The organism is Rhodococcus sp. M8 (genome assembly GCF_015654185.1).
GTDB classification, from domain to species: domain Bacteria; phylum Actinomycetota; class Actinomycetes; order Mycobacteriales; family Mycobacteriaceae; genus Rhodococcus; species Rhodococcus aetherivorans.
This window is the reverse complement of sequence record NZ_CP064065.1, coordinates 3600404-3658074: the sequence shown is the minus strand read 5'-3', so window position 1 is coordinate 3658074 and position 57671 is coordinate 3600404. Positions and strand designations below refer to the sequence as shown.

54 protein-coding genes and 1 riboswitch (2 of these 55 running past the window's edge) are annotated in these 57671 nt (G+C 69.5%); of the genes, 14 read left to right on the top strand and 40 right to left on the bottom strand.

Annotated elements, in window-relative coordinates:
* From ISO16_RS16565 to ISO16_RS16555, 3 genes are all read right to left on the bottom strand, one after another.
* Window positions 1–239 carry the 5' portion of a CD225/dispanin family protein gene (locus tag ISO16_RS16565; protein WP_006932305.1) on the bottom strand. The gene continues 112 nt to the left of window position 1, outside the view, so 239 of the gene's 351 nt are visible here — the first part of the coding sequence; its start codon is at window positions 237–239; its stop codon lies off the left edge, out of view.
* Window positions 240–315: 76 nt separating this feature from the next.
* Window positions 316–915, bottom strand: a complete 600-nt coding sequence (locus ISO16_RS16560) for a GNAT family N-acetyltransferase (RefSeq protein ID WP_050036157.1) — start codon at window positions 913–915, stop codon at window positions 316–318.
* Window positions 912–2255: a glycosyltransferase 87 family protein gene (locus tag ISO16_RS16555; protein ID WP_230304373.1), complete on the bottom strand. Its 1344-nt coding sequence runs from the start codon at window positions 2253–2255 to the stop codon at window positions 912–914. Before ISO16_RS16555 ends, ISO16_RS16560 begins: the two co-directional genes overlap by 4 nt.
* Window positions 2256–2385: 130 nt before the next feature.
* Here ISO16_RS16555 and rpsF point away from each other — a divergent pair, with 130 nt between their 5' ends.
* The 6 genes from rpsF to ISO16_RS16525 all read left to right on the top strand — a co-directional run bounded on the left by rpsF (window position 2386) and on the right by ISO16_RS16525 (window position 9230).
* The gene (gene rpsF / locus ISO16_RS16550) at window positions 2386–2673 is read left to right on the top strand and encodes a 30S ribosomal protein S6 (protein ID WP_003938619.1); all 288 of its coding nucleotides are present in this window, start codon (window positions 2386–2388) and stop codon (window positions 2671–2673) included.
* 64 nt (window positions 2674–2737) lie between these two features.
* Window positions 2738–3247 carry a single-stranded DNA-binding protein gene (locus ISO16_RS16545; RefSeq protein ID WP_006932313.1) on the top strand — a complete coding sequence of 170 codons (510 nt, stop codon included), beginning with the start codon at window positions 2738–2740 and terminating at the stop codon, window positions 3245–3247.
* A 43-nt stretch (window positions 3248–3290) separates the two neighbouring features.
* Complete coding sequence (gene rpsR, locus ISO16_RS16540; protein ID WP_003938621.1) at window positions 3291–3533, top strand: 30S ribosomal protein S18; 243 nt, start codon at window positions 3291–3293, stop codon at window positions 3531–3533.
* A gap of 19 nt (window positions 3534–3552) precedes the next feature.
* On the top strand, window positions 3553–4008 hold the full coding sequence (gene rplI / locus ISO16_RS16535; RefSeq protein ID WP_006932315.1) for a 50S ribosomal protein L9: 456 nt from the start codon (window positions 3553–3555) through the stop codon (window positions 4006–4008).
* Window positions 4009–4480: 472 nt separating this feature from the next.
* Window positions 4481–7696 carry a replicative DNA helicase gene (gene dnaB / locus ISO16_RS16530; protein WP_072636687.1) on the top strand — a complete coding sequence of 1072 codons (3216 nt, stop codon included), beginning with the start codon at window positions 4481–4483 and terminating at the stop codon, window positions 7694–7696.
* A 283-nt stretch (window positions 7697–7979) separates the two neighbouring features.
* Window positions 7980–9230 carry an LAGLIDADG family homing endonuclease gene (locus ISO16_RS16525; protein ID WP_230304372.1) on the top strand — a complete coding sequence of 417 codons (1251 nt, stop codon included), beginning with the start codon at window positions 7980–7982 and terminating at the stop codon, window positions 9228–9230.
* Window positions 9231–9747: 517 nt separating this feature from the next.
* Here the strand turns inward: ISO16_RS16525 and ISO16_RS16520 are convergent.
* Entirely contained in the window at window positions 9748–9888 is a 141-nt protein-coding gene (locus ISO16_RS16520) for an aromatic acid/H+ symport family MFS transporter (protein WP_139310926.1), read from the bottom strand.
* A 74-nt stretch (window positions 9889–9962) separates the two neighbouring features.
* On the opposite strand from ISO16_RS16520, the gene ISO16_RS16515 reads away from it, so the two are divergent.
* A complete protein-coding gene (locus ISO16_RS16515) occupies window positions 9963–11591 on the top strand; it encodes an IS1634 family transposase (RefSeq protein ID WP_072634899.1) in 1629 nt (542 codons plus the stop codon).
* Here ISO16_RS16515 and ISO16_RS16510 read toward each other — a convergent pair.
* The 3 genes from ISO16_RS16510 to ISO16_RS16500 all read right to left on the bottom strand — a co-directional run bounded on the left by ISO16_RS16510 (window position 11568) and on the right by ISO16_RS16500 (window position 14217).
* Window positions 11568–12866, bottom strand: coding sequence for an MFS transporter (locus ISO16_RS16510; protein WP_072636684.1), 1299 nt, complete (start codon window positions 12864–12866; stop codon window positions 11568–11570). The two genes, ISO16_RS16515 and ISO16_RS16510, sit on opposite strands and share 24 nt — an antisense overlap.
* 315 nt (window positions 12867–13181) lie before the next feature.
* Entirely contained in the window at window positions 13182–13598 is a 417-nt protein-coding gene (locus ISO16_RS16505) for a TIGR03618 family F420-dependent PPOX class oxidoreductase (protein WP_029546701.1), read from the bottom strand.
* A gap of 58 nt (window positions 13599–13656) precedes the next feature.
* Complete coding sequence (locus ISO16_RS16500; protein ID WP_072636683.1) at window positions 13657–14217, bottom strand: dihydrofolate reductase family protein; 561 nt, start codon at window positions 14215–14217, stop codon at window positions 13657–13659.
* 197 nt (window positions 14218–14414) lie between these two features.
* On the opposite strand from ISO16_RS16500, the gene ISO16_RS16495 reads away from it, so the two are divergent.
* A complete protein-coding gene (locus tag ISO16_RS16495; RefSeq protein ID WP_072636682.1) occupies window positions 14415–16172 on the top strand; it encodes a cutinase family protein in 1758 nt (585 codons plus the stop codon).
* Here the strand turns inward: ISO16_RS16495 and ISO16_RS16490 are convergent.
* The 8 genes from ISO16_RS16490 to ISO16_RS16455 form a co-directional block, all read right to left on the bottom strand.
* Window positions 16163–16834 (bottom strand): hypothetical protein, encoded by a 672-nt coding sequence (locus tag ISO16_RS16490; RefSeq protein ID WP_072636681.1) that lies wholly within the window; start codon window positions 16832–16834, stop codon window positions 16163–16165. The two genes, ISO16_RS16495 and ISO16_RS16490, sit on opposite strands and share 10 nt — an antisense overlap.
* 81 nt (window positions 16835–16915) lie before the next feature.
* Entirely contained in the window at window positions 16916–17344 is a 429-nt protein-coding gene (locus ISO16_RS16485) for a CBS domain-containing protein (RefSeq protein WP_029546697.1), read from the bottom strand.
* Window positions 17345–17482: 138 nt separating this feature from the next.
* Window positions 17483–19444, bottom strand: a complete 1962-nt coding sequence (locus ISO16_RS16480; RefSeq protein ID WP_072636685.1) for a gamma-glutamyltransferase family protein — start codon at window positions 19442–19444, stop codon at window positions 17483–17485.
* A gap of 169 nt (window positions 19445–19613) precedes the next feature.
* Complete coding sequence (locus ISO16_RS16475) at window positions 19614–20657, bottom strand: YeiH family protein (RefSeq protein WP_072636680.1); 1044 nt, start codon at window positions 20655–20657, stop codon at window positions 19614–19616.
* 119 nt (window positions 20658–20776) lie between these two features.
* Window positions 20777–21445 (bottom strand): methionine ABC transporter permease, encoded by a 669-nt coding sequence (locus ISO16_RS16470; protein ID WP_065923583.1) that lies wholly within the window; start codon window positions 21443–21445, stop codon window positions 20777–20779.
* Window positions 21442–22452, bottom strand: a complete 1011-nt coding sequence (locus tag ISO16_RS16465) for a methionine ABC transporter ATP-binding protein (RefSeq protein WP_072636679.1) — start codon at window positions 22450–22452, stop codon at window positions 21442–21444. The genes ISO16_RS16470 and ISO16_RS16465 overlap by 4 nt, the downstream gene beginning before the upstream one ends.
* On the bottom strand, window positions 22449–23288 hold the full coding sequence (locus tag ISO16_RS16460; RefSeq protein ID WP_006943671.1) for a MetQ/NlpA family ABC transporter substrate-binding protein: 840 nt from the start codon (window positions 23286–23288) through the stop codon (window positions 22449–22451). Before ISO16_RS16460 ends, ISO16_RS16465 begins: the two co-directional genes overlap by 4 nt.
* Window positions 23285–24349: an isopenicillin N synthase family dioxygenase gene (locus tag ISO16_RS16455; protein ID WP_072636678.1), complete on the bottom strand. Its 1065-nt coding sequence runs from the start codon at window positions 24347–24349 to the stop codon at window positions 23285–23287. The genes ISO16_RS16460 and ISO16_RS16455 overlap by 4 nt, the downstream gene beginning before the upstream one ends.
* 498 nt (window positions 24350–24847) lie before the next feature.
* Between ISO16_RS16455 and ISO16_RS16450 the strand changes: the two genes are divergently transcribed.
* The 6 genes from ISO16_RS16450 to ISO16_RS16430 all read left to right on the top strand — a co-directional run bounded on the left by ISO16_RS16450 (window position 24848) and on the right by ISO16_RS16430 (window position 29017).
* The gene (locus tag ISO16_RS16450; protein WP_029546691.1) at window positions 24848–25966 is read left to right on the top strand and encodes an LLM class flavin-dependent oxidoreductase; all 1119 of its coding nucleotides are present in this window, start codon (window positions 24848–24850) and stop codon (window positions 25964–25966) included.
* A gap of 94 nt (window positions 25967–26060) precedes the next feature.
* A complete protein-coding gene (locus ISO16_RS16445) occupies window positions 26061–26888 on the top strand; it encodes an NADPH-dependent oxidoreductase (protein WP_083662351.1) in 828 nt (275 codons plus the stop codon).
* Window positions 26889–26983: 95 nt separating this feature from the next.
* Window positions 26984–27055, top strand: coding sequence for a putative leader peptide (locus tag ISO16_RS29080; RefSeq protein ID WP_353852504.1), 72 nt, complete (start codon window positions 26984–26986; stop codon window positions 27053–27055).
* 64 nt (window positions 27056–27119) lie between these two features.
* The gene (locus ISO16_RS16440; RefSeq protein ID WP_072636677.1) at window positions 27120–27683 is read left to right on the top strand and encodes a flavin reductase family protein; all 564 of its coding nucleotides are present in this window, start codon (window positions 27120–27122) and stop codon (window positions 27681–27683) included.
* Between the two features lie 101 nt (window positions 27684–27784).
* The gene (locus ISO16_RS16435) at window positions 27785–28297 is read left to right on the top strand and encodes a winged helix-turn-helix domain-containing protein (protein ID WP_072636676.1); all 513 of its coding nucleotides are present in this window, start codon (window positions 27785–27787) and stop codon (window positions 28295–28297) included.
* 228 nt (window positions 28298–28525) lie between these two features.
* Complete coding sequence (locus ISO16_RS16430) at window positions 28526–29017, top strand: NADPH-dependent FMN reductase (protein ID WP_075288582.1); 492 nt, start codon at window positions 28526–28528, stop codon at window positions 29015–29017.
* Window positions 29018–29027: 10 nt separating this feature from the next.
* Here ISO16_RS16430 and sfnG read toward each other — a convergent pair whose 3' ends face one another.
* The 25 genes from sfnG to cysW all read right to left on the bottom strand — a co-directional run.
* On the bottom strand, window positions 29028–30149 hold the full coding sequence (gene sfnG / locus ISO16_RS16425; protein ID WP_072636675.1) for a dimethylsulfone monooxygenase SfnG: 1122 nt from the start codon (window positions 30147–30149) through the stop codon (window positions 29028–29030).
* A gap of 100 nt (window positions 30150–30249) precedes the next feature.
* Window positions 30250–31623: a styrene monooxygenase/indole monooxygenase family protein gene (locus ISO16_RS16420; protein WP_072636666.1), complete on the bottom strand. Its 1374-nt coding sequence runs from the start codon at window positions 31621–31623 to the stop codon at window positions 30250–30252.
* A gap of 29 nt (window positions 31624–31652) precedes the next feature.
* Window positions 31653–33065 carry an LLM class flavin-dependent oxidoreductase gene (locus ISO16_RS16415; protein WP_006943659.1) on the bottom strand — a complete coding sequence of 471 codons (1413 nt, stop codon included), beginning with the start codon at window positions 33063–33065 and terminating at the stop codon, window positions 31653–31655.
* Window positions 33062–34279 (bottom strand): acyl-CoA dehydrogenase family protein, encoded by a 1218-nt coding sequence (locus ISO16_RS16410; protein WP_006943658.1) that lies wholly within the window; start codon window positions 34277–34279, stop codon window positions 33062–33064. The genes ISO16_RS16415 and ISO16_RS16410 overlap by 4 nt, the downstream gene beginning before the upstream one ends.
* 122 nt (window positions 34280–34401) lie before the next feature.
* Window positions 34402–35616 carry an SfnB family sulfur acquisition oxidoreductase gene (locus ISO16_RS16405; RefSeq protein WP_072636665.1) on the bottom strand — a complete coding sequence of 405 codons (1215 nt, stop codon included), beginning with the start codon at window positions 35614–35616 and terminating at the stop codon, window positions 34402–34404.
* Between the two features lies 1 nt (window position 35617).
* On the bottom strand, window positions 35618–36790 hold the full coding sequence (locus ISO16_RS16400) for an LLM class flavin-dependent oxidoreductase (protein WP_072636664.1): 1173 nt from the start codon (window positions 36788–36790) through the stop codon (window positions 35618–35620).
* Between the two features lie 171 nt (window positions 36791–36961).
* Window positions 36962–37540, bottom strand: a complete 579-nt coding sequence (locus ISO16_RS16395; protein ID WP_065923299.1) for a hypothetical protein — start codon at window positions 37538–37540, stop codon at window positions 36962–36964.
* 242 nt (window positions 37541–37782) lie between these two features.
* Window positions 37783–38937, bottom strand: coding sequence for an LLM class flavin-dependent oxidoreductase (locus ISO16_RS16390; RefSeq protein ID WP_065923300.1), 1155 nt, complete (start codon window positions 38935–38937; stop codon window positions 37783–37785).
* Window positions 38934–39710, bottom strand: a complete 777-nt coding sequence (locus tag ISO16_RS16385; RefSeq protein ID WP_050036143.1) for a DUF1684 domain-containing protein — start codon at window positions 39708–39710, stop codon at window positions 38934–38936. The genes ISO16_RS16390 and ISO16_RS16385 overlap by 4 nt, the downstream gene beginning before the upstream one ends.
* Window positions 39707–41077: an NtaA/DmoA family FMN-dependent monooxygenase gene (locus ISO16_RS16380; protein ID WP_072636663.1), complete on the bottom strand. Its 1371-nt coding sequence runs from the start codon at window positions 41075–41077 to the stop codon at window positions 39707–39709. The genes ISO16_RS16385 and ISO16_RS16380 overlap by 4 nt, the downstream gene beginning before the upstream one ends.
* 14 nt (window positions 41078–41091) lie before the next feature.
* Window positions 41092–42195 carry an LLM class flavin-dependent oxidoreductase gene (locus tag ISO16_RS16375; RefSeq protein ID WP_072636662.1) on the bottom strand — a complete coding sequence of 368 codons (1104 nt, stop codon included), beginning with the start codon at window positions 42193–42195 and terminating at the stop codon, window positions 41092–41094.
* Entirely contained in the window at window positions 42185–43786 is a 1602-nt protein-coding gene (locus ISO16_RS16370) for a dipeptide ABC transporter ATP-binding protein (RefSeq protein WP_072636661.1), read from the bottom strand. The genes ISO16_RS16375 and ISO16_RS16370 overlap by 11 nt, the downstream gene beginning before the upstream one ends.
* Entirely contained in the window at window positions 43783–44676 is an 894-nt protein-coding gene (locus ISO16_RS16365) for an ABC transporter permease (RefSeq protein WP_072636660.1), read from the bottom strand. Before ISO16_RS16365 ends, ISO16_RS16370 begins: the two co-directional genes overlap by 4 nt.
* Complete coding sequence (locus tag ISO16_RS16360; protein ID WP_029546676.1) at window positions 44669–45700, bottom strand: ABC transporter permease; 1032 nt, start codon at window positions 45698–45700, stop codon at window positions 44669–44671. Before ISO16_RS16360 ends, ISO16_RS16365 begins: the two co-directional genes overlap by 8 nt.
* A gap of 3 nt (window positions 45701–45703) precedes the next feature.
* Window positions 45704–47335: an ABC transporter substrate-binding protein gene (locus ISO16_RS16355; protein WP_072636659.1), complete on the bottom strand. Its 1632-nt coding sequence runs from the start codon at window positions 47333–47335 to the stop codon at window positions 45704–45706.
* A gap of 203 nt (window positions 47336–47538) precedes the next feature.
* A riboswitch (SAM riboswitch) is annotated at window positions 47539–47633 on the bottom strand.
* 45 nt (window positions 47634–47678) lie between these two features.
* Window positions 47679–49100: an MFS transporter gene (locus ISO16_RS16350; RefSeq protein WP_230304370.1), complete on the bottom strand. Its 1422-nt coding sequence runs from the start codon at window positions 49098–49100 to the stop codon at window positions 47679–47681.
* A 12-nt stretch (window positions 49101–49112) separates the two neighbouring features.
* Window positions 49113–50471 carry an NtaA/DmoA family FMN-dependent monooxygenase gene (locus tag ISO16_RS16345; protein ID WP_072636658.1) on the bottom strand — a complete coding sequence of 453 codons (1359 nt, stop codon included), beginning with the start codon at window positions 50469–50471 and terminating at the stop codon, window positions 49113–49115.
* Window positions 50468–51712 carry an LLM class flavin-dependent oxidoreductase gene (locus tag ISO16_RS16340; protein ID WP_072636657.1) on the bottom strand — a complete coding sequence of 415 codons (1245 nt, stop codon included), beginning with the start codon at window positions 51710–51712 and terminating at the stop codon, window positions 50468–50470. Before ISO16_RS16340 ends, ISO16_RS16345 begins: the two co-directional genes overlap by 4 nt.
* Before the next feature lie 157 nt (window positions 51713–51869).
* The gene (locus ISO16_RS16335; RefSeq protein WP_072636656.1) at window positions 51870–52373 is read right to left on the bottom strand and encodes a GNAT family N-acetyltransferase; all 504 of its coding nucleotides are present in this window, start codon (window positions 52371–52373) and stop codon (window positions 51870–51872) included.
* Window positions 52370–53500, bottom strand: a complete 1131-nt coding sequence (locus ISO16_RS16330; protein ID WP_072636655.1) for an FAD-dependent oxidoreductase — start codon at window positions 53498–53500, stop codon at window positions 52370–52372. The genes ISO16_RS16335 and ISO16_RS16330 overlap by 4 nt, the downstream gene beginning before the upstream one ends.
* Before the next feature lie 27 nt (window positions 53501–53527).
* Window positions 53528–54487, bottom strand: coding sequence for an ABC transporter substrate-binding protein (locus ISO16_RS16325; RefSeq protein WP_050036482.1), 960 nt, complete (start codon window positions 54485–54487; stop codon window positions 53528–53530).
* Window positions 54488–54507: 20 nt separating this feature from the next.
* On the bottom strand, window positions 54508–55290 hold the full coding sequence (locus ISO16_RS16320; RefSeq protein WP_072636654.1) for an amino acid ABC transporter ATP-binding protein: 783 nt from the start codon (window positions 55288–55290) through the stop codon (window positions 54508–54510).
* Window positions 55287–56258, bottom strand: a complete 972-nt coding sequence (locus tag ISO16_RS16315; RefSeq protein WP_006943626.1) for an amino acid ABC transporter permease — start codon at window positions 56256–56258, stop codon at window positions 55287–55289. Before ISO16_RS16315 ends, ISO16_RS16320 begins: the two co-directional genes overlap by 4 nt.
* A 281-nt stretch (window positions 56259–56539) precedes the next feature.
* A complete protein-coding gene (locus tag ISO16_RS16310; protein WP_029546667.1) occupies window positions 56540–57553 on the bottom strand; it encodes a sulfate/molybdate ABC transporter ATP-binding protein in 1014 nt (337 codons plus the stop codon).
* Window positions 57550–57671, bottom strand: the end of a protein-coding gene (gene cysW / locus ISO16_RS16305; RefSeq protein WP_072636653.1) for a sulfate ABC transporter permease subunit CysW. Its footprint extends 685 nt past the window's final position; the window shows 122 of its 807 coding nt (coding positions 686–807); its start codon lies beyond the right edge, outside the window; the stop codon is at window positions 57550–57552. Before cysW ends, ISO16_RS16310 begins: the two co-directional genes overlap by 4 nt.

Genomic DNA, 57671 nt, shown 5'->3' with positions numbered 1-57671 from the left:
TCGTCGGCCGCCCGGCGTGCGGCATCGAACTGGCCCTGCGCCCACAGGGAGTTGACCTGGCTCGCCTTGATGATCGAGACGACACCGAGCGGCAGGCAGCACAGGATCGTCGTGAGAATGCCCCACACCAGGTTGTTCTCGGGCGGCGGCCCGAACTGCGGGCCGGGGTAGTACCCGTATCCGCCCGGCGGGGGATAACCGCCCGGATTGTTCGGCGGGTACTGCGGATAGTCGCTCATCGTCGTCCTCGATCACCCCATCGGGATCCCAGCCTGTTCCGGGGTCCCCCCGCGCGGAAGGGTAGACCAGCCGCGGTCACCTGGCGAGACGGTCGGCCACCCGCGCCTCGAGACCCACCCGGGCGGCCGGCCAGTCGTCGTCGGTCATCGCGAACAGCGCCGTGGTGCGCCAGCTGCCGTCGCGGCGTCGCCGATGCTTGCGCAGCAAGCCCTCGAACCCGGCGCCGAGCCGGGTGATCGCCGCGCGCGACTGCGCGTTGTGTTCGTCGGTGTGCCACTCCACGCGGACCGCGCCGAGATCGTCGAAGGCGCGGCGCAGCAACAGCAGTTTCGACTCGGGATTGGCGGCGCCACCGTGCACCGCGCGCGAGAGCCACGTGTGCCCGACCGCCAGCGTCCGGTGCCGGGGATCGATCAGGTAGTACGACGTGGTGCCGACGACGGCGCCGACGGACTTGTCGACGACCGCGTACGGCAGGCGGTCCGGATCGTCGAGCGCGGTACGGACGAACGCGTCGGTGTCGTCGCGTGTCCGGAGGTCGGCGGACGTCCACCGGAAGATCGCGTCGGCATCGTCGACGGCCGCGAGCAGGCCGGGCGCGTGTCCCGCGGCCAGCGGTTCGAGGCGAATCCGCGTGCCGTCGAGCACCGGCTGCTCGTACCAGGCCGTGCTCATCCGGGTCTTCCGCTCATCGCCGGCATCCGGGGCCGCTCCTCGTCGGGTGGGGTCGGGTCGGGCCGGCGCAGCGGCGCGCCGGCGAACACGAAGAACAGTACGACGAGCAGCACGGCCCGGCCCCACACCCCGACGAGGGTGAGCAGCAGCGGGATCGTGGTGTCGGTCCGGGTCATGGTCGCGTCGAACCACAGGAACACGCCGATGCCGATCGCGAGGTCCACGGTGAGGTACGAGACGATCAGCGGCCACCGCACCCGCAGCAGCACCAGGAACGGCAGCAACCACAGGGTGTACTGCGGCGAATGCACCTTGTGCAGCAGCAGGAATCCGCACAGCATCGCGGCGCCGACCGCCACCCAGGGATAGCAGCCGTCGCGACGGTACCGCCGCCACCCCAGCCACAGGGCCAGCGCGAAGGCGGCGCAGATCAGCAACGGCGAGGCGACGGAGACGAGGTCGTTGTACTCGGCCGTGACCTCGGTGTCCTGATAGCCCCCGACGAGGGGCCGCAGCCCCCAGTACCAGATCGAATTGCTCGTGGCGTCGGCCGCGCGGTTGCTCTGGAACTCGAACGATGCGCGCCACCCCGGATACCCGAGCAGCGCGAACGGCAGGTTCACGGCGATCACCGTCGCCGCCGCCGCGGCGCCCACCGCCACCGCGCCCCGCACGTCCCGCCGCGGCCCGGGCTCGTCCCCGCCGGTGAGGACGTATGCGATCAGCGGCAGCACGAAGATGCCGGGATACACCTTGAGGCAGAACCCGATGGCGAGCAGGACGGCGGCGATCACCGCGCGGGTGCGCAGCGGCCAGCGGCGCACCCCGAGCACGGCGACGGCCCCGACGGTGGTCGCGACGACGGGCAGGTCCCAGTTCAGGAACGCGTACATCACGAGGGGCGGCGTGGCCGACCAGAGCAGCGCGGCCCACCCGGCCAGCCGGCCGAGGTACCAGGCGACGAGCAGGCCGAACGGTGCCAGCAGCAGCGCGGAGTGCAGGAGGAACTCGGCGTCGGTGTCGGCGCGCAGGGCCCCCACCCACATGAGGATGCCGCTGAGCACCGGGTACTCGACGGTGCCGCCGGTGAGCACGCCGTCGCGGGTGATGCCGCCGTCGAGGAACGGGAACAGGTGCAGGTTGATGCCGCGACCGATCCACAGCTGCTGGATGTCGGAGTAGCAGACCGTGGCGTCCTTGACCGCGTCGAAACGCACGCTGCGCCCTTGCGGGTCGAACGGTGGTGCGGCGCAGCGGGCCTTGTTCAGGTAGCCGAGCCACATGGCGAGCGCGCACGTCACGACGGCGACGAGCGCGGGCGTCCGGGAACTCGTGCGCATGTTCTTCACCCTAGGCGAATTTCGCTGGTCAAGGGCGCATCGTGTAGCCTGCATGGGTTGCTGACGCAACGACCCTCCTGTCACGGACCGTCCGTGACCGCCCATAGTCCATAGGAGGTGATGAGGTCTTATGCGTCATTACGAACTGATGGTCATTCTCGACCCCAGCCTGGACGAGCGCACTGTCGCCCCGTCGCTGGATACGTTCCTCAACGTCGTTCGCCAGGACGGCGGCAAGATCGACAAGGTCGACGTGTGGGGTAAGCGTCGTCTCGCGTACGAGATCGCCAAGCACAGCGAAGGCATCTACGCGGTGATCGACATCAGCGCTACGCCCGCCACGGTTGCGGAGCTGGATCGCCAGCTCGGCCTGAACGAGTCGGTGCTCCGCACCAAGGTTCTGCGCCACGGCAAGTGAGTCTGTCGGCGTCCGGCCGTAGGCTCGGGCGCATCAGGACTCCACACACAGCAGGAGGAACCACATGGCAGGCGACACCGTCATCACCGTCATCGGCAATCTGACGGCTGATCCCGAGCTGCGTTTCACCCCGGCGGGAGCTGCGGTCGCGAACTTCACCGTCGCGTCGACGCCCCGCATCTTCGACCGTCAGTCCAACGAGTGGAAAGACGGCGAGGCGCTGTTCCTGCGCTGCAACATCTGGCGCGAGGCGGCGGAGAACGTGGCCGAGAGCTTGACCCGTGGCTCGCGCGTGATCGTGCAGGGCCGCCTCAAGCAGCGCAGCTACGAGACGCGTGAAGGCGAGAAGCGCACTGTCGTGGAGCTCGAGGTCGACGAGATCGGCCCCTCGCTCCGCTACGCGACGGCCAAGGTCAACAAGGCCAGCCGTGGCGGTGGCGGGGGCGGCTTCGGTGGTTCCTCCGGAGGATCGGGTGGGGCTCGTGCCAGCGCGAGCACCGGCGGGGACGACCCGTGGGGCAGCGCGCCGGCGGCGGCGGGCTCCTTCGGCGGGGACGACGAACCCCCGTTCTGATCCGACCTTCGATCGGAACATTCGGAAAGTACGGAGAAAGACCATGCCTAAGGCGCCCGCGCGCGAAAAGGTTTTGAAGAAGAAGGTCTGCACCTTCTGCAAGGAAAAGAACGTGCAGATCGACTACAAGGACACGACGTTGCTGCGTAAGTACGTCAGCGATCGCGGCAAGATCCGCGCTCGCCGTGTCACGGGCAACTGCGTGCAGCACCAGCGCGACGTTGCCATCGCTGTGAAGAACTCGCGTGAGGTGGCCCTGCTTCCTTACGTCTCGACGGCTCGCTAAGGAAAGGGAGGGACACACGATGAAGCTCATTCTCACCGCTGACGTGGACAACCTCGGTGCGCCTGGCGACACCGTCGAGGTCAAGGACGGCTACGGCCGCAACTACCTGCTGCCCCGCGGCCTGGCGATCGTCGCCACCCGTGGTGCCCAGAAGCAGGTCGAGGGCATCCGCCGCGCCCAGGAGGCTCGTGCGGTGCGCGGCCTCGATCATGCCAAGGAGCTCAAGGCCGCCATCGAGGGCCTCGAGAACGTCTCCCTGGCCGTGAAGACCGCCGGGGACTCGGGCAAGCTGTTCGGCTCGGTCACCGCGGCCGACGTCGCCGGCGCCATCAAGGCCGCCGGTGGCCCGGTCGTCGACAAGCGCATCATCGAGCTGCCCAAGGCGCACATCAAGTCGACCGGCAAGCACACGGTCGTCGTGAAGCTGCACCCGGACGTGACCGCGAAGTTCGATCTGAACGTCGTGGCCGCCTGATTCCGGCTCCCGAAGAGCCCTGCACACAGTGTGTGCAGGGCTCTTCGTCGTCTTTCCACAGGGGCTGTGGATAACCCCACAGGGGTACCGGTAGGTTTGTGATCCGCGGCACGGCATTCCGGGGCCGGGAGGACGGAACACGCCCGGAAACACATCCGTGGCGACACGCCGAATCGATTGTTCTCCACACCTGTGAAAGTCGATTTTCCCGGTCTGAACAGCAGCGATGCGAAGTGTGAGATGCGTTGTCCCCAGGTTGTCCCCAAGGGGTGCACAAGGCCGTCCTCCCCTTTCCACAATTCATCCACAGTTGTGTGCACAGGCGGATTTGGACGCCGCCCTCCGAGTGCCTAACGTCGAGCGCGCGCGTCCCGGACGACGTGTCGGTGGGGCCGGGTAGAAGTGGTGTCGAGCGCCGGTGGACGGGGTCTGTCCGCGGCGGAGGTGCCGAGAAGGGGAAGGACGGCGTCGCGTGGCTGTAGTAGACGATCGGGGCCATTCCGACTACCCGGGACCGCCCGAGGAGCCGGCCGGCGACTTCGGCCGCCAGCCCCCGCAGGACATGGTTGCGGAGCAGTCCGTGCTCGGTGGCATGCTGCTCAGCAAGGACGCCATCGCCGACGTGCTCGAAGTGCTGCGGCCCGGCGATTTCTACCGTCCCGCCCATCAGGCCGTCTACGACGCCGTCCTCGACCTCTACAGCCGCGGTGAGCCCGCCGACCCCGTCACGGTGTCCGCGGAACTCGACCGGCGCGGAGAACTCCGCCGCATCGGCGGCGCCGCCTACCTGGTGACCCTGACCCAGACCGTGCCCACCGCTGCGAACGCGAGCTACTACGCCGAGATCGTCGCCGAGAAGGCCATCCTCCGCCGCCTCGTCGAGGCCGGAACGCGCATCGTCCAGTACGGCTACGCCGGCTCCGAGGGCCAGGACGTCGCCGAGGTCGTCGACCGGGCCCAGGCCGAGATCTTCGAGGTCTCCGAGCGCCGCACATCCGAGGACTTCGTCCCGCTCGAAGAGCTGTTGCAGCCCACCATGGACGAGATCGACTCGATCGCCAGCCGCGGCGGCATCTCCCTCGGTGTGCCCACCGGATTCGCCGAGCTCGACGAGGTCACCAACGGTCTCCATCCCGGGCAGATGATCATCGTCGCCGCCCGTCCGGGCGTCGGCAAGGCGCTGGCCCTCGACACTCCCCTGCCCACCCCCGGCGGTTGGTCGACCATGGGCGAGGTCGCCGCCGGCGACGAACTCCTCGACGCCCACGGCCGCCCCACCCGGGTGCTGGCCGCCACCGAGGTGCTGCACGGCCGGCCGTGCTTCGAGGTGGAATTCTCCGACGGCACCGTCCTCGTCGCCGACGAACAGCACCAGTGGGTCACCTCCGACGGCGGCCCGTCGCGCGTGCGCACCACCGGGGAGATCGCCGCGTCCCTCGCGGACGGTCACGTCGTCGGCAATGTCGCCGCGCTGCAGCTGCCCGTCGCCGATCTGCCCGTTGCCCCGTTCACCCTCGGCGCCTGGCTCGGCGGCCCCTCCGCCGATCCCCACGTGCACATGCGGGTGCAGGGCGAGGGCGGGTTCGCCGAGGAACTCATGACGCTCGGCGCCCGCATCCCCGGCGCCTACCAGCGGGCAGCGGAACGGCAGCGGCGCGAGCTGCTCGCCGGTCTGCTCGACGCCGGCGGCCACGTCGGTGACGACGGCACCGTCCGCTTCGAATCCGACTGCGCCCGTCTGCGCGACGACGTCGCCGAGCTCCTGGCCGGCCTCGGCTACACCTGCACCACCACCGGTTCCACGGTGCGCTTCGCCACCGACGACGACGTCTTCGTCCTCCCCAGCAAGGCCAAGGCACACAAGGAGACCCGCACGGCGGTGCCGCGGGAACGCCGCATCGTCGCCGTCCGCCCCGTCGAGTCCGTGCCGGTGCGGTGCGTCGAGGTCGACGGCGAGCACCTGTACCTCGCCGGACGGTCCATGATCCCCACCCACAACTCCACGCTCGGCATGGACTTCCTGCGGTCCTGCTCCGTCAAGCACGGCATGGCCTCCGTCATGTTCTCCCTCGAGATGGGCAAGACCGAAATCGTCATGCGGCTGCTCTCGGCCGAGGCGAAGATCAAGCTCGGCGACATGCGTTCGGGCCGCATGACCGACGACGACTGGACCCGGCTCGCCCGGCGGATGAGCGAGATCAGCGAAGCGCCGCTGTACATCGACGACTCCCCCAACCTGACGATGATGGAGATCCGCGCAAAGGCGCGGCGCCTCAAGCAGAAACACGACATCCGGCTGATCGTCGTCGACTACCTGCAGCTGATGACCTCCGGTAAGAAGGTCGAGTCCCGCCAGCAGGAGGTCTCCGAATTCTCCCGTAGCCTCAAGCTTCTCGCGAAGGAGCTCGAGGTCCCGGTGGTCGCGATCTGTCAGCTCAACCGTGGCCCCGAGCAGCGCACCGACAAGAAGCCGATGGTCTCCGATCTTCGCGAGTCGGGTTGCCTCACTGCGAGCACCCGCGTCCTGCGCGCGGACAACGGCTGCGAGGTCACCCTCGGCGAGTTGCTGGCCAGTGGTGAACAGCCCGTCGTCTGGTCGCTGGACGAGCGCATGCGTATGGTCGCCCGCCCGATGACCAAGGTGTTCCCGAGCGGACGCAAGGAAGTGTTCCGCCTGACGCTCGACTCCGGGCGTCAGGTCGAGGCCACCGCGAACCATCCCTTCCTCACCGTGGACGGGTGGATTCCCCTCGGCGAGCTGACGGCCGGGGAGCGCGTCGCAGTACCCCGCGCGGTTCCTGCCCCCCTCGAGACGCACGCCGTCTCGGAGGACGACGTCGGCGCCCTGGCTGAGCGCACCGTCGCCGATAGCTCTGTTCCGCCACAGGCATTCTCGCTGCCGAAGGAACAGATCGCCGCGCTCGTGTGCCACGTCTGGGAGGGCAACGGGATCGTCGCGTGGGACGCGGTCGAAGGACGAGCCGCTGTCCGGTATCCGTCCGCAGACCGGCGCCTCGCCGACGACCTGGCCCGCCTTCTCCTGCGAATCGGTGTCTTCGCTCGGATCGCCGCGGCCGGAACAGGCTCGGGCTGGGATGTTGTCGTCACCGGTCCGGAGAATCAGGCCGTCTTCCTGCACGACGTGGGTGCACACGGCACTGCGGCGCAGTGGGTGCTCGCTCAGCTCGGGCCGAAGCTCGTACGCCACGACGCCGACACCCTGACACCCGACGTCGAGGCGACGCTGAGCCGGCTCCTCGCAGTCGAGGAGCTCGCCCCCCGTGAGCTGGTCGCGGCCGCGGCTTCGCGGTCCGCAGGGGGTTCGCGATCGAGTCTGGCCCAGGTGGCGGGCGTCCTCGACACCGCCGACATCGAAATGCTCGCCACCAACAATGTGTACTGGGACGAGATCGTGTCCGTCACCAGCATCGGTGAGCAGGACGTGTTCGACGGGACCGTCCCGGGCACACACAACTTCGTTGCCGACGGCATCTCGGTGCACAACAGTCTCGAGCAGGACGCCGACATGGTGATCCTGCTGCACCGGCCCGACGCATTCGAACGTGACGACCCGCGCGGCGGCGAGGCGGACCTGATCCTCGGCAAGCACCGCAACGGTCCGACCGCCACCATCACCGTCGCGCACCAGCTGCACCTGTCGCGGTTCGTGGACATGGCGCGGGGCTGAGATCACTCGGCCGGCGTCGTACATGTACCTGGCGAACTCGTTCACGCGCTGGGACCGGTGGACCGCCCGGTCGCAGGCATACTCCATTGTCGTGCAGACGCCGAACGCGATCACGGTCCCTTCAGTCCTTTGATGCCGCCGCCATCTTCTTGTCGCATCGATCAGATTGAATGCGGAAGTGGCACTGGGAATCCGGGCGGTGTGAGACCCTGTACACCATATCGAACATATGTTTGGGGGGCGTATGGGTGGGCAGATGATCCGAGGCGACAGGTCTACTGGAATGCCTGCGGCAGAACAGGATAGCCTTCTCGAGAGTGATGAAACCGGGGTGGTGCGCTGGCTTGGCTCCGAATCGCGAATTGTTTCGTCTCAGAAGGGTGCGAGTTCTGCTGTCACGTCGCTCTCGGACGGATCAGGCATCGGCTGCGTGTGGTCCTTGGACGAGCGGATGCGATTCGTTCCGAAGCAGATCGAGCCGCTCGCGCAATGCACGAAGCGTCGCACGCTTGTGGTAACGCTTGCCTCGGGGCGGCAATTAGCGGCTGTAGCCGGTCAAGCCCTTCTCAAGGTTGAGGGCTGGGTTGCCATCGAAAAGTTGGATATAGGGAGTCGGATCGCGATCCCTCGTCGAATCCCGGAGCCGGACGACGTACAGTCGATGCCGGCGGCTGAGGTGATCCTACTGGCCCATATGATCGGTGACGGATCTTGCATCAAGAGGCAGCCGGTTCGGTACGCGAGCATCGACGAACAGAATCTAGCGGCAGTCGTTGCGGCGGCGGAACACTTCGGTGTGACCGCAGTGCGGGATGAGTATCCAGTAGCGCGATGTGTCACATTGCGGCTGCGCTCTCCTGAGCGATTGACCCACGGTAAACGGAATCCGATCGCCGCCTGGCTCGACGGACTGGGCTTGTTTGGTCTGCGCAGTTATGAGAAGTTCGTTCCTGCGAAAGTGTTCGCACTGCCCAATACGCAGGTCGCACTGTTCGTTCGACATCTGTGGGCGACCGACGGATCTGTGCGGTGGGATGCCAAAGGGCATCAGGCTCGTGTCTACTACGCAACAACGAGTCAGCGCCTCGCCGACGACCTCGTTCAGCTGCTGCTCCGTCTCGGGGTGCACGGTCGTGTCAAGCGAGTACCCAAGTCGGGCTATCGGGATTGCTACCACGTGACGATTGACGGCGCAGAAAATCAACGGCTCTTCCTGCAGGATATCGGAGTGCACGGTCAGCGCGGCGACCATGCACGTCGTGTTCTGGAGGAACTGGCAACCGTCGCGCCGAATACCAATGTCGACACTGTCCCGAGAGAAGTGTGGACGGTGGTGCGACAGTCGCTGACTCGAACGGGCATGACACATCGAGGCTTCGCCGCAGCCATGAATACGCAGTTTTGCGGATCGACAATGTGGAAGCACTCGCCAAGCCGGCGCGACTGGCACGGATCGCGTCAGTCCTCGACGATCCGGGACTCGCCCTACTTGCGGGAAGTGACGTTTTCTGGGATCGAATCGTCGGATGCGTAGACGTCGGCATGCAGGATGCGCTCGCGGTGAGAACCACTGATCCCATCAACCTTGTTGCCAACGGAGTCTGCACAACTCCCGGTGACTGAACAATTCGAGTACCCAGCACCGAAGTCGCAGGAAACCCACGTGCCGGTACTCCCCTGCACAAGGATTGGATCAACGGGGGTAGTGGAGGCACTGCAAGCTGTCAAGGTTGGAAAGCCGACGGGGAATACCGGAACACTGGTCATCGAGATTTCGCGGTGTTCGAGGTGGCGCGATCGGTGATCGCAAGCGAGCTCGAGAACATTGCTGTGTGGTGCGCGCCTATCGGTTCGAGGATCAGAGGCGACAAGCACTCACGATCGTCCGTGTGTTCTTGCCTTGTACGGGGGCCGTGTGGTGGCGGACGGATTTCATCCGCCACCACACTTGGCTGACCTTTGATGCGGTCGGGTAAGGACCGGACGTCGGCCCCAGTCGCCCCGCTGGCCCCGCACGCCCGGACCTCGAACCAGCAATCCGTGTCGACGCGCTACCGCACCGGCCGGCTCGTCGACAGCGCGAGGGCGCCGAGTACGCCGACGGCGGCGAAGGCGTAGAAGCCCCAGGGGTAGGCGACGCCGGCCTGCAGCACCCGAGTTGGCTCACGTTTCCGGGATGAACAGCGGCTCACGTCTGTGACCTGCAGTTTCTCGTCGGGATCGGTCTGATTTCACGCACTAACGGCGCTGGTTCTAGGCTCGGCAGGTGGCGTTTGTCAGGAAGGTGCGCACCAAATCCGGGGCCACGGCCGTGCAGATCGCCCGATATGTGGGCGGCCGGCAGGAGATCGTCAAGCACATCGGTTCCGCACATACCGACGTCGAACTCGGCATGCTTCTCGAACGCGCTCGGGCCTGGCTCGAACCCGATCAGCAGGTTCTCGATCTGGGCGTCACCCCGCAGGTTCCGGTCGAAAAGCCCCTGGCCGGCGGCCAGAGCGCACTTTTCGACCCTGCTCAGCGAACTTCGCAGGTGGACGCGCCGGGGCGCACCGAATCGACCGGGTCGGTGCTGCTGCGCCAGGTGCTGACCGATGTGTACGACCAGCTCGGGTTCGGGATCGTCGACGATGCGGTCTTCCGCGATCTGGTGATCGCCCGCATCGTCGAGCCCGGCTCGAAACTCGACGCCGGTCGCGTCCTGAAGGACCTCGGGGCCGATCCGCCGAGCTACGCCACGATCAAACGCCACCTGGGGCAGATCAATACCGGCAGATACCGGGATCGCATCGCCGAGCAGTGTTTCGAGTATGCCGCCGAAACCGGTGGTTTGAGCCTGTTGTTGTACGACGTGACGACCTTGTACTTCGAAGCAGAAAAGGAAGATGACCTGCGCAAAGTCGGGTACTCGAAGGAACGGCGGGTCGACCCGCAGATCGTGGTGGGGTTGCTTGTGGACAGAACCGGTTTCCCGCTGGAGATCGGATGCTACGAGGGCAATTCGGCCGAAACCCGCACGATCGTGCCGATCGTACGGCAGTTCCAGGCCCGCCACGACCTCGACGGGGTCGAGATGGTCGTGGCCGCTGACGCCGGGATGCTGTCCGCCGCCAACCTCGCAGCGTTGGACGAGGCCGGACTGAAGTTCATCGTCGGCTCCCGTACCACGAAGGCGCCCGGTGATCTTGCATCGCACTTCCATTGGAATGGAAACGTTTTCACCGATGGCCAGATCATCGACACCATCACTCCGCGGCACGGCCGCTCCGTGGTCAACAATCCCCGGCGACGGGCCGAGCCAATCTGGAACGCGACAGCGCATCCGAACGCGTGGCGGGCGATCTGGCAGTACTCACGCAGCCGCGCCGGCCGGGACGAGAAGACCCTCAATGCCCAGGAGGCCCGTGCCCGGGCGGTGGTCGACGGGGACACGGTTCCGAAGTCCACGCGGTTCGTGACGGTGACCGCGAAGGGCCGGCGACTGGACACCGCCTCGCTCGAGCGGGCACGGATGCTCGTCGGCCTGAAAGGTTACGTCACCAATCTCCCTGCCCCATTGATGGATCCGCGTGAAATCATCGCGAAGTACCACGAGTTGTGGCACGTCGAGCAGTCGTTTCGGATGTCGAAGACGGATCTGCGGGCCCGGCCGATCTTCCATCGCACCCGCGATGCGATCGAGGCGCACCTGACCGTGGTGTTCGCGGCGTTGGCCGTTTCCCGGGTGGTGCAGGAACGCAGTGGCCTCGCGATCGGCAAGGTCGTCAAGCTGCTGCGACCGTTGCGGTCGGCGACCATCGCGATCAACGGCACCCGACACACGTTCCCACCGCAGGTCGACGCCGACCTACAAGCACTGCTCGACCGGATTTCAGGATCTGGACTCACGCACTAACAAAATGAGCCAACTCGGGTAGAAGCCCCAGGGGTAGGCGACGCCGGCCTGCAGCAGCGCGCCGCCGAGGATCGGACCGCAGATCGCGCCGATGCGGCCCACGCCGGCGGACCAGCCGAGCGCCGTGGCGCGTGCCTCGGCCGGGTAGGCCGCGCTCGTGAAGGCGTAGACGAGTACCTGGGAGCTGAAGACGAAGCACCCGGCGAGGAACACCAGCACGTAGACGCCGTAGGCGAGGTTGATGCTGAGCGTGGCGAGGAACAGCGCGGCGAGCGTGAACCATGCGATGCCCGCGGTGCGGGCACCGATCCGGTCGGCGACGCGGCCGGCGACGAGCAGGCCCGCGACGGCACCGGCGTTGAGCACGAGCAGCAGCGACAGCGACGCACCGAGGTCGTATCCGGCTTCCCGCATGATCGTCGGCAGCCAGGTGTTGAGGCCGTAGACCAGGAGCAGGCCCATGAATGAGGTGACCCAGATGGACACGCTGGTGCGCAGCAGCTGCGGCGAGAACAGAGTCCGCACCGGCGATCCCGGTTTCGAGGTCTTCGCGACATCCGCGGGGCGGTCGGTGTCCGACGGCACCGTGGTCACATCGATGGGCGGAAGTCCGTAGTCGGCGGCGATGCGCTCGGCTTCGTCGTGCCGGCCTCGCACCGACAGGTAGGCCGGCGACTCGGGCAGGTAGCGGATCATCAGCGGGACGAGGACGAACGCCGGCAGGGTGCCCGCGATGAACATCGAACGCCACCCCGAACTTTCGAGCAGGACGAGGGCCAGCAGCGCGGTCGCCACGGCGCCGACGTGATAGCCGGTCATGACGGTCGTCGACGCGGATCCCTTTTTGCCGGGCATGAATTCGGCGACGATCGCCAACGCGGTGGGCAGTGCGCCGCCGAGCCCGAGACCCGCGAGGAAGCGCAGGCCGCCGAGCATCTCCGGCGAGGTCGCGAAAGCACACGCGAGTGTCAGCACCGAGAAGGCGGTGACGGAGAAGATGAGGGTGCGTCGCCGGCCGAGGACGTCGGTGAGGGTGCCGATAGCCAGGGCTCCGAGTGTCATGCCGACCAGGCTGGCGGTCGAGATGACCGTGAGGCCGCCTGCGTCGAGGTTCCAGTCTGGGTAGTCCAGCAACGCCGGATTCACCGCGCCGAGAACGACGAGGTCGAAGCCGTCGAGAAGTACCGCGACCCAACACAGCGCGACGACGAGACTCGCGGAGCGGGTTGTGTGTCGGGGCGCCTGGGCGGCGGTCCGATCCGAGCTTGTTCGCATAGTGCACACCTGTTCGTAACCGAGTGATCGTTCGGATTGTGACTGCGCGCGCCGCGATACGTCAACTCGGCCGCGGCGCGGGGTCGACCGCGAAAGTTGATCAGGCAGAATCTATTTCACTCAGCGAAAACGGCCATTGTGCTTACGGTCCGGGGATGGTGGGGGTCGGGATCCGCTCTGGCCGAAAATTCACGCGCCGCACCGGAATTTGCTGCGGCAGTTCAGCGCGCGAATTCCGGTGCGGCGTGCGGATCACGGTAGACGGTCACCGTCGCGCCGGGGCGGCCCGGGAACCGATCGTTCGAGTGTTGTGGCTCAGGTTCCGGTGTCCGAGGGATGTCGGAACGGGAGGTCCTGCAGGTGAACTCGCTCGGGTTCGATGAGCGACACGATCGCTGAGCGCATGGGGAAGTCGCTGCCGATGTAGCGGTTGCTCATTCGGTCCATGATCGCGACCGCTTCGTCGCCTTCGAGTTCCTCGACAACCCGGCCGCGGACGACGACCGACCGATACGGGTTGTGCTCATCGCAGACCGACACGGCGACGCGCCCGTCACGGCGCAGATTGGCGACCTTCCGGTTCTCCTGAGCGGAGAATATCGCCAAGTGATCACCTTCGACCGCGATCCACACAGGGGAGACGTGCGGCGAGCCGTCGGGCATGAGCGTCGCGACGTGCGCCATGTTCCGCGCCCCGAGCAGAGCCCGCACGTCGCCGGACAGATCGGCCATGCCCGGTAGCCTACTCGCGCCGACGACGGTGCCGAGGCTGTTTGCCGCCGCAGGGGAATCAGCCCGCCGCGTAGCGGGAGAAGGTGATGCCGGAACGGAAGGCGTTCGCTGCGAGCAGGCGCAGCCGCGGCAACGCGAATCCGTCCGGAAACAACCGGCGTCCGCGGCCCTGCACGACGGGATGGACGAACAGCCGGTATTCGTCCACGAGTCCGGCCTCGATCAGGGCGTGGCACAGCGAGATGCTGCCGGTGACCACGATGTCCCGGCCCATGCGCGCCTTCAGGGCGCGTATCGCGGCCAGAGGCTCGGCGGAGAGGACGGTGGTGTGCTGCCACTGCGGATCCGTCACGGTCGAGGACACCACGTACTTCTGCACCTGGTCGAGATACGCGGAGATGCCCGTGGGATCGTCGGTCCGCCCCGGCCAGTAGCCCCGGAAGTCCTCGAACGTCCGTCGGCCGAGCACCAGCGCGTCGGACTCGCTGTCCTGCCGGTGCAGTTCCGCCAGCTGATCCGAATTGTCCACCTCCGCCTGACCCTGGGGGTCGAACCAGTCCCCCAGCATCTCGATCGAACCGTCGAGGGTGACGTTCTGGGTGATGGCAAGTGTCCGCAACGGGTCCCTCCTTCCGACGTGATGCCCGTGTCGCTCCGCCTACGGGATACCGACCGCCCGGGCGCTGGGAACTCATCGCGACCACGCCTACGACGCGGACATGTAACACGATTGCCGTCTCGAACGACTTTCCGACCGACGCGTCGACACCACAATCAGGATCGTCGGCACGGACCGACTTCGGATGGGGATTGACCATGGCACTTGACTGGGCGGTGCGAAACAAGCGGATTGTCGCGGCTGCGGTGGCACCCGTGGCGCTGGGCGCGGCGGCGGTGGTCGCCGTCGCTGTCTCGGAACCGTCGGCTCCGTCGACGGCCCCGACGACGCTGACCGCCTCGGTCACCGAGTGCCACGACATGGTCAGCATCGCGGTCGGCGGGCGCAACGACAGTCCCCGCCCCGGCACCCACGCGATGCTCCTCGACGCCGACGGGAACCCCCTGCCGGCCGCATCGTCCACCGACTTCAGCAGCCCCTGGGTCGACGAGGTCGTGAACGCGCCGCGGGACGACGTGCCCGAGGGTTCCTACTCCGCCGTGTACGTCGAGTACCCGGCGAACATGTCGTCGTACGACGACGCCGTCGAGGCCGGCGTGGACAACGCCGAGACCGTGATGCAGGCGATCCGCCAGGCATGCCCCGACACGAAGTTCGCCGTCGTCGGGTACAGCGAGGGCGCCGACGTTGCGCGCCGCGTGGCGATGGAGATCGGCAACCAGGAAAGCGCCGAGGACGGGTCGTACGAGATCGTCGATCCGGATTCGGTCGTGGGTGTGGTCATCCTGGCCGACGCCGGGCGCACGGCGGGTGAGGGGCCGTTCCCCGGCGCGGAGGACGAGTTCCGCAACCCGGACGGATTCGACCTCGCCTACCAGTCGGGCCGGAACAGCGCGTCGGGCAGCGGTTCGCTGCCGGGCACCGCGGGGAGCTTCGGGGCGCTGGACGGCAAGGTGGCGTCGTTCTGCTCGGAGGGCGACCTGACCTGCTCCGCTCCGGAGAACATCGCCCTGCTGCAGCTCGCGGTGAACGTAGGACGGCAGTTGAACGTCGACGCGCTCGAGCGCGACGGGCTCACCCCGGAGACCGCGCTGGACGTCGCCACGGTCCTCGGGCGGATCGCCATGGCTGCGTTCGCCGACATCCAGTCGCAGGAGAACTGGATGCAGAGCGACGAGACCTTCCTCGACGTCCTCATCAAGGTGTCGGATCCGTCCTACGAACCGGCCGTCCGCGACGTCGCCTCGACCGGCACGGACGGCGAGATCACCTCGGGTGAGCTGATCGACCTGACCTATCTGCCCGCGAAGCTGCGCAACGAGGTCATCGGATTCATCGCCGACAACGAGAACACCCTCGAGGTGGCGCTGAGCGATCCGTACCAGCAAACCCTCGGTCCGGACACCGGGCACCACTTCGACTACTGGCGCGATTCCGACCCCGAGAACGGAAAGCCCCTGACGTCCGCGCAGTACGCGGCGGCATGGCTGACCCATCTGGCGAAGCAGGCCGAGAGCGGCGAGCTCGACAAGGCCGAGGCCGAGTCGACCGCTCCGCAGCTCGTCGTCTCGTCGAAGCCGATCGATCCGGCGCCGCTCCCGCCGACGACGGACGGCGACGTGGAGAAGGCCGCCGCCGGGGCCACCACGACCACGCCGACGACCACGTCGTCGACCCCGACGTCGCCGACTCGGGCCGCGGCCTCCTCGTCGGCTTCGCCGGCACCGGTGCCGCCCGTCCCGGCTGCGGCCCCGGCTCCCTCGCCCGCGGCCCCGGCCCCCTCGCCCGCAGCGCCGTCCCCGCTGCCGGCCGTGGAGCCCCTGCCTGCCGTGGAGCCGCTGCCGACCGTCGAGCCGACGACCGTCGCCCCGACGACCGCGGAGTCGAGTGCCCCCGGGACCACGACGCCGGCCGCAACCACCACCCCGACGACCACGCCGGTGCCTCAGCCGTAGGCCGGCTGAGGGCTCGCCTCGCGGATCGCCCTGGCCCTGGTCGTCGCCGCGACGACCAGGGCCGCCGCGGCGAAGGCGGGCAGCGGATGGCCGAGCAGGGTCGCGACGGCGAGGTCGGCGGCCACCGCGCCGGTCGCCATGGCGAAGACCCACGGCGGCGCGGCGGGCAGCTTCGCCTTCCCGGCCGACCACGGGGTGCGGCCCCACGGTTTCGCGACCGACAACCACGCCTGGAACGCGAGGGCGCTGATCATCAGAGCGGTGCCCGCGATCATCGGTCCCGCCGGTCCGGACGTGCCGTCGCGGGCGGCGGCCACCGAGCCGTTCAGGCCCGCCGACAGCAGGAGGATCCCCAGGTTCACCTGGACCACGGTGAGGACGAACTTGATCGCCACCCACCGGTAGCGCAGGAATCCCCACGGCGTCGCCGCCGCGAGGAGAAAGCCCGTGAACGCCGACGCGTTGGCCAGCGGAGCGAGCAGCGTGCCGTCGAGGTGCTGCGCCATGGTCGTGCCGGCCACCCGCACGGCGGGATCCACCGCGGTGCGGCTCAGCGTCAACAGGACGAGCAGCGCGAGGGCCTGGCCCATCCATCCCACGGACGTGACCACGTGCAGCCACACCGTCGCCTGCCGCCACCGCTGCCCCGGACGCTTCGCCATATGGTCCACTGTCGTCCGGCAGGCGCCGCAGGGTAATCCGGGATCACCCGGAGAATCCCCCTGAAATCCGGTGCCCCGGGTTCAGCCGTGCTCGATGTACGACTCGAGTTGGTCGCGTTCGCACTGCAGTTCGTCGATCCGGCTCTTCACGATGTCACCGATGCTGACGATGCCTACCAGGTGGCCGTCCACCACGACGGGCAGGTGCCGGATCCGGCGTTCGGTCATGGTCTCGGCCAGGCTGTTCACCGTGTCGGTGGGCAGGCACGTGGACACCGTCGTGCTCATGATGTCCCGGACACGGGCGTCGAGCAGGGCGGGACCGTGCTGGTGGAGCCGGCGCACGACGTCGCGTTCGGAGACGATGCCGATCACGGCGTCGCCCTCCACCACGACGAGGGCGCCCACGTTGTGGCGGGCGAGTTCACCGATCATCTCGTCGACCGAGAGGTCCGGATCGACCGTGGCCACGACCGGCCCCTTGTTCCGCAGCACGTCCGCGATCCGCATCCGGGCACCCCGATCCATCCGCTCCCAGTCATCCGCCGTGACGGCGATCGATGGTTGTCGATCTTATTCCTGCAGGTCGACGAGACCCCGTGTGGTTATCCAGTCGTGACTCGATGGGACGGACCGCGCGTCGGATCGTTATCCGGTGGCGTCGCCCATCACCGCGCCCTCGCGACGGGGGTCCGCTCCGCCGACCCATCCCGACTCGTCCCGGCGGAGCGCACTCAGTCCGCTGGACTGTGGGAGCACCGCCACCTGATGGCCTCGCGCGCGCAGCTCGGCCACCAGCGGATCGCGTGCGCCGTCGTCGCTGCCGTCGATCGCCGGATGCTCGCCCCCGACCCCGGTGACCGGGGTGTTTGCCGCGCCGAACGCTACCGCCGACACCGCCTGCTGCGGGTCCAGGCCCCAGTCGAGCATCCCGACGAGCGTCTTGACCACGTACTGGATGATGACGGAACCGCCCGGCGAACCGACGACGATGCGCAGGTCGCCGCGGCTGCCGTCGGGATTGCGATCGAAGACGAGCGTCGGCGCCATCGAACTGCGCGGTCGCTTGCCCGGTTCGACGCGGTTGGCCACCGGCACCCCGGCCTTGTCCACGGGTTCGGCGGCGAAGTCCGTCAGCTGGTTGTTCAGCAGAAAGCCGTCGACCATGTGGAACGACCCGAACGCCGATTCGATCGTCGTGGTCATCGAGGCCACGTTGCCGTATTCGTCGGCGATGGAGATGTGGCTGGTGCCGTGTTCGCGGTCCTGTGGTGGGGTGCCCAGGGGCACCGGCCCGAAGTCGCCGGGTTGTGCCGTGCCCATGCTCCGGCCCGGGTCGATGAGGCCCGCACGCCCGCGCAGGTAGTCGTCGTCGAGCAGCGTCTGCGGCGAATTGCCGGGCAGGGGAACGAAGTCCGAGTCCGCCACATACTTGTCGCGGTCCGCGTACGCGAGGCGCTCGGCCTCGGAGATCAGGTGCACGGCGTCGGCGGTCGGCTCGCCACCGTTCTCGTCGACGTCGGTCGGTCCCAGCGCGGACAGGTCGAAGTTCCCGAGGATGCCCATCGTCGCCGCCACCGCGATCCCGCCCGAGGACGGGTTCGGCATGCCACAGACCTCGTGCGCCCGATAGGGCGTGCAGAGGGGGGTGCGCTTCTTCACCTCGTAGCCGGCGAGGTCGTCGACCGTCATCGTCCCGGGGGTGCGGCCGCCTGCCTCGGTGGTGGTGGCGTCGACGATGTCCCGGGCGAGGGCTCCGGTGTAGAAGGCGTCGGCGCCGCCGGACGCGATGGCGCCGAGCGTCTTCGCCATGGCCGGGTTGACCAGGACGGTGCCCGCGGTCTTGGGCGTGCCGTCGGGGTTCAGGAAGTACGCCCGCGCCTCGTCGTCGACGGCGAGGTCGGGTGCCGAGTCGGCGATCGACTCGGCCATCCGGTCGCTGATCACCACCCCGTCGTCGGCGAGGGAGATGGCCGGGTCGAACAACCGGGCCCACTCCGTGCCCCCGTGTTCGTGGTGCACCTCCTCGAGCAGGCGCACCACTCCGGGCACCCCGATCGAGCGGCCGCTGGCCCGGGCGTCGGGCCGGGGCGCGGTGCGGTCGGTGTCGCTGATCCAGCGCAGGTAGTTCTCGGTGGCCGACATCGGTGCCGTCTCCCGGCCGTCGTACGCCTGCACCTGCCCGGTCTCCGCGTCGTAGTAGAGCAGGAAGGCGCCGCCGCCGATCCCCGACGACTGGGGCTCCACGAGCCCGAGCACCGTCTGCGCGACGACCAGCGCGTCGGCGACGGTGCCGCCGTCGCGCAGCACCTTGCACGCCGCCTCCGTCGAGACCGGGTTGGCAGTGGACACCGCGTACGACGCGGTCGTCACCGCCGTCATGTCGTCGCGGTAGCCGGTGGCGACCTCGGGGTTGGTGGCCAGGTCCCTTTCGGACGCCGACGGGGCGGGCGGGGCGGCGGACAGCGGGGTGCCGTTGGGGACGTGGATGCATTCGGCGGTCCCCGACGAGTCGTCACCGGCCGACGTGCAGGCGCCGAGCAGCGCGACGGACAGTGCCGCGGCGATCGCGACGCGGATCGTGGAGCCCACCTTCGCCACCGGTGTCATCTCGCCGACGGTAACAGCGGCCACCGGTGCCCGAAGTGCTTCCCGCGAGATCCGTTTCGGCCGGGCCGTCGTGCCGGGCCACCGCGTCCAGCCGCGAACCTTCCGGTCACCCGCGTGCGGCACGACTGTTGTGTATGCCCGATCGGCGCGCGGCTGTGGAGCGTATCCGCTATCCCAGCAGCACAATTCCGGTGAGGGCGATCGCCGAGACCCACACCGTGGATGCGGCGGCGAGCGCGAAGGGCCGCCATCCCACGCCCCGCAGGACGTCGATGCGTACGGCGGTGCCGAGCGCGAACATGGCGGCGGTGAGCAGCGCCGTCTGCGCGATCCGGGCGACGTCCAGTGCCGGGTCGGGGAGCAGGCCGGTGGCGCGCAGGGCCACGCAGCCGAGGAAGCCGAGCAGGAACAGCGGCACCAGCGGGGGCCGCCGCATTTCGGTCTGTTCGCGGCTGCGGCGGCGGGACACCGCGCCGATCCAGGCGACCACGGGCGCGAGCATCGCGACCCGGGCGAGCTTCACGGTCACGGCCACCGCAAGGGCGCTCGCGCCCAGCGCCCCCGCGTTGCCGGCGTCCACGGCTTCCCCCGCGGCGACGACCTGCGCCACCTCGTGGATCGCGGCGCCGGCCCACATGCCGGCCTGGGTGGTGTCGAGTCCCAGCGCGGAGGCCGCGAGCGGCAGGCCGGGGATCATGGCGGTGCCGAAGACGACCACCAGTGCGACGGCGGTGACCACGTGCTGCTTGCGGGCGTCGACGACCCCGTCCACCGCGGCGACGGCGGCGGCGCCGCAGATCGAGAAGCCGCAGGCGACGAGCAGGCGCTGGGTCCAGTCGAGCCCGAGGATCCTGCCCAGTGCCATCGTTCCGGCGATGCCGCCGATCACCACGGCCACGACGAGGCCGAGCACGCCCCAGCCGAGGGCGAGCACGTCGGTGACGAGGAGTTGCAGACCGAGGAGGGCGACCCCGATCCGGAGCAACCGGCGCGAGGCCACGGCCAGGCCGGGTTCGGTGGACGCCGGGAGCGAGGTCGTGTTGGCCAGGAGTGCGCCGAGGACGATGGCGATCAGCAGGGGGCTGATGCCCCCGGCGAGCCGGGCGGCGACGAGGGCCGCCGCTGCCGCCGCAGCACAGACGGCGAGTCCCGGAAGCGGAGCGCGCAGGCGTACCGCGGCCGGAGCCGAGAGCGTCTGGAGAGAAGTGGCCATGGTCTCCACCCTGGCGGGTGGCGCGCGTCGCGGATAGACGGTATTTCGGCATCACCTCATATCGATTCGATATGAGACGGGGCCGCGGTAGGCACGGCCGCGCCGCCGCGAAGCGAACTTCATCGCCGGTGTGCGAGCGCCCGCACCGCGACGTCTCCCGCGGTCTGCAGCGCCTGCACGAGCACGATCAACACCACCACCGCGACCATCAGGACCGGGGTGTTGAAGCGCTGGTACCCGTAGACGATGGCGAAGTCGCCGAGCCCGCCGCCGCCGACGACCCCGGCCATCGCGGAGTAGCCGACCAGCAGAACCGCGGTGAGGGTGGCACCGGAAATCAGAGACGAAAGCGATTCGGGAAGAAGTACTTTGGTGACGATCTGCCGGTTCGAGGCCCCCATGGCCCGGGCCGCGTCCACCCGCCCACGCGGAACCTCTCGCAGCGCGCTCTCGACGATGCGGGCAAAGAACGGGATCGCGCCGATCGTCAAGGGGACGAGCGCGGCGGTCGGCCCGATCGCAGTCCCGACCACCAGACGGGTCACACCGATCAGCGCGATCAGCAGGACCAGGAACGGCAGCGAACGGAACACGTTGACCACGGCCCCGACCACGAGATACAGCGTGCGGATCGGGCGCAGCCCGTCCGGCGCGGTCACGTGCAGCAGAACACCCACGAGCACCCCGCCCACGACGGTGAGGAGGAAGGCGACGCCCACCATGTAGAGGGTGTCGAGCGTGGCGGCCCACACCTCGGGCAGGGCGTCGTACCAGCTGAGTTTGTTCATGCCCCGACCCTCGCCCCGACGCCGGTCGTCCACGCGACGGTGACGTCGGGCAGGGCGGCGAAGAATCGGTCCACCGCGTCGCGATCCACGTCGCCGTCGAAACGCACGTGCAGCTTGCCGATGTCGGTACCGGCGACACGGTCGACCCGGCCGCCGACGACCGCGACGTCGACCCCGACGTCGCGGGAGAGCCGGGACAGCCACGGCGTGGCGACGGCAGAGCCGCGGGCGGTGACGAGCGCGGTCACGTCCCCGTTCTGCTCGCCGACGCCCGCCGGCAGCAGCGCATCACCGAGGCGGGAGACGGGGTCGGCCACGAGATCGGCCACGGGACCGGATTCGACGATGCGGCCCCCGTCCAGCAGCGCCGCCGACGTGCAGATCCGGCGCACCACGGACAGCTCGTGGGTGACGACGACGATGGTGACGCCGAGGGTCCGGTTGACGGTCACGATCAGATCGAGCACCTGCTCCGTGGTGGCCGGGTCGAGGGCACTGGTCGCCTCGTCGCACAGCAGGACGTCGGGCTCGGCGGCGAGTGCGCGCGCGACGCCGACGCGCTGCTGCTGCCCGCCGGACAACTGCGAGGGGAAGGCGTCCCGCTTGTCGGTGAGCCCGACCAGCTCGAGCAACGTCTCGGCCCGGTCCCGTCGCTCCGTCCTCCGTACGCCGGCGACCTCGAGCGGAAACTCGACGTTCGCGCGGACGGTGCGGGAGTGCAGGAGGTTGAACTGCTGGAACACGGTGCCGATGCGGCGACGGGACCCGCGCAGCCGGCCTTCGGACAGGTGCGAGAGGTCCTCGCCGCGCAGGAGGATGCGTCCGCTCGTGGGGCGTTCCAGCAGGTTCAGGCACCGCAGCAGCGTGGACTTGCCGGAACCGCTGGGGCCGACGATGCCGAAGACCTCTCCCTCGTCGATCCTCAGGTCGATTCCGCGGAGTGCGTCGATCGTGCCGGTGCCGCCCGTTGCCGGGTACGACTTGGTGAGTCCGTCGACGACGATCACGCGCCGACCTCGTGGACGGGTACGACCGCGCCGTCGTAGTTCTCGGCGATCCAGGCGGCGACCTCGGGCGACTCGAGGGCGTCCGCGAGGGCGGTGACGGCGGGATCGGACGCATCCTCCGATCGCACCACGAGGATGTTCTCGAACGGGTTGTTGTCGACGGATTCCCGCACGATGCTGTCGTCCGCGGGGTTGAGCCCCGCTTCGAGCGCGTAGTTCGAGTTGACGACCGAGGCCGTGATCGCCGGATCGTCGACGGTGCGCGCGAGCTGCGCGCGTTCGAGCTCGACGAACCTCAGGTTCTTCGGATTCGAGACGATGTTCGCGGCAGTGACCGTCGCGATGTCCGCTTCGGACAGCGGCTTGTCGAGTTCGAGCAGGCCCGCCGACTCCAGGAGGTAGAGCGCACGCGCGAAATTGGTCGTGTCCTTCGGCAGCGCGATCGTGTCGCCGTCCTTCAGGTCCGCGACCGCGGCGATCTTGTTCGAGTACAGGCCGAGCGGTTCGAGGTGTACGGCGGCGACCGACTCGAGGTTGTCCACGCCCTTCTGCTGCTGCCAGTCGGCGAGGTACGGGTGGTGCTGGAAGAAGTTGGCGTCGACGTCACCGGCTTCGAGCAACTCGTTCGGGTCCACCTCGCCGGTCACGGGCTTGATGTCGAGGACGACGTCGCCGAGCGCACCGGATTGCCGCACGTGTTCCAGGATTTCGACGTGCGGAGTCGCGGAGGCGGAGATCACGAGCGTGTCCTCACCGGTCCCGGAGGCGGAGCAGGCGGCCAGCCCGGTGGCCAGGGCGACGGCGGAGACCACGGACAGGGTGCGGCGCAGAGTCATTCGGAGTGTTCGCTTTCGTCGAGATCGCCGGGCCGGCCGGCGAGGAGGGGGGAGTTCGAGAGGTCGGCGTGATGGCGCTCGGTGACGTTGGGGTGGGCCCGCAGCCGTGACTTGAGCGCGTTGAGCCCGTACACGGCGTGCAGGGCGTCACCGTGCTCGTCCGCACCCACCCCGCGGGCCTCGGCGGCGAGTGCGCCGGGCAGCGGCACATGCGGCAACGCCTGATCCAGTGCGGGATTGAGGAAGAACGGCAGGGATACCCGGTCGGTGCCGGGAGCCGGCGGAAGGACCCGGTGCGTCGTCGCCTTCAGGTAGCCGCCGGTGGCCAGTTCGAGGAGTTCGCCGATGTTGACGACGAAGTGTCCGGGCAGGGGTTCGACGTCGACCCAGGTGCCGTCGATCTCCACCTGGAAGCCGGTGCTTCCGGGTTCCGGATAGAGCAGCGTGAGAACTCCCACGTCCTTGTGACTGCCCACACCCTGTTCGGTGATCGATCGGTCGTGGCCCGGGTACCGCACGATCTTCAGCAGCGGATCGGGGTCCGCGAACGCGCCGTCGAAGAAATCGGCTGGTGCGGAGAGGGATTCGGACCATGCCCGGAGGAGCCGGCGGCCGACCGCGCCGGCCTGCTCGATCCACTGCAGCGCGAGCGTCCGCAGCTGCGGCACCCGGCTCGGCCACAGGTTCGGACCGTGCAGCACCTCCCACGGCCGCTGGGGGTCGAACTGTGCCACCGGAGCCCGTTCGGGACCGATGTCGAGTTGCTCGCGCCAGTCCACGTATCCCTGAGTTCGTTCACCCCCGACGCGGGTGTAGCCGCGGAAATGAGGCGAGTGGGAGTTCTCGATCTCCAGCTTCACGGGGTCGGGCAGGGCGAAGAACGCGCGTGCCGCCGCGATCAGCCGGTCGGCGAGGGCCGGGTCGATGCCGTGGCCGGTCAGGTGGAAGAAGCCGACCTCGTGCGTGACCCGACGCAGCCGGTCGAGCAGGGCGGCCCGGGTGGCGGCATCGCCGTCGAGGCCTGTGAGGTCGACGACGGGCAGGGTGGTCGAGGGAGGCATCGCAGGGAGTCCTTTCGGGCCACGTCGAGCGCCAGGTGCCCGGGAAACGGGCAACGCGGCACCGGCGGCCGGAGGAGATGTCGGTATCGGGAGACGCGGGTGCGTCCGGTGGGACGGCTGTCAGCGACAACAACACGCCGGGGCGTGCGTGCCCACGACGCGTGCGATCACGACCTGCGCGTGACTGGTGCCGACCATCTTTCCTCCGATGGGCCGCGGGCGCGGCCCGTTCGTGGCGGGAATCCGCCCTCGGTGCTGCCGGACGGTCACGCTATCCAGTGGACGGGTCTCGGACAACCCACGCCCTTTCGGGCGGGTCCGACCTGCACCGATTTCGGATCACGACGATCGCAATCCTGGTCCGCACCCCGGTGCACGGCTACCGTGACGCCGATGCCGAGACGACGACGGCGACGTGTCCGGCCGGGCGCAACGGTTCCGATCACCTCGAGGACAACCCTTCACGGACGCCCACCGGGACGGCAGACTCTGTAGTTCGTGCGCTTCCAGATCCTCGACATCATCTTCAACCCGCCGCATCCGGTCACCGGCGACGTCGTCGCTCCCGCGGAGCGCCTGAACCGCGTCGTCGAGATGGCCGTGCTCGCCGAGCAGCTCGGCATCGACAGTTACTCGGTCGGCGAACGTCATGCCGGCGACGTGCTCTCGTCCAGCCCGACCGTCGTCCTCGGTGCCATCGCACAGGCCACCGAGCGGATCCTGTTGTCCACGGGTGTGACCGTGCTGTCGGTGCTCGATCCCGTGCGCGTCGCCGAGGATCTGTGCACCGTCGATCAACTGAGCCGGGGCCGCCTCGAGATCGTCATCGGCAAGGGCAACGAGGTGCTCCAGTACCCCCTGTTCGGCCTCGACATCGGCAAACAGTACGACTACCTCACCGAGAACTACGAACTGCTGCGCCGGCTGCTGCGGGAGGAACACGTCGACTGGTCGGGTGAGTACCGAGCGGCACTCGCCGATGTCACGACGCTGCCCCGCCCGTTCGACGGGCCGTTCCGCATCTGGCACGGATCCGCCACGTCGGCGCGGGCAGTGGACCTGGCGGCGAAGTGGGGAGACCCGATCGTGACGGCCAACGCCCTGCAGCCCCGGGAGAACTACAAGGTCCTGATCGATCGATACCGCGAGCACTACGCCGCACACGGTCACGACCCGGCGAAGGCCTACGTCGGATCGGGTTCGGGCGGGTTGTTCCTCGCAGACACCACGGAGAAGGCGATCGAGGAGTACCGGCCCATCTACGAAGGTGCGGTACGCCAGGCCGACAAGAGGAAACATGATCCGGGCGCCGTCGGCAAGACCACCAGCTTCCGCACGATCGAGGAGGCGGTCGAGCGGGGTCCGGCCCTGGTCGGTTCGCCGGACCGCGTGGCCGAGAAGATCCTCGACTACCACGAGTGCTTCGGCCACGTCCTCCAATCCGTATCCGTCAACCACGTGCTCGACTTCGAACGCCAGAAGGACACCCTGCGTCGATTCGCCGAGGAGGTCGTGCCGCTGGTGCGCGCGGAGATACCGCCGACGACGCTGTGGAGCGAATCCGACACCGAGCGCGCCAGAGGGTTCACCGCCGATTCGCCGGTGGGCAGCCGATAGCGATCCGTCGACCGGCCGGGAACCGGCCAGAAGGGCTCCACTCGTGACCACGTCTCACCCACTCACAGCGAACCCCGGCGCCGGCGCGGATCGGGTGGTCGCTCGCTCCGATGCTCTCGAACGACGCGATGCTCTCGAACGACGTTTCGGTGCTGCCGACACGGCCGGCCCCTGGAACGCGGTGCTGGCGACTCAGCTGGCGCACCGGTCGGTGCGCCGGTTCCTCGACCGTCCCGTCCCCGAGGATCATCTGCGCGCCGTCGTCGCCGCCGCGTCGTCCGCGGCCAGCTCGAGCAATCTGCAGCTGTGGTCCGTCGTCGCCGTCACCGACCGCGAGCGGATCGATGCGCTCGCCACCCTTGCGGGCGATCAGGATGCGGTCCGCCACGCGCCGCTCTTCCTGGTCTGGCTCGCAGACTTCGCCCGCTCGGAGCGCATCGCTACGGTCCACGGCCGAGAACTCGTCAACGCGGACTTCGCCGAGGGCACCCTGCTCGGCGTGGTCGACGCGGCCCTGGCCGCGCAGAATGCCGTGGTCGCGGCGGAATCGGTCGGCCTGGGCACCGTGTACATCGGTGGCATCCGCAACGAGCCCGAGCGCGTCGCCGACGTCCTGGAACTGCCGCAGCGGGTCTTCCCGGTCGTCGGCCTCTCGGTCGGCTTCCCCGATCCGGCGGAGCGGGCCGAGGTCAAGCCGCGACTCGGTTTCGACGTGGTGTGCCACCGGGACCGTTACCGACTCGAGGCGCAGGACGCGGGTATCGCCCGGTACGACACCCGCGCCGAGGACTTCTACCGTGGACAGGGCCTGCCGGGCAGCTGGACCGGGCGAATCGTGGCACGACTGACGGATCCGGGTACCCTGGGATCGCGCCGCCGACTTCGAGACGCGTTGCGCGAAAGGGGTTTCCCGACGAGCTAGGGGCGCCGGCAACCCCGGCACCGCCTCGGCTGTGCCCCGACGAAGACCGTCGGGGACGGCCACGATCGACTGCAGACAGGTGAGGATCGAGCACTATGACCGAAACAGCGTGGAGCCGCAGGCACGTGGACCTGTGCCGCACCCGCTCGTGTCTCTGTGCCTCCTGACCTGAGTACGTGTCTTCCCGATACCTCCCTCCGTCTCGGTATGTACCTCCTTCAAGGAACGGCTATGTCCCTGTCGATGTCGAATGCCCTCGAATACTCCGCCACCGCCGCATCGGAGCACGCTCCGGGCGTCCGTGGCGACCAATACCGCTCAGCCCTTCGGCGGCACCCCGCCGGGGTCACGATCGTCACTCTCGAATCCGGCTCCGGCCCGGTCGGGTTCACTGCGACGTCCTTCGCTTCGCTCTCCCTCGATCCGCCGCTGGTCTCGTTCAACATCACCGACACGTCGTCGAGCATCGACGCCGTCCGCTCGGCCGAGTCGTTGGTGATCCACCTGTTGGGCGACCATCAGCAGCATCTCGCGCAGCGCTTCGCGCGCAGCGCGGCGGAGCGGTTCTCCGACGAGTCACTCTGGACCCGACTCGAATCCGGTGAACCCGTCCTGCACGGCACGCCGGTCTGGCTCCGGGTTGTCGTCGACCGGTTGATTCCGCTCGGTGACAGCACTCTGGTCGTCGGTGTCGTGGTTCGTGCGCACGAGGACCCGAATCCGGCGGAGGGCAAGAGTATTCCGTTGCTCTACCACGAGGGCGCCTACCACCGCCCCGTCGCATTGGAGGAGTGAATCATGAGTCGCCTGCCGAGTCTCCGGAACGAGTGTCCGAGCTGTCGCCGCACCGCATCGCCCGTCAGCTCGTCGGATCCCCTCCTCGACCGGAGCCTCACATGGAAATCCTCGCCACTCGCAATGACGTAGTCACCGCCGCCGGTGCCGAACTCGTTCTCGTCCTGCGACTGCCCGACATCGGAACACACTCCTCGCGTGACCTGGCGGCGCTCGCCGATGCCCTTCGCGAGGCCGCCCAGGATCTGGTTCCGGGCGTGAGCACCCATACGGTGCTCAGCCCGACCCCCATCCCGTTGATCATCGACCTTCCCGCCCGCGACGTCCTGCTCGACGGCCGGCGAGTGCTGCTCAGCCACAGCGAGTTCGAGATCCTCGCCTATCTCGTCCGCAACCCGAGGACCGTGGTGTCCCGGGCCGTCCTGCGCGACCTCGGCACCGGGATGCGGGAGGTGGACAGTCGCGGCCGGAACGTCGATGTCCACGTCTCCCGGATCAGGACCAAATTGCAGCAGTTCGGCAGCATCATCTCCACGGTCCGCGGCAGCGGATACCGCTTCGACCCGCACCCGGCCGTTCACATCACGGAACTGCTGACGAGGCGGTGCGCATGACGCCCGGGCACGACGACCTCCCCACAGGTCGCCCTTCGGCGGCCGCACGCGAATCGGAGTGCGAGAGGCAAGGTCTACTGCGGCGGCTGTTCGCCGAGGTCCGGTGGCCGGACGTCGCCACCACCTACGCGGTGATAGAGCTGTGCACACGGTGAGCGCGGTCCGACCAGAACCTCCCGGCAGCGCACCGCGCCGGGATACCTCGAATGTATGTGGAAAGGCCCCTGCGTGAAGACCACCGTCGTCGCCGGCAACCCCAGGCCCGGCTCCCGCACCCTCGACGCCGCCACCCTCCTGGCCACCGAACTCACCGGCTCCGCCCCCGACCACGTCATCGACGTGATCACCCTCGGACCCGGCCTGCTCGGCTGGGGCGACGACGCCGTCAAGGCGGCGGTGGACACCGTCGCCGCCTCGGACCTCGTGGTCGTCGCCAGCCCCACGTTCAAGGCCGCCTACACCGGCATCCTCAAGCTCTTCCTCGACCAGTTCGCCACCGGCGACGGCCTGCGCGATGTCACCGCCGTGCCGCTCATGCTCGGCGCCGGCCCGGCCCACGCCCTGGCCCCGGACCTGCTGCTCAAGCCGGTGCTCGTCGAACTCGGCGCCACCACCCCGGCGCCGGGTCTGTACCTGCTCGACTCCACCTACACCACCGACACGCGGATCGCGGACTACGCCCAGCGCTGGGCGCCGGTCCTGCGATCCGCGTGGCGGTGAGCGGGCCGCGTCAGACGACCACGGGCTCGCGGTCGTCCTGATCGGCGGCCTCGAGTTCTCGCACGAGCGGCAGCACCTTCTCGCCGAAGTACTCGATCTCCTCCTGGAAGTGGAGGAAGCCGGACAGGATGAGATCGACCCCGCGCCGGCGGTATTCGACGATGCGGTGGGCAATTTGCTCGGGCGTGCCGATGAGCTGGGTGCGGAAGCCGTCGTTGTACTGGACCAGGTCCTCGAATGTCGAGTCGGCCCACATGCCCTTCTTGTCCCCGGTGGACGCACCGGCCTGCTGCACGGCGCCGCGGAAGCCCTCGACCGCCGGGCGGTTCGCCTTCTCGATGATCTCGCGGAGAGTGTCGCGCGCTTCCTTCTCGGTGTCGCGGGCGATGATGAACCCGTTGAGGCCGACCCTGACCTCGCGCTGGTGCTCGCGGGCGACGGCGCGCAGGTCGGCGATCTGGTCGCTGATGCCGTCGTAGTCCTTGCCGTTGCTGAAGTACCAGTCCGCGTAGCGCCCACCGTTGGCGATCGCGGCGGTGGAGTTACCGCCCTGGAACAGTTCGGGATTGGGCCGCTCGGGCGTGTTGTCGGGCTTGGGCTTGAGGGTGAAGTCGTGGATGCGGTAGAAGTCGCCGCGGAAGTCGACATCGTCCTCGGTCCAGATCTTGCGCAGCACCTGCAGGAACTCGGCACTGCGGCGGTAGCGTTCGTCGTGCTCGAGCCACGGCTCGCCGAGGTGGGTGAACTCGTCCTTGAACCAGCCGCTGACGACGTTGACGGCGAACCGGCCGCCGGAGAGCTGGTCGGCGGTGGCACCCAGCTTGGCGAGCACCGCCGGCTGCCACAGTCCGGGATGGACGGCGGCGATCACCTTCAGGCGCTCGGTGGCCAGCAGGAGAGCGAGGGAGAAGCTGGTGGACTCGTGCTGGAACTCCGCGCCGTAGCTGGCCTCGTACCGCACCTGGCTCAGGGCGTACTCGAAGCCGTTGTTCTCGGCGGTGCGGGCGAGCCGGACGTTGTAGTCGTAGTCCCAGCTGGTGCGCTGTTCGATGTTCGAGGTGACCAGGCCGCCGCTGACGTTGGGCACCCAGTAGGCGAACTTGATCTCGGGGGTGATGTGTTCGGTCGACATGGGCACCAATTCAAGCGTCCGCACCCGCCGCACCCAATCGTTGGAATCAACCCGATCCCAACCGTCGCGAGCGGTCGCGACGGTCGGGACCGGGTCGTCGTCAGGCGGGCTGGACCGCTGCGCCGGCGAGCGGCGACGCGGTGAAGCTGCCGCTCGGCTGGAACCGCGCCAGCACGTCCTCGGCCGGCTCGCCGGCATGCGCGGTGATGAACGCCAGCACGTCGTCGCGGGTGTCGATGCCGAGCAGCGTGCCGGGTTCGGACAGGAACCCGAACAGCGCGGCGGCCACCGGCTCACTCACGGTCGCCGCGGGGAAGAGCAACTCCGCGTGCACGGCGTACTTCGGATCGCCGAGGAACAGCCGGGTCACCTCCGCGGCGGCGTGACCGCGGGCGTCCCAGTGCTTTTCGAACTGCTCCGTGAGCCAGTCGGCGGTGAACTCGCCCTCGTGGCCGCGTGCCGCCTCGATCAGCGCCGCCACCTGCACCACGGTGTTCTGTGCGCCCTGGCCGGCGATGGGGTCGAACGCGATGGCGGTGTCGCCGATCGCGGCGACGACGTGGCCCCCGGCCGTGCGGCCCACCGCCCGCCGCACCGTCGGGGTGACGGCCCCCCGCAGCCACGAGTGCGGATCGGCCTCGATGACCTCGAGCTTCTCCACCTCGGGGGCGTCCTGCGGGAAGTAGTCGCGGTACAGCTCGACGACGGTGCGACGGGCGCTGTGGACGTCGGTGACCGCCTCGAACCGCTCGACCCACGGGCTGCCCGGCTTGGCGAAGCCGAGGAAGCTCCACGTCGGACCCGCGTCCTTGTGCAGGTACGGGCCGAGCCAGGCCTCGCCGTACTCGGTGTGCAGGTTGAACAGGTTGTGGGCGCCCCCCGCCTCGGAGCGGTAACCCCACGTGTCCGGGCCGTGCCCGAGTCCCCGGAGCGTCACCAGCAGCAGGGTGCGCTGGGGCTTGCGGTAGACGGTGCGCTCGGCGTCGACGGGAAACAGCGACGACAGGCCGCCCTTGCCGGTCGCGACGAGCGTCAGGTCGTGCTCGGCGGCGATCGCATCGAGACTCTCCGGCGTCACCGCGCGCACCTCGAACCGGCCACCCCGGTCGAGGAAACGGCCCAGCCGGTCGTCCGCCCGCAGCCGGACGTCGACGCCCTGCGCGACGTACCGGAAATCCGGGTCGAACTCGAGGACCTCGGCGCGGGTGTCGCCGTCGCCCGAATACAGGCGCGTGCTCATGCCGGTCGAATGGGGTCCGTCGGCGTACAGATCCTCGATGATCCGGGCGTCGGACTCGCGGGACTTGCCGAAGTAGACGGCCGTTCCGGTCGCCGGCACGTCGTTGCGCAGCGACTCGCGACCCCGATCGCTGAGGACGGTGACGTCGAATCCGGCATCGAGGAAGCCGAGCGCGGCCGTGGTCCCGGCCAGTCCGGCGCCGACGACGGCGACGGAACGTCGAGTGGTGGTCATGGAAACTCCTCGTGGTGGGCGGTGATGGATCAGCCGACGTAGGCGCGGTGGCGGTCGGTCACGGTCGAGAGGGGCGCGCCGAGCCGGTAGCGGGCGCCCCGATGCTCGTCGGGGAGGCGGTCGCCCTTGCCGAAGAGCTTGTGGCGCAGCGTTCCCTCGGTGTAGGTCGTCGGGTAGGCACCGCGCTCCTGGAGGACGGGGACGACGTGGGTGATCACGTCCTCGAACGAGCCGGGCGTGACGGCATAGGCAAGGTTGAACCCGTCGACGTCGGTTTCGGCCACCCACTCCTGCAACCGGGTGGCGACGGACTCGCCGGAGCCGACGAAGCGGGGGCCCAGTCCGCCGATGCTCGCCCACTCGGCGATGTCGCGGACGCGCCATTCGCGGCCGTCGTCGTCGGCCTCCTGGAACGCCGCGACCGCGGAGCGGATGGCGTTGCTCTCGACGTTGCCGATCGGCTCGTCGAGGTCGTAGCGGGACAGGTCGATACCCATCCAGCCGGAGGTGAACACCAGCGCGCCCTCGAGGCTGGCGTACCGCTTGTACTCCTCGTGTTTGGCCGCGGCCGCCTCGTCGGTGGCGTCCGTGACGATCGTGGCGAGGGCGTAGATCCGCGCGGAGTACGGATCGCGGCCGGCGTCGACGAGCGCGGCCCGGATGCGGGCCACGGTGTCGCGCAGGACCCGCTTGGACGGCGGCCCGACGAAGATCGCCTCCGCGTTCTCCGCCGCGAAGCGCACGCCGCGCGGCGACGCCCCGGCCTGATAGATCACCGGGGACCGCTGCGGTGACGGTTCGGACAGGTGAATGCCGGGCACCGTGAAATGCGCACCGCGATGCCCGATGTGGTGCACCTTCTCCGGGTCGATGTAGAGGCCGCGCTCGGCGTCCCGGACGACGGCGTCGTCCTCCCAGGAGCCCTCCCACAGCTTGTAGAGCACCTCGAGGTACTCGTCGGCGTGGTCGTAGCGGGTGTCGTGATCGAGCTGGTCGGCCTCGCCGAAGTTGCGGGCCGCGGACGGCAGGTATCCGGTGACGACGTTCCATCCGATGCGGCCGCGGGTGAGGTGGTCGAGGGTCGAGAGCCGCCGCGCGAACGGGTAGGGATGCTCGAATCCTGTTCCGGTGGTGATGCCGAAGCCGAGATGCTCGGTCGCCGCGGCCATCGCGGAGACGAGCAGGAGCGGATCGGCCACCGGGACCTGCGCCCCCTGCCGCAGCGCCGCCTCGTCGGTGCCGCCGTAGACGTCGTACGTGCCGAGCACGTCGGCGATGAACAGGCCGTCGAACAGGCCGCGTTCGAGGAGCCGGGCAAGTTCGGTCCAGTACCCGAGGTCGGTGTAGCGGTGCGACCGGTCCGCGGGGTGGCGCCACAGTCCGGGGGACTGGTGGGCCACGCAGTTCATGTCGAACGCGTTGAAGCGGATGTGCCGGGTCACGCGATGACTCCGGGGCGACGGCCCGCGCTCCACGCGTAGGGGAGCGGATCTCCGTTGAGCACATGGGCGCCGACGGCCTGCTGCTTGTAGATCAGCGGGTTGTGCGCCGCGACGGTCCGTGCGTTGCGCCAGTGCCGGTCCAGCGCCGCCTCCGACGAGGTGATGGATGCGCCGCCGACCTCGAACAGCTGCGCCGTCGCGTCGAGGACGAGCCCGATCACCACCGACTGGGCGCGGGCGGCGGAAGCCTCGGCGCGGTCGAGCAGTTCGGGGTCGTCGGCGCCCGCGTCGAGAAGGACGTCGAGGTCGTCGGCGACGGCGAGCACGGCGGCGCGGGCACCGAAGGCCGCGGCCGACAGCTTCCCGATCACCTGCTGGACCAGCGGGTCGTGCCGTGGCAGGTCGGCCACGGCGTGGGTGAACGTGCGGGTGCGCGCCCGAACCCAGTCGACGGCGTCGGCCTCGGCGCGCCGGGCGATGCCGGCGAGCACCGCGAGCTGCACCAGCTGCAGGTAGGCGGTCGCGTAGGTGCGGCCCGGGGCGCCGTAGCCGGGCCCGAGGATGCGGTCCTCCGGCACCACGACTCCCGTGAAGGTGGTGGTACCGCTCGCGGTGAGCCGCTGGCCGAAACCGTCCCAGTCGTCGGTCTGCTCGACGCCCTCCTGCCGCGCGTCCACCAGTACCGAGACCCGCTCGCCGTCGCGGTCCGCGGCGACGAGGATGTGGTCGGCGTACAGGCTTCCGGTGCTGTAGTACTTGATTCCGTCGAGGGCCCAGTCGCCGCCCTTGCGGGTGAGGGTCGTGCGGTAGCGGTCGGCGGCACCCACGCCCGGTTCGGTGATGGCGTTGCCGACGAGCGTGCCGTCCGCGGCGGCCGCGAGCCAGTGCCGGGCTCGTTCGTCACCCGCGAGCCGCTGGTCCTCGACGAAGCTCCAGTGCACGCGCAGCGCCTGTGGCAGGTTCGACTCGGCGGCAGCGAGGTCGATCAGCAGGTCGAACAGCTGACGGATCGTGGCACCGAAGCCGCCGAACTCGACCGGCACCCGCAGGGCGCCGAAACGGGCCTCCCGCAGCCACTGCACCTCGTGGAACGGCAGCCGGCGCTCGTGCTCGCGCTGGACGGCTCCCTCGGCGATCCGGTCGAAGATCGGCCGGAAGCGCTCCCGGAGTTCGTCGTCGGTCACGGCCGGCGTCTGGATCGTTGAACTGCTCACCTGTCATGCTCCTCGGTGTGGCGTCGATGTCGACACAACGATGGACAATCGGGCCCGCGATGGCACCGGTTGCGATCGGCCAGAGTTCAATACTGGCGCCGGGGAACGGGCGTGCGGTCGTCTCAGATCACCCCGTGCCGCGGTGGAGATGTCCCGTCCAGCGTCCAACGGCCGATGTGCTGCAGTTTCCAGCGCGTCGCGTCGTGCAGGGTGTGGGTGCGTGCGTCGCGCCAGTAGCGGGACAGGTTGGCCGCGCCGGATGCGCTTCGGGTGCCGCCCAGTTCGAACACCGCATTCGCGGCGTCGAGCGCGGCGCGGGTCGCCGCGACCTTCGCGGTGGCGACGTCGATCGATGCCGCCGTGGCGGTGTCGGCGTCGAGGTCGGTGCGCGCGGAGTCCACCGCGCGGGCCGCGACGGTCAGCAGGGCCTGGGCCGCCCGCACCGTGACGGTCACCTCGCCGGCGAGCTGAGCCAGTAGCGGATCGTCCACCGCGCGGTCGACTCCCGCCTCGAAGTGGGGACGGGCGCGGCCGGCCTGCACGACCGCCTCGCGCAGGGCGCCGGTCGCGATCCCCACGTCGATCGCGGCGTGCAGGATCTGTGCCTGTGCCCCGTAGGTGGTGGGCCCGTCGAACAGCCCCGAGTACGGGACGATCGACGAGGCGGGCACCGTCACGCCGTCGAGGGTGACGGTGCCACTGGCGGTGGTGCGCTGCCCCATGCCGTCCCAGTCGTCGACGACGGTGAGCCCGGCGGCGTCGCGGGGCACGAACGCCACGGCCTTCGGAGTGCCGCGGCCCGGGGTGCCGCCGTCGCCGACCACACTGGCGCGCACGGCGATCCAGTCCGCGAACAGGGCGCCCGTGCTGTAGAACTTGCGGCCCGAGAGCGTGAAACCCGCACCGGACGGGACGAGCACCGTGGTGTCCACGTCGACGGGATGGGGGCCGCGTTCGCTCTGCGCGTTCGCGAACAGGGCTCCGGACCGCACCTCACCGTAGAAGAACTCCTGCTGATCCGGGGTTCCCTGCGACCGGAGCAGTTCGAGGAAGGTGAAGTGGGACTGGGGGATCTGCGCGATACTCGGATCCGCCTCGGCGAGGAGCCGGAAGATCTCCACGAGCGTCTCGGTGGGCACGTCGATCCCGCCGTACGCGCGGGGCACCGTCACCGCGCCGAGGCCCGATCCGGCGAACTCGCGGATCTGGGTGTGCGGCAGTTCGCGGTTCGCGTCGCGGAGCGTGGCGTTCTCGGCGAATCGCCGGCCCAGCACCGTGGCCGTCTCGAGCGCGTGGTCGCCGTCGACGATCCCGGATGTGACCTCGGCAGTGCCCATCTCAGCGGACCCCGGCGGGAAGGAAGGGAACGCTTCCGGACACGGCGCCGTCGGCACCGCCGGTGAACAGGCCGCGTTCCCGCAGGACCGGTAGCACCCCCTCGCCGAACCAGTACAGCTCCTCGAGGTGCGGGTATCCCGAGAGCACGAACTCGTCGATGCCCAGCGCGGCGTATTCGGCGATCCGGTCGGCGACTTCGGTATGGCTGCCGACCAGCGCCGTCCCGGCCCCGCCGCGCACGAGACCCACCCCGGTCCACAGGTTCGGCGCCACCTCCAGGTTGCGGGCGTCGCGCCAGTCTCCGCTGCGCCGGTTGTTCTCGTGCAGGGCGAGCATGCGGCGCTGTCCTTCGGACTCGCTGCGTGCGAGACCCGCCTGTGCCGCGGTCACCGTGTCGGGGCCGAGTGCCGCGATCAGCCGGTCGGCCTGCGCCCACGCATCGGCGGCGGTGTCCCGGGTGATGACGTGCAGGCGGATACCGAACCGGATGGTGCGTCCGCGCCGGGAGGCGAGTTCGCGGATCCATGCGATCTTTTCGGCGACGGCCGCCGGCGGCTCACCCCAGGTGAGGTAGACGTCGGCGTGCTCGGCGGCCACCGGGCCCGCGGCGGCGGAGGATCCACCGAAGTACAGCGGGGGGACAGGGCTCGGGAGCGTGGCCAGCGCGGCTTCCGAGACGTTCAGGTGCGTGCCGGAGTGGGTGACGGTCTCGCCGGCCCACAGCCGTCGGACGATCGAGAGGAACTCGTCCGCGCGGGCGTACCGCTCGTCCTTGCCGAGGTGGTCGCCGTACGCGCGCTGCTCGTGGGCCTCGCCGCCCACCACCACGTTGAGTAGGATCCGCCCCGGGGCGTGCAGTGAGAACGTCGCCGCCATCTGCGCGGCGAGGGTGGGGCTGATCAGTCCCGGGCGGAACGCCACGAGGAAGGCGAGTCGCTCGGATTCGCGCGCCACCATTGCCGTGGTGAGGAAGGCGTCCTCGCACCATGCGCCGGTAGGGGTGAGTGCGCCGGCGAATCCGAACTCCTCGGCGGCGCGGGCGATCGACGCCAGGTACCCGACGGTGGCGCGCCGATCACCGCGGGCCGCCCCGGCGGGCGTTCCGTGGCCGCCGCCGACGATCAGGCGGCTGTCGCCGTAGGTGGGAAGAAACCAATGGAATGCGAGGGACATTGTTGCGAGGTTAAGGGCGGGGCGGAGCGCGGGCCACGGTTGAAATCGGTCCGATTCCAATTCTGGTCCTCGCCGGACGGCGCCTGGCGCCGCTGCCGAGCGGGACGCGCGGACCGGACGACGAAACGCGGGGCGAGAGAAGAAGCTCTCGCCCCGCGTCTCGAACGACGGTCAGGAGGCCAGGATGAGCCCGCGGTCCCCGGTGCCGAAGCGGCGCAGGACCTCCACCACAGCGGGCGACGGCGTTGCCAGCCCCCGTGATTCGAGCCACGGCAGGGTGCCGTCGACGATGTGCTCGATCGTGAACTCGGCACCGAGCGGGAGGAGCGTCACGCCGTCGGCCACGCGGGTGGTGTGGATGTCGGCGATCAGTCCGGCGAGGCCGTGCGGGGTGCCGATGTAGGACAGGGTGTCTGCGCGACGACGGCCGTCGAGCAGCGCATACTGCTTGCGGGCGCCGCGGGCCTCCTCGGCGACGAGCACCTCGAGATCGACCAGGACGCTGATGCTGTCGGGATCGCGACCGTCGGCGCGGGCTTCGGAGCGTGCCCGTTCGCGGAGCTTCGCGCTCTCCCTCAGGTCGGCGGCGCGGATCCGGACCACGTTCGACGGCGAGGCGCTCAGGTCGAGCGCCGGTTCGTCGGCGCGTCCGGTGGTCAGATCGGCCCAGTAGTGCGGTCCCTCGGGCCCGGCAAGCTCGACGGCGATACGCAGGGGGCGATCAATGGTCCGGATAGTGTTGTGCGACAAGGGTTTTCTCCTGGAGAATGCGCCGCTCCGGTGGTACTCCGGCGCGACGTGGCGGAAGGGGCTGTGAGCGGTCAGCCCGTACAGATGCCCGAGGAGGTCCGGCCCAGATCGACGTGACGACGGCACCAGCGGGCGACGACGGTCGCTGCGGTCTCGGGTGCCATGGGCGATATCCTACACAATTGGTCGGGAATGCTCGATTCGGTGGTGAACCCGCCGTCCGGGCGGGTTCACCACCGGGGTCATGCGGCGCGGAGCGCGGCGAGCCCCCACTCGCGCGCCAGCAATTCGTACGAACGCAGCCGGTCCTCGTGCCGGTGCGTCACCGACGTGACCACGAGCTCGTCCGCCCCGGTAACGCGCTGCAGCGACTCGAGCCGCTCCGCCACGGTGGCGGGAGCGCCGACGAACTGGGTGATCAGCCGGTCGTCGACGAGGCTGCGCTCCTCGTCGCTCAGCGGTGCCGACGTGGCCGGGTCCGGGTACGGGACGGCCCCGTGGCCGGACCGGATGCTGTGCGTCCAGTGCCCGTACGTGGCCGCCAGGTCACGCGCGGTGGCGTCGTCGTCGGCGACGACCGCGTCGGCGGACACCACCACGTACGGCCGGTCGAGGAAGCGGGACGGGCGGAACGCCGCGCGGTACGCCTCGACCGCCTCGACGGTGGTGCCGGGACTGACGTGGTAGTTCGCACCGAACGGCAGACCCAGCCGTCCGGCCAGCGACGCCGACGGCCCCGCACTGGTCCCGAAGACCCACAGCTCGACGTCCGCGCCCTCGCCGGGGCTGGCGTGCAGCTCGATCCCGTCCTCGGTGCGATAGGTCCCGTCCAGCAGAGCGAGGATGTCGTCCACCTGCCCGTCGAAGTCCGGGGCCTGCGCCCCCGGTTGCTGCAACGCGGCGAACCCGGCGGCCAGGCGCGGGGAGGACAGCAACGGCCCGGGCTGGTACGGCGGCGGAATGACCAGGCCGTCGCGCACCTCGGTGGCGCGGTGCGATTCCTCTTCGGCGGCCCCGGACCGGGCGGCCGCGAGCGCCTCCGCCCGGCGTTGTCCCGACCGGCCGAGTCCCAGGTCGATCCTGCCCGGATACAGCGCGTCCAGCGTGCCGAACGCCTCGACCACACCGGCCGCGGTGTTGTGACCGAGCTGAACCGCGGCGGCGCCGACGCGGATCGTGCTGGTGGCGGCGGCGATTGCGCCGATCAGCACGGCCGGCGACGACGACGCGACGGCGACGAAGTGGTGCTCGGCCACCCAATACCGGCGGTACCCCCACCCTTCCGTCCTCCGGGCCAGGTCGACGGTGTTGTGCAACGCCTGCGCCGTGGTGGATCCCTCGCTGACGGGGGAGAGGTCGAGGACCGAGAGCGGCACCGGATTCGATGCGGTCGTCACCGGGCCTCCTCGTCGCGCGGAGTGCGTTCGCCGGCCTCGACGGCGAACGGCAGCCGGTTCTCCGCCGGGGCGATGGGGCACGTCGCCGCGTCGGTGAACGCGCACGGCAGGTTGGCGGCCCGGGTGAAGTCGAGCGTGACCGAGCCGTCGGCGGTCGGCGCGGCGACTTCGAGGATCCGCGCGGCCGGGTAGGTCGTCACGCCGCTGGTTCCGTCGGTGAACAGCACGCGCAGCGGACCCGAGCCGTCGCCGAACGCGACGAGGCGGTGCTCGGCGCCGTCGTGGGTGAAGCGGATCAGCCCGGCCGCGCTGTGGTGGTGCTCGAGGCCGTCGACCACGGCGCCGGTGGTGACGGTCCGCACCTGATCGAAGGCCTCGAAGCGGCCCTGCAGCACCCACTCCGGCGCAGGCTCGTACGCGGGGATTCCGGTGAAGGCCGTCAGAGCCGGCGACTTCGGGTCGTGGATGCGGACGGCGAACCGGCCGGTGCGGCGGATGATCTCGGCGTAGCCGTCGCCGGCCGCGACCCGGACACCGGGTGCGCCCTCGATCGGCTCGTGCACCTCGGTTCCGCCGTCGGATTCGAGGAGCACGCGCTCGCCGTCCACCCGCCACAATCCGGGCACCTCGTCGAGGATCGTGGGCTCGGTGTCCAGCCAGTACAGCCCGGTCAGGCTGAGCCAGCCGTCCGGGCGGCGCAGCGCCTCCTCGCGGGCTGCGTGCCAGCTCCGCCAGTCCTCGGTGAACGTCTCTCGGTCGAGTGTGGTGGTCACGATGCCTGAACTCCTTCGTCGATCTCGTGCGGGTGGCGCAGGTCGAGGTGACTGCGCAGGGTGGTGCCCTCGTATTCGGTGCGGAAACTGCCGCGTTCCTGCAGCAGCGGCACGACCTTGTCGACGAATTCGTCGAGGCCGCCGGGGGTGAGGTGCGGAACCAGGATGAAGCCGTCGCTCGCGTCGGTCTGCACATAGCGGTCGATCTCGGCGGCGACGTGATCGGGGGTGCCGACGAACTGCTGCCGCGCGGTGACCTCGATGATCAGTTCGCGGATGCTGAGCTTCTCGGCCTCGGCCTTCTCCCGCCAGGCCAGCGCGACGGCGCGCGGATCCTTGGCGTGGCGGACGCGGCCGCGCGTGATGTTCAGGTTGTCCTCCGGTTCGACGTCCGGCAGCGGCCCCTCGGGGTCGTACCCGGACAGGTCGCGGCCCCACACCTGCTCGAGGAACGCGATCGCGGTCTGCGGGCTCACCTGCTGCAGCCGGATGTGGCGGCCCCGCTCGGCCGCGTCCTCCGCGGAGTCGCCGAGGACGAACGTCGCGGCCGGAAGGATCTTCAGGTCGGCGTGGCTGCGCCCGTACTTCGCGAGGCGGCCCTTGACGTCGGCGTAGAAGGCGTGGCCCTCCTCGAGGGTGCCGTGGCCGGTGAAGATGGCGTCGGCCTTGGCGGCGCCGAATTCGCGGCCCTCGTCCGAGTCGCCGGCCTGCAGGAGCACCGGGTGTCCCTGCTGGCTGCGTGGCACCTCGAACCGCCCGGAGATGTCGAACTGCGTGGTGTGGATGTCGAACGGAGCGATGTCGGAATCCGCCGCGAAGATGCCGTTTTCGCGGTCGACGACCGGTGCTCCGGGGCGCCAGCCGTCCCACAGCCGCCGGGTGACGTCGACGATCTCGTGGGCGCGGACGTAGCGCTGCGAGTGGTCGAGATAGCCGCCACGCCGGAAGTTCTCGCCGGTGAAGGCGTCGGAGGAGGTGACGAGGTTCCACGCGGCGCGGCCGTCGGACAGATGGTCGAGGGTGGCGAACTGCTTGGCCAGTTCGTACGGCTCGTTGAAGGTGGTGTTGATCGTGCCCGCGAGCCCGAGGTGGGTCGTCGCACCGGCGAGGGCCTCGAGAACCGTGAGGGTGTCGGGCCGGCCGACGACGTCGAGATCGTGGATGCGGCCGCGGTGCTCGCGCAGCCGCAGTCCCTCGGCCAGGAAGAAGAAGTCGAACAGTCCGCGTTCTGCGGTCCGGGCCAGGTGCAGGAAGGACTCGAAGTCGATCTGGCTCTTCGATTCGGGATCCGCCCACACGGTCGTGTTGTTGACGCCCGGGAAGTGCGCGGCCAGGTGGACTTGCTTTCGAACGGTGTTCTGCGGCATGGTGATCGGCCTCCTCAGGCGGTGGCGTAGCGGTTGGCGGGGCGCGGCAGGCCGAGACGGTCCCGCAGGGTTCCGGTGGACGTCGGGACCTGCGGCCGCAACACCGGCAGGACCCGTTCGGTGAGCGCCGCGACCGTGCCGGCGAGGGCCAGCGGACGTAGCACCACGCCGTCCAGGCCGTCCACGTCCCCGAGGAGTGCGAGCAGCCCGGCCGGGCCGCCGCGGTAGAACAGCGACTCCGGGGTGTAGGCAGCGCCGGCCCAGTTCTCGAGCTGGGCCAGGTCCGCGGCGGCGGTGGCGTCGTCAGCGGCGAGCAGCACGTCGATGTCGAGCAGCACCGCCGGTCGCCGATCACCGGCCTGCGCGCGCAGGCGTTCGGCCAGGTTCGCGGCGGACCCGAGGTCGGCGGCCTCGATACGCACGAGATCGGCGCATTCCGCGGAGAAGTCGAACGACTGCTCGTCCGCTGCCGCAACCGCGACGAGGGGCCGGCCCTGGGGTGACCGGGGCGTGATCGACGGACCTTTGACGGAGAAGTGCTCGCCGACGAAGTCGATGTAGTGCAGCTTGTCCCGGTCGACGAACCGGCCGGTGGCGACGTCGCGGATCTCGGCGTCGTCCTCCCAGCTGTCCCACAGGCGGGCCGCGACCTCGGCGGCCTCGGCGGCCTCGGTCCACAGTGAGCCGGTGTCCTGGGTGCCCTTGCGGCCGAACAGGGCGGCCCGGTCCTCACCCTCGGAGACGGCGACCTGCCACCCCGCACGGCCGGCCGTGGTGTGGTCGAGGGTTTGCACGGCCTTGGCCACGTGGAACGGTTCCGTGTGGGTCACCGTCGCGGTAGGGATCAGCCCGATCCGCGAGGTGACGGCGGACAGCCGGGCGGCGACGCCGACCGCTTCGAGCCGGCCGCGCACGGTGTCCGCACCGGAGTCGATACCGAACGAGTCGGGGAGGAAGGCCAGGTCGACGCCGGCACGGTCCGCGCGGCCCACGAGATCCGCCCAGTAGCGGGCGGTGAACACGTCCTCCGCGCGTGAATCCGTGCGACGCCACGAATGCGGATGCGTGCCGGTTCCGCGGAATTCGAGGGCGAGCAACAACTGTGAACTATCGGGCATGCCGAACCTTCCCTGGAATGGCATCGAGCAGCAGTTTTGTGTACTCGTGCTGTGGTCTGTCGAAAATCTCTGCGGTGGTCCCGGATTCGACGATTTCGCCGGACCGCATCACCGCGACGGTGTCGCTGATCTGCCGGACCACGGCAAGATCGTGGGAGATGAACAGGTAGCTCAGCCCCAGCTCGTCCTGCAGGCGGGCGAGCAGGTCGAGGATCTGCGCCTGGACCGACACGTCGAGCGCGGAGACGGGCTCGTCGAGCACGAGGAGTTCGGGGTGCAGCGCGAGCGCGCGGGCGATCGCCACGCGCTGTCGTTGTCCGCCGGACAGTTCCGCGGGTCTGCGCTCGAGGTGTGCCGTGCTCAGCGCCACCTGCCCGAGCAGCTCCGCAACACGTTCGGCGCGCTCGCTTTTCGTGCCGATGCCGAAGGCTTCGAGCGGTTCGGCGACGACGTCGCGGATGCGGAGCTTGGGATTCAGGGCCGCATAGGGGTTCTGGTGGACGATCTGCACCCGGCGGCGGAGCTCGCGCAGGTCCCGGCCGCGCAGCGCGGTGATGTCCCGCCCGTCGAACCGGACCTGCCCGGACGTGGCGGATTCCAGTCGGATCGCGATGCGGGACACCGTGGACTTGCCGGAACCGGACTCGCCGACCAGGGACAGAGTGCGACCGCGCGGAACCGAGAAGGAGACGTCGCGCACCGCCTCGAGCGACGTGCGCCGGTCGATGCGGAAGGTCCTCGAGACCCCGGACACGGTGAGCAGGGGTTCCGCGGGTCCGCGGCCGGGCCTGGCCGCGGTGCCGGCGAGGCTCGGTGCGGCGGCGACGAGCGCCCGGGTGTACTCGTGCCGGGGGTTCTCGAGGATCTGCCGGGCCGGCCCGGTCTCGACGATCCGGCCCTGGCTCATCACGATGATGCGGTCGGCGCGGTCGGCGGCGACGCCGAGGTCGTGGGTGATGAGCAGGACCGCGGTACCGGTCTCGGCGATGCGGCTGTCGAGGTGGTCGAGGATGCGCCGCTGCACGGTGACGTCGAGGGCGCTGGTCGGCTCGTCGGCGATGACGAGGTCCGGCCGGCATGCGAGCGCGATGCCTATGAGCACGCGCTGCCGCTGCCCGCCGGACAGGTCCTGCGGGTACTGCCTGGCACGGAGTTCGGGATCGTCGAGCCCGGCTTCCGCGAGGATGCGCCGCGCGTCGATCTTCGCGGTGCGCCGGTCGGCGAGACCGTGGATACGCAGGACCTCGGCGACCTGGTCACCGATGCGGACGACCGGGTTCAGGGACGTGGTGGGGTCCTGTGGCACGAGTCCGATGCGGGCACCGCGCACCTTCTCGAAGGCGCGTTCGGGCAGGGTGTCCAGTCGCTGCCCGTCGAACGTGACGGTGCCGCCGGTGATCCGGCCGCTACCCGACAGCAGGCCGAGGATCGCGTGTGCGGTCGTCGACTTGCCGGAACCGGACTCGCCGACCACTGCGACGACCTCACCCCGGGAAAGTGTGAAGCCGACCCCGTCCACCGCGGTGACCGGGTCGCGACGGCTGCCGTACTCGACCCGCAGGTCGCGTACGTCCAGCAGGGGTGCGGTCATCGAGTGCTCCGTTCTTCGATGGCGTGACCGAGGCGATGCGCCGACAGGACGACCGCCACGATGACCAGGCCGGGCAGCGTCGTCATCCACCAGGCGGTGGCCAGGTAGTTCCTGCCCTCGGAGATCAGCGATCCCCACTCCGGGGTGGGCGGCACCGCGCCGAAGCCGAGGAAGCTCAGCGACGACACAGCGAGCACGGCCATGCCGAACTCGACCGCCGCGAGCGCGACGACGGGGGCGTACGAGTTGCGCAGCACGTGCCGGCGCAGGACGGTGTGCCAGCGGGCACCGCATGCGAACGCCGCCTCGACGTACAGGGCGCGGCGCACGCGCAGGACCTCCGACCGCATGACGCGGGCGAAGTTCGCGACGAGCCCGACGCCGACCGCGATCGCCACGTTCATGGTGCCGAATCCGAGCGCGGTGACGAGCGCCAGGGACAGCAGCAGGGCGGGGATGGACAGCAGAACATCGACGACCCGCATGAGTAGCCCGTCGACCGCTCCGCCGACCGCACCGGAGAGCAACCCGACGAGCGAGCCGACGACGAGAGCGATTCCGACGGCGACGAGCGTCGCGGTCAGGGACAGGCCCGCACCGTGCACGACCCGGGTGTACACGTCGCGCCCGATGTTGTCGGTGCCGAACCAGTGCGCCGCGGACGGCCCCTGCAACTTGTCGGCCGGGACGCCCTGCAGCGGATCACCGGACGCGAAGACCGAGGGGAACAGGGCGAAGCCGACGGCGAGGAGCAGCACGGTCGTCGAGACCACGAGAACCCCGTAGCGGCGCAGGGCGCTCGTCGCTCCCCGGAGCCGGGACGGTCCGTGTGGCCCGGCCGCGGCCTGCGCGGATGCGGCGACCGGTTCCCGGATCAGGACGTCAGACATGAGCCTTCCTCTCCTCCTCCACCGCGAAGCCGGTGAGTTCGGTGGTCACCTCGGCGGGCGTCGGATGCGAGGGCGAACCGCCGCCGCGACGGCCGTCGGCGATGCGTGGATCGATGAGCGGATAGACCAGGTCTACCGCGAGGTTGACGAGCACGAAGATCACCGCACTGAAGACCACGATGCCCTGGACGACGGGAATATCCTGCGCCAGAACCGAAGTCTGGGTCAGACGACCGACACCGGCGCGGGAGAACACCGTCTCGACGACCACGGACCCCGCCAACAGGTTGCCGACTGTCACCCCGGCGATGGTGAATGCGGGGATGCTGGACAGCCGCAGTGTGTGCCGGGTCTGGAGACGCCATCGGGACGCGCCCTTGGCGCGAGCTGCTTCGACGAACGGTTGCCGCCATGTGGTCTGCAGGCTCGCGGCGAGGACCTGCGCGATCACCGCACCGGTGGGAAGCGCGAGGGTGATCGCGGGCAGCACCAGATGCTCGATGCCCTGGTCGCCGAATGCCGGAAGCAGCTTCATCCGGAACGAGAAGAGTTGGAGCAGAAGAAGTCCCACCCAGAAGGTCGGAACCGCGACACCGAGCGGCGGCAGCGAGAACAGCGTGCTGCGCAGCCACCGGGCGCGCGTATACGTGGCGACGAACGCGATCGAGGTGCCGAGGAGCACGGCGAGCGCCAGGGCGACCGCGGCCAGGGCCAGGGTGCTGGGTACGGCGGCGGCGATCGCGTCGGTCACGGGTTGTCCCGTGACGATCGAGATGCCGAAGTCACCCCGGACGGCGTTGCTCAACGCAGTGAGGTACTGCTCCCACAGCGGCCGGTCGAGCCCGTACCGCTCCTGCAGTTGCGCGACAGCGGCCGCATCCACCGGTGTGCCGCTGCCGGCGCCGTCGACCGCGATGCTCACCGGGTCGGACGGCAGCAGGTACAGCACGCCGAACGAGACGGTGAACGCCGCCCACAGCACCAACAGCGCCTGCACGAGCCGGGAACCGAGATACCGGGCCATGGTCTACTCGCTCAGCCAGGTGTCGAAGAACTGCAACCGGGCGGAGGCCTCGAACTTCAGGTCCTGCACCGCCTCCGCCGCACCGATGGCCTGGGACAGCTCCACGGTCGGCAGCCACAGGCCGTTGTCGAGGACGAGCTGCTGTGCCTGCTCGATCAGCTCGCCGCGTTCGGCCGGGTCGGTGGTGCGCAGCTGCGCGGACAGGACCTCGTCCAGCGCCGGGATCGGGCCGCGGTTGTTGAGGTTGCGTCCGTCGAGTCCGAACGTGGTGCGCAGGATGTCGCCGTCGGCGCGCGTGCTGTTGTAGTAGGTGGCGTCGAAGTCCTTCGCGCCCTGCCGGGCAGTGGCTTCCGGGGTGGAGACCAGGTCGAGCTGCAGGTCGATACCGACCTCGCGCAGCTGCTGCTGCACGAGCTCGAGGATCGCCTGGTTGCCGGCGAACACCGAACTGAACAGCACCGAGAAGGACAGGCGGTTGCCGTCCTTGACGCGGATGCCGTCCGGGCCGGGAACCCAGCCGGCGGCGTCGAGGATCGACTTCGACTTCGCCGGGTCGTAGGTGACGTCGTCGAGTGCGGCGTAGCCGGGGGTGCGGGAGGCGAGGGTGCTGGTCGCGGGCCGGAAATCGGGGCCGAGGACGGTGTCGACGAGTTCCTGGCGGTCGAGGGCCGGCACGATCGCAGCGCGCACCGTCGGATCGGTCAGGACGCCACGGGTGACGTTCGGCTGGAAACCGAACGGGACACCCGGGTTCGGCGTGGTGAGGATCCGTCCGCCGCTGCCTTCGATCTGGGAAGCGTCCTGCGGCAGCGCATCGCTGATCGCGTCGAGCTGGCCGGATGCGAGGCTGCCGGTGCGTACACCGGACTCCGGGACGATCGTGAACTCGATGCGATCGAGGTAGGCCTCGCCGTCGTGCGCGAAAACGTCGGATCCCCATGAATATCCGGTGCGCTTGACCAGCGTGGCGGACTTGTCCTGCTGGTAGTCCTCGTAGACGAAGGGACCGGTGCCGGACAGGTCGCCGGCGCAGCGCTCCTCCGCGGACTTCGCGACGTCCCTGTCGGACAGGAAGCCGAGTTGCAGCGTCGACGACGCCTGCAGGAACTGCGCGTTCGGTCCGGCGAAGGACACCTGGGCGGTGAGTGGATCGAGCACCGTGGTGCCGGTGTACCCCGACAGGTAGCTCGCCGCCAGCGCTGCCTTGGCGCCGGTGAGGGTCTGGACGATCGCGTCGAAGTTCTTCTTCACCGACTCCGCGGTGAACGGGGTGCCGTCACTGAAGGTCACGCCGTCCTTCAGCCGGAACGTGAACGCCGAGGCGTCCCCGGTCACCTCCCAGCTTTCGGCTAGCCACGGCTTCAGTTCACCGGTCCCGGGGTCCTGATCGGTGAGCGAGTCGACGATCTGACGGGCGACGTAGATGGTCTGGTTGCTGCCGGCCTGCGCGGGATCGGCACACGTGGGGGCCTGGGACAGGCCGTAGCGCAGGGTGCCGCCGGGCTGCGGGGTGCCGCCACCGGGGGAGGTGCCCGCCGTGTCGGTGCCGCACGCGGCGAGCCCACCGGCGAGGATTGCGGCGGTGGCGCCCGCGACGGCGCGACGTCGGGCGGCGGAGGTGAACGAAACAGGCACCGGGGAACTCCATGATCTCGTGAGGCGCCGGTGGCATCGCGCTTCGCGATGCCACCGGCCGGGCAGACGGTCGTGGTTCTTCGACTGGGTAGCGCCACTCAGGCGCGACAGGATCGTGGGCGACAGATGCCCGAGCACTGACGGCACAGGTCGACGTGCAGGCGCGCCCACGCGCCCACGAACCCCTCGCCTGCCATGCCTCTCCTCCATCGTTCCCGGCGGTAGCACCCTCACCTGCGGCGGCAGGGGGTTGCTGCGACGTCGTCGAGCCGGGTCTCTCGGTCGCTCTGGATGGTTCCCGGTGACCGTACGCGTTGCGAACGAGTTCGGAGAACCCTTTCGCTCACCGTGATCGAAACCCGGCGCCGGCACGCCGGCGCCGGTCGGCGAGCGCACAGAGCAGCGACACCGCGAGCATGGCGGCGCACACCGCGAGGCCGGCCGACGCGGCACCGGCGAAGTCGTCCCCGTCCGTCGCCAGCGCCGACAGATACAGACCGGACACCGCGGCGAGGGCGATCGTCGCGGACAACCGCTGTGACAGCTGCAGGAACCCGGCGGCGACACCGTGACCGCCCGCCGGGGACGACTCGAGCGTCAGCGCCCGGTTGGGTGCATCCACGAATCCACCCGAGAGACCCGACAGAGCGGCCAGCGCCACGAACACCGGCATCGTGGCGTCGTGCTGCACAGCGGCGGCGTAGCCACCGACGACGGCGATCTCGGCTGCCACCACCACGACGACCGTCACCCGGCCGTATCGCGCGACGACCCGCCACCCCACGGCCGAGGCGACGGCCATCGCCGCGGCGGCGGCGGACAGCACGGCGGCGGCCTGGACAGCGGCATAGCCGCGCCCCTCGATGAGGTACAGGCTCACGACGGTGTTCAGGGACAGCACCGCACCGAACCAGAACAGTGCGACCATGGTGCCGAGGACGTATCCGCCGGATCCGGTCAGTTCGGGAAGCAGCACGGGCTTGCCGCCGCGCGCGGCGACACGGCGTTCCCACCACAGGAAGGTGGCGAGTGAGACCGCCGCTCCCCCGACGGCGAACACCGCACCCACCGGACCCGGTTCGGAGACCACGGGCACCATCACCAGCGTCGTGGCCGCCGCGAGCAGCGCGAGGCCCCCGGCATCGACCCCGCTGCGGGCCGACGGTCGTCCCCGATCCGGGGGCAGGCGGCGGGCCGCGAGCACGAGTGTGACGAGTGCGCACGGCACGTTGAGAATCAGCAGAACGCGCCACCCGTAGTCCCCGGGTGCAGCGCCGAGCACCAGCCCACCGACGAGTGGACCGCACAGCCCGGCGAGGCCTCCGGCCGTGCTGTAGGCGGCCAGGGCCCGGGCGCGCGCCGGGCCGGTGTAGTTCTCGGCCAGGATCCCGAGCACCTGCGCGCTGATCAGGCCCGCCCCGACCCCCTGACCGGCCCGTGCGGCGACGACCGTCCAGGGGTCGGACGCGACAGCTCCGCACACCCCCATGACCGCGAAGAGAGTCATGCCCGCGAGGAACAGCCGCCGCCGGCCGGCCACATCGCCGAGCCGGCCTGCCGGGACCAGCGCAAGACCGAAGCTCAGCGAGTATGCGGCCAGGATCCACTGCACCTGCGAAACGCCCGCGTCGAGACCGGTCCGCAAGGCGGGAAGGCCGATGTTCAGCACCGACGAATCGAGCAGGGTGGTGAAGCCGGCGGCCGCACAGACCGGCACCACCGACGTCGTCTGCCGGGGCGTCTGCGCCCGATCGGTGAGTGTCACGCGGGAAGTGGGTTAACCGCCGACCGCCACCGGATCGGCCGGCACCCGCAGCCCGAGGTTGTGCCGCAGCGTGGTTCCGGTGTACTCGGCGCGGAGGACACCACGGTCCTGCAGCAGGGGCACCACCTCGTCGACGAAATCGTCGAGCCCCCAAGGCACGAGGTGCGAACCGAGGATGAACCCGTCCGAGCCGTCGTTCTGCACGAAGGCGTCGATCTGCTCGGCGATCCGTGCCGCGGTACCGACGAGGGGTCCGCGCTCGAACTGGTCGATCACGACCTCTCGCAGCGTCAGCTTCTTCTCCTCCGCGATCGCGCGGAGCCGTGCGACGGTCTCGAACCGGTCCTGGTGGACGAACGCCCGTCCCTGGATGATCGGCTCGGCGTCGGGGTCGGGATCGATGTCCGGCAGCGGGCCCTCCGGATCGTATTCGGACAGATCCCGATTCCAGATCTGCTCGAGCAGGATCAGTGCGGTCTGCCCGGTCACCTGCTGGATACGGATCTCGTGGTACTTCTCGACGGCCTCGGCCTCGGTGTCACCGATCACGAAGCTCGCCGACGGCAGGATCTTGATGTCGTCGGCGGAGCGGCCGGCAGCGATCGCCCGGGCCTTGACATCTCGGTAGAACTCCGTGGCCTCGGGCAGCTTCCCGTACGGGGAGAAGATGGCGTCGGCGTTCGCGGCAGCGAAGTCCCGGCCCTGCGGGGACACCCCGGCCTGGAGGATCACCGGGCGTCCCTGGGGGCTGCGCGGAACCGTGAACCTGCCGTGCACGTCGAAGTGGTTACCGTGGTGTTCGAAGGCGCCGGCGTCGGGTCGACGCAGGAACCGGCCGCCGGCCTTGTCGGCGACGATGTCGTCGCTACGCCACGAATCCCAGAGTTGACGGATGAGCGTCAGGGTCTCCTCCGCGCGCTCGTACCGGTGGGAGCGATCCAGGAAGCCGCCGCGGCGGAAGTTGCGCCCCGTGAAGGCATCGAAGGAGGTGACCACGTTCCACGCGGCCCGGCCGCCGGAGAGGTGATCGAGAGAGGCGATCTGCCGAGCCAGCTCGTACGGCTCGTTGAAGGTCGCGTTGATGGTGGCGGCCAGGCCGAGGTGGTCCGTGACGGCGGCCAGCGACGCGAGGACCGTGAAGGTGTCGGGCCGGCCGATGATGTCCTGATCGAAGATCCGGCCCGCGCGCTCGCGCAGCACGAGGCCCTCGGCGAGGAAGAAGAAGTCGAACTTGCCGCGCTCGGCGGTACGGGCGGTGTGCTCGAAGGTCGAGAATTCGATCTGGCTGCCCGCCCGGGGATCCCACCATGCGGTGTGGTGATTGACACCGCCGAGGTAGGCCCCGAGGATGACCTGCTTGCGTGTGCTCATCGGTCGTGTCCTTCGGTTCCGGCCGTGGTGACGGCGTAGCGGTGGGGAATGTCGGTCGGCAGATCCAGAAGTCCGCGCAGGGACGTGCCGGGGTACTCGGAGCGGAACACCGCGCGCTGTTGCAGGATCGGGACGAGCACGTCGACGATGACGTCGAGGTCGTCGACTGCCACCCCGGGTCGGAGCCGGAAGCCGTCGATACCCTGTCGACGCCACTCACCGATCCGGTCGGCGAGTTCGGCCGCCGACCCGGTGAACACGAGTGCATCCGAGTCGAATGCGCTGCCCGCTAGTGCGTCGAGACGCCGGAGCCGCTCGGCGCCGCTCTCGCGCGGCGTGTCGAGGAAGACCACGAGGTCCGCATAAACCCGCAGCGGTTCACCGACACGCCCGACCCGCACCCCCGCCGCCGTGACCTCGTCGACAAGGTCACGCACGCGGCGGGTGTCCGACGGGGTGACGAACACCAGATCTGCCTGCCGCGAAGCCAGTTCGTACGGAAGGTCGCGGTGGGCCAGCAGTGCGACCACCGGCTGCCCCTGCGGCGGTCGGGGCGTGATCGACGGCCCTCGAACGTGGAAGAACCGGCCTTCGAAGTCGATGTAGTGCAGCTTGTCGCGGTCGATGAACCGTCGCGTCTTCACGTCGCGGAGCTCCGCGTCGTCCTCCCAGCTGTCCCACAGCCGCCGAACGACCTCGACGGCGTCGGCGGCCTCGTCGAACAGGTCGTGGACGAACTCGGGCAGGCGATTCTCGGCGAGCGCCTGCCGGTCGCGCTTGTCGAGTCCGGGGATGTCGCGCCGGCCGAAGTGTGCGGCCTCCTGCGCGGAGGAGGACACCTTGACCTGCCAGCCGGCGCGGCCGTGCGATGTGTAGTCGAGAGTGGCCAGCGCCTTGGACACGTGGAACGGTTCGGTGTGCGTGGTGGTGATCGTCGGGATCAGCCCGATGTGCCGGGTCGACGGTGCAACCCGCGCGGCGATCAGGTGCGCATCGAGCCGGACCCGTACCCGGTCCACCGCGTCGGGGTCCTCGCTCGTGCACGGGTTCGCGGGTACGGCAAGGGAATCCTCGATCGTGACGAAGTCCAGCAGCCCGCGTTCCGCGGTGGTGACGAGATCGGCCCAGTACGTGGGTGAGGTCAATTCGTCGGGGCGTGAATTCTCTTCACGCCACGCGGCGGGATGCCAACCGGCGCCGTCGAGCGCGACGGCGAGGTGGACGGGTGTTGTCGAGGTCATCGGCGAGACTCCTGGTCGGTGTGCGGCGGGGATCGGTGGCGTCACAGGGGCGTCCGGCAGCAGGGCGCACCGGCAGCACCGCGGGCTCGCGATGCTGCCGGGCCTGGTGGGGGGTCTTCGGGAGGATCGTGCACTGCTTCGAGCCGCTCGGCGCGGTTCAGTCCGTCCGCAACCGGATCAGCGTCTTCTCGAAGGGGTGCGGCCCGATCTCCTCGGCCGGTCGGCCGGAATCGAACAGGGCGGTGTATCCCGCGGCCCGGTACAGCGCGACCGCCTCGGGTTGACGCCACCCGGTGGTCAGGTAGATGCGGGCGTACCCCCTCCGGGTCGCCTCGGCCTCGAGTTCCTCCAGCACGAGTCTGCCGAGTCCGCGGCGGCGGTGCGCCTTCGACGTCCAGATGCGCTTGAGCTCTGCGGTGGTCGCGTCGTAACGGCGGAACGCGCCACCGGCGACGGGTTCTCCGTCCTCGACGAGCACCAGCAACGTCCCGCCGGGTTCGGCGAACTCGTCGGCCGGGTGGGTGGTGAGGGTGTGGATCTGCTCGTCGAGCGGACGTTCGTAGCGGGTGCTGTATTCGACGGCGAGTTCGGCGAGCAGCGGGGCGGCCAGCGGGTCGTCCTGCCGCACGGGGCAGACCTGGATGCGGCGGGCGGTGGTCATCGCGCGGTCACCGCCTCGCGGGTGCCGAACCGGAACGGCTCCGGCGCGACGGCCGTGCCCTCGACGAGCCCCGCGATCAGCTCCCCGATTGCGGGGGCGAACTTGAAGCCGTGCCCGGAGAAACCCGCGGCCACGACGACGGCGCCGATGCGGTCCACGACGAAGTTGCTGTCGGGTGTGCTGGTGTACAGGCAGGTGTCGGCCACGGCGCTGCCCGGGTCGACGCCGGGCAGCCACCGGGCAGCGTAGGCGGCGAGCCGCGCGACGCCGGCGGGGTCGGCCCGGAAGGTTCTCGTCTCGGGCGTCACTTCGGGTCCGGTGCCGTGCTCGCCGATCTTGATGCCGTCCTCGGAGCCGAGCCCGTAGATGCCGGCTGTCGTGAGCAACGCGCCGGGGTGATGGACGAAGCTCGGCCAGTCGGGCCCCGTGACGGGAACGAAGTGCGCGGGCTGCTCCTGCGTCGTGCGCATCGCCGGGAGGCGGGGCGCCGGATCCGAAGTCCGGGTGAGCAACCGGTGCGACCATGCGCCGGCCGCGACGACGACATGCCGGCCGCGCACCACCGCGTCCGGGGTGACCACGTCGACGCCGTGTCCGTGGCTGTGCAGGCTTTCGACCACGATCCCGTGCCGCACGTCGGCCCCGGCCTGCGCCGCGGCCTCCTGGAACGCGGCGACCGCGCGGTCGGCGTGCAGCCGGCCCGCCTCGGGATGATGCACGACGGCCGTGTCGAACCGTATCCCGGGCCAACGACGTTCCGCGGAGCACGGCTCGAGGACCTCGTGCCGGATGCCGAGGGCGGCCAGCGACCGGGCACGCGACTCGACGACGGCGGGCAGTCCGTGGTCGACCGCGCCGGTGAGGGTCAGTACCTCCGTGCCCGTGGTGTCCTGCAGGTGCCGCCAGAGCGGCAGGGCACGGCCGGCGAGCGCCGTGTAGAACTCGCCGTCGTAGGCCTGCCGGTAGATGCGGGAACTGCCGTGCGAGGCGCCGCGGCGATGACCCGGCTCGAACTGCTCGAGCAGGGTCACCGACTTCCCGCGGGTGGCCAGACGCCACGCCGCCGCCGATCCGATGACGCCACCCCCGACGATCACGACGTCGGCCCGGGGCTCCACCCGGCTCATTGCTGTCCCTCCCTGGCTGTCGTCCGGTTACTGCTTCTTCGGCAGGCCCGGAGGATTGATCACCGACGTCTCGACCGCCTCGTTCGCGATACCCCATCGGTCGAGCACCTGCTGGTAGGTGCCGTTCTCGATGACGTGGTTGAGCGCCGCGTTGATCGCCTCGATCAGGCCGTTGTCCTTCTTGGTCAGGACCGCGATCTCGCCCTGCAGGTCCGGGCCCGCGCCGGAGAACGTGCCGGCGATCTCGGTCTCACCGGCCTGGATGACGTGGAACGACGCGGACGGATTGGGCCCGAAGTAGGCGTCGATGCGGCCGGAGCCGAGCGCGAGGTAGTAGTCGGTGGCGTTCTGGAAGTAGAGGATTTCGGTGGGCTCGAGGCCCGCGGCGACGTTCTGCTCGTTCCACTCGACGAGCAGCGCCTCCTGATTGGTGCCGGAGCTCACGCCGACCTTCAGACCCGCGACATCCTTCGGGTCCTTCACCTCGATCCCGCTGTCCTTCCTCACCTCGAAGGCGAGGTTGTCGAGGCGATAGGTGGAGAAGTCGTACTTCTCCTTGCGTTCCTCCGTGACGGTGACATTGGAGATGAACACGTCCGCCTCACCGGAGTCGACGCGCACGAAGTTCTGCGCCCAGTCCGCGGCGGTGAGCTCGACGTCGAGGTCGAGAACGTCGCCGAGGAGATGTGCGAAGTCGGTCTCGGAGCCGATGATGGTCTTGTCGTCGTCGGCGTAGAACCGCAGCGGAGGTGCGGTGCCGGCGGACCCCGTGACGATGAGGGTGCCGCGGTCGCGGATGGACTGCGGGACCTCGGCCGCGATCTCGGGTACGGGGTCGGTGGTGATGCGGTTCTGGTCGGCGGTGAGGTTGTAGCCGGCGGCGCCGGCCGCGTCGGGCTCGTCGGTGCCGCAGGCGGCGACCGACAGCAGGGCGACGGCGGTCAGGGCCGAGGCGACCAGCCTCGTGCGTCGGGTCAACGCGGACATCATTGCCTTTCGGGAGGACTTCAGAGGACTTTGGACAGGAAGGCGCGGGTGCGCTCCTGGGTGGGCCGGTCGAGAACCTGCGCGGGCGGACCTTGTTCGACGACGACGCCGCCGTCCATGAACATGACGGTGTCGGCAACCTCACGCGCGAAGCCGATCTCGTGGGTGACGATCACCAGGGTCGCACCGTCGCGGGCCAGGTCGCGGATCACCTCGAGCACCTCGCCGACCAGTTCGGGGTCGAGCGCGGAGGTCGGCTCGTCGAACAGGATCACGGCCGGGCGCAGCGCGAGGGCGCGGGCGATGGCGACCCGCTGCTGCTGCCCGCCGGACAGCTGTTTGGGGTAGTCGTGGATCTTGTCGCCGACGCCGACCCGGTCGAGCAGTTCCCGGGCGAGCGTCTCGACCTCGGCGCGGTCGCGGCGCTGCGCGGAGATCGGCGCCTCGATCACGTTCTCGAGCACGGTCAGGTGCGGGAAGAGGTTGAAGCTCTGGAACACGAATCCGATGCGCGACCGTTGACGGAGGATGTCCCTCTCGCGCATCTCGTGCAGCTTGTTGCCCCGGCGGCGGTAGCCGACGAGTTCGCCGTCGATGCGGACCGTGCCGCGGTCGACCTTCTCGAGATGGTTGAGGGTGCGCAGCAGGGTGGACTTGCCGGAGCCGGAGGGACCGAGGATCACCGTGACCTCGCCCTTGCGGACTTTCAGGTCGACACCCCTGAGGACCTCGAGGGATCCGAACGACTTGTGCACGCCCCGGACGTCGACGGCGTACGGGGTGGGATCGACCGGCGTGGTCATCGGGTGGCTCCCCGGGGTGCGGCGATACCCGAGTCGCGGATCTCGCGGAACTTGGCGACGGTCTTCTGCCAGGGGGTGAGCGGGAGGGCGCGGGACGAGCCGCGCGCGTAGTGCCGCTCCACGTAGTACTGGACGATCGACAACGCGGTGGTGAGCACGATGTACCAGACGGTGGCCACCATGAGCAGGGGCACGACCCGGCCGTTGCGGCCGAAGACGACCTGCACCTGATAGAACAGCTCGGCGATCGCCATCGTGGAGACGATCGAGGTGCCCTTGAACAGGCTGATGACCTCGTTGGCGGCGTTGGGCAGGATCGATCGCATGGCCTGCGGCAGAACGATCTTGAAGAACTGCCGGCGGCGAGGGATGCCCAGGGCCTGCGCCGCCTCGATCTGGCCGTGGTCCACGGAGATGATGCCGGCGCGGATGATCTCCGCCGAGTAGGCGGCCTGATGCAGGGCCAGGCCGATCACCGCGGCGGTGAAGCCGGAGATCACGCCGGTGACCTCGAACTCGAAGAACGACGGTCCGAACGGGACACCCAGCGACAGCGTTCGGTACAGGTACGCGATGTTGAACCAGAACAGCAGCTGCACGATGAGTGGGATGGATCGGAATGCCCAGATGTACACCCAGGAGATCACCTGCAGGACGGGATTCCTGGACAGCCTGCCGACGGCGAGCAGCACGCCGAGCCCGAATCCGAGAACCGTTCCCCACACGGTGAGTTCGATGGTCACCACCAGGGCCGAGAGCACGGACTGTGCGGTGAAGTACCGAGCGAACGTCGCCCAGTCCCAGCCCGGGTTGGTAGCCAGGCCGTGCACGAACTGCGCCACCAGGACGAGGGCGAGGGCGGCGACCAGCCAGCGCAGCGGGTGGCGGGCGGGGGCGACGACCAGCCCGGCGTCGTCGGGCTCGGCGGTGCTCGCCGGCGCGGGACGGATCCCGGTCGGCGCGCTCACGCCGACCCACCGGGGAAAGCGTTCATCGGATAGTACCTTTCACGGATCTCGGGTGAGTGATCGGCGTGCACACCGAGCGGGCGGGGCGCGTGGAGATCACTGTCGCCCGGCGGGGCCCTGCTCGTCACGGATTCCGATCCGGGTGATTCGAACCCGCCGCAGGACCCGAGCAGTCCGCGGGGTGATACCGCATGCCTGAATGGCCGAATGTCACACGGGTTCGATCCAACTGAACCTGTGTGACATTCGGCCGAGTGAGGCGCCGGTGGGCGGGCGTGGCTCTAGCCGATCGGCACCCGCGTCGTCTCCGGCAGCGCCGGTTCCTCGGTCGCGCGCGCATAGACGGTCTCGCCGGGCGCGAGACCGAGAGCGCGTGCGTCGCCGCGGGTGACCTGCGCGGTGAAGTCCTCACCGGTCGCGGCGTTGCGTAGCTCGACGCGGACCTCGAACCCGAGGTGCACGACCCGCTCCACCGTCGCGCGGGTGACACCCACGGACCCGGCGGTGCCCGCGTCCTGGGCGCGGGCGAGATCGGGTTCGCGACCGAGACGGATGTCGTGCGGCCGCACCAGCTTTCCGTTCAGCCTGGAGACATTGCCCAGGAACGACATCACGAAGTCGTTCGCGGGCCGGTCGTACAGGTCCCGCGGGGTTCCGACCTGCTCGATGCGGCCCCGGTTCATCACGGCGATCCGGTCGGCGACGTCGAGCGCCTCCTCCTGATCATGGGTGACCAGCACGGTGGTCACGTGCACCTCGTCGTGCAAGCGGCGCAGCCACGTGCGCAGGTCGGCGCGCACCTTGGCGTCGAGCGCGCCGAACGGTTCGTCGAGCAGCAGCACCTTGGGATCGACGGCGAGGGCGCGGGCCAGGGCCATGCGCTGGCGCTGGCCGCCGGACAGCTGTGCCGGATAGCGTTGCTGGAACCCGTCGAGCCCGACGATGCCGAGCAGTTCGTCGACGCGGCGGCCGATTTCGGTCTTGGGCCGCTTGCGGATCTTCAATCCGAACGCGACGTTCTCGCGGACGGTCATGTGCTTGAACGCCGCGTAGTGCTGGAAGACGAAACCGATGTCCCGCTTCTGCGGGGTCACGCCGGTCACGTCGTCGCCGCCGATGCGCACGATGCCGTCATCGAGGGTTTCCAGTCCGGCGATGGACCGCAGCAGCGTCGACTTACCGGACCCCGAGGGTCCGAGCAGCGCGGTGAGCGACCCGGACGGGATCTCGATGTCGACGTCGTCGAGGGCCGCGAAGTCGCCGTAGTTCTTTCGTGCGCCCGTGACGGTGATCATCTGGTACTCCTCTTGCGGTCGAGCAGGGTCATCAGCAGCAGCACGATCACGGCGATGGCCATGAGCAGGGTCGCGGCGCAGTAGGCGCCGAAGGTGTTGTGGTCGTCGATGTAGCGGG

Coding starts and splice junctions, on each gene's coding strand:
- ISO16_RS16560 (WP_050036157.1), bottom strand. CDS start 915: ATGAGCACGGCCTGGTACGAGCAGCCGGTGCTCGACGGCACGCGGATT.
- ISO16_RS16555 (WP_230304373.1), bottom strand. CDS start 2,255: ATGCGCACGAGTTCCCGGACGCCCGCGCTCGTCGCCGTCGTGACGTGC.
- rpsF (WP_003938619.1), top strand. CDS start 2,386: ATGCGTCATTACGAACTGATGGTCATTCTCGACCCCAGCCTGGACGAG.
- ISO16_RS16545 (WP_006932313.1), top strand. CDS start 2,738: ATGGCAGGCGACACCGTCATCACCGTCATCGGCAATCTGACGGCTGAT.
- rpsR (WP_003938621.1), top strand. CDS start 3,291: ATGCCTAAGGCGCCCGCGCGCGAAAAGGTTTTGAAGAAGAAGGTCTGC.
- rplI (WP_006932315.1), top strand. CDS start 3,553: ATGAAGCTCATTCTCACCGCTGACGTGGACAACCTCGGTGCGCCTGGC.
- ISO16_RS16525 (WP_230304372.1), top strand. CDS start 7,980: ATGCCTGCGGCAGAACAGGATAGCCTTCTCGAGAGTGATGAAACCGGG.
- ISO16_RS16510 (WP_072636684.1), bottom strand. CDS start 12,866: ATGCGAACAAGCTCGGATCGGACCGCCGCCCAGGCGCCCCGACACACA.
- ISO16_RS16505 (WP_029546701.1), bottom strand. CDS start 13,598: ATGGCCGATCTGTCCGGCGACGTGCGGGCTCTGCTCGGGGCGCGGAAC.
- ISO16_RS16495 (WP_072636682.1), top strand. CDS start 14,415: ATGGCACTTGACTGGGCGGTGCGAAACAAGCGGATTGTCGCGGCTGCG.
- ISO16_RS16490 (WP_072636681.1), bottom strand. CDS start 16,834: ATGGCGAAGCGTCCGGGGCAGCGGTGGCGGCAGGCGACGGTGTGGCTG.
- ISO16_RS16485 (WP_029546697.1), bottom strand. CDS start 17,344: ATGCGGATCGCGGACGTGCTGCGGAACAAGGGGCCGGTCGTGGCCACG.
- ISO16_RS16480 (WP_072636685.1), bottom strand. CDS start 19,444: ATGACACCGGTGGCGAAGGTGGGCTCCACGATCCGCGTCGCGATCGCC.
- ISO16_RS16475 (WP_072636680.1), bottom strand. CDS start 20,657: ATGGCCACTTCTCTCCAGACGCTCTCGGCTCCGGCCGCGGTACGCCTG.
- ISO16_RS16470 (WP_065923583.1), bottom strand. CDS start 21,445: ATGAACAAACTCAGCTGGTACGACGCCCTGCCCGAGGTGTGGGCCGCC.
- ISO16_RS16460 (WP_006943671.1), bottom strand. CDS start 23,288: ATGACTCTGCGCCGCACCCTGTCCGTGGTCTCCGCCGTCGCCCTGGCC.
- ISO16_RS16455 (WP_072636678.1), bottom strand. CDS start 24,349: ATGCCTCCCTCGACCACCCTGCCCGTCGTCGACCTCACAGGCCTCGAC.
- ISO16_RS16440 (WP_072636677.1), top strand. CDS start 27,120: ATGTCCCTGTCGATGTCGAATGCCCTCGAATACTCCGCCACCGCCGCA.
- ISO16_RS16435 (WP_072636676.1), top strand. CDS start 27,785: ATGGAAATCCTCGCCACTCGCAATGACGTAGTCACCGCCGCCGGTGCC.
- sfnG (WP_072636675.1), bottom strand. CDS start 30,149: ATGTCGACCGAACACATCACCCCCGAGATCAAGTTCGCCTACTGGGTG.
- ISO16_RS16420 (WP_072636666.1), bottom strand. CDS start 31,623: ATGACCACCACTCGACGTTCCGTCGCCGTCGTCGGCGCCGGACTGGCC.
- ISO16_RS16405 (WP_072636665.1), bottom strand. CDS start 35,616: ATGGGCACTGCCGAGGTCACATCCGGGATCGTCGACGGCGACCACGCG.
- ISO16_RS16400 (WP_072636664.1), bottom strand. CDS start 36,790: ATGTCCCTCGCATTCCATTGGTTTCTTCCCACCTACGGCGACAGCCGC.
- ISO16_RS16380 (WP_072636663.1), bottom strand. CDS start 41,077: ATGCCGCAGAACACCGTTCGAAAGCAAGTCCACCTGGCCGCGCACTTC.
- ISO16_RS16375 (WP_072636662.1), bottom strand. CDS start 42,195: ATGCCCGATAGTTCACAGTTGTTGCTCGCCCTCGAATTCCGCGGAACC.
- ISO16_RS16370 (WP_072636661.1), bottom strand. CDS start 43,786: ATGACCGCACCCCTGCTGGACGTACGCGACCTGCGGGTCGAGTACGGC.
- ISO16_RS16365 (WP_072636660.1), bottom strand. CDS start 44,676: ATGTCTGACGTCCTGATCCGGGAACCGGTCGCCGCATCCGCGCAGGCC.
- ISO16_RS16360 (WP_029546676.1), bottom strand. CDS start 45,700: ATGGCCCGGTATCTCGGTTCCCGGCTCGTGCAGGCGCTGTTGGTGCTG.
- ISO16_RS16345 (WP_072636658.1), bottom strand. CDS start 50,471: ATGAGCACACGCAAGCAGGTCATCCTCGGGGCCTACCTCGGCGGTGTC.
- ISO16_RS16340 (WP_072636657.1), bottom strand. CDS start 51,712: ATGACCTCGACAACACCCGTCCACCTCGCCGTCGCGCTCGACGGCGCC.
- ISO16_RS16335 (WP_072636656.1), bottom strand. CDS start 52,373: ATGACCACCGCCCGCCGCATCCAGGTCTGCCCCGTGCGGCAGGACGAC.
- ISO16_RS16330 (WP_072636655.1), bottom strand. CDS start 53,500: ATGAGCCGGGTGGAGCCCCGGGCCGACGTCGTGATCGTCGGGGGTGGC.
- ISO16_RS16325 (WP_050036482.1), bottom strand. CDS start 54,487: ATGTCCGCGTTGACCCGACGCACGAGGCTGGTCGCCTCGGCCCTGACC.
- ISO16_RS16320 (WP_072636654.1), bottom strand. CDS start 55,290: ATGACCACGCCGGTCGATCCCACCCCGTACGCCGTCGACGTCCGGGGC.
- ISO16_RS16310 (WP_029546667.1), bottom strand. CDS start 57,553: ATGATCACCGTCACGGGCGCACGAAAGAACTACGGCGACTTCGCGGCC.